The sequence below is a fragment of the Pseudomonas sp. F-14 TE3482 genome (assembly GCF_053629455.1).
Window position 1 is genome coordinate 5179153 of sequence record NZ_JBRJII010000001.1, and the last position, 57671, is coordinate 5236823.

Consider the following 57671-nt stretch of genomic DNA (forward strand, 5'->3'; position numbering starts at 1 on the left):
GCCCGACGGCACGATGCTGCGAAAACGGTACCGGCCCTCGGCATCGGTGACGATACGACGACGCAGGTTGAATTCCGATTGAGTGGTATCGAAGTACGAATAAGTGCCGCCGGTATTGGCGTGCCAGACATCCACCACCGCGCCGGCCAACGGTTCGCCGGCGGTGTTGCGCACTTGGCCTTGCATGAACAGCACCACACCCGGATCGACGCCGTCATCCAGCCGCGCTTCGCCTTCCGACAGTGGCGCACCCGCCACGTACAACGGCCCTTCGATGGTCCGCGGTGTGCCGCCGGCTTTGCCGGCCTGCTCGTCTTCGGCGTCCATCAGCAGGTCGAGGTAATGCTCCAGACCGAGCCCGGCCACCACCAACCCGGCCTCTTGACGCGCACCCAGCACGTTGAGGTAGTTGACGGCTTTCCAGAATTCTTCCGGGGTCACGGCCAGGTCTTCGATGATGTTCACCGAATCGCGCAGGATGCGGTAAATCAGCGCTTTGACCCGCGGATCGCCGGCTTCGTTATGCAGACCGCTGGCGTCTTCGAGAAACTTCTGGGCACTGGCAGTGTGGGAAATCTTGACGTTCATGGTGGTTCCTCATCTTGTAATTATTAGCGTAGCGAACTGAACAGGCTGGGCTCAGCGGTCATCCTCGCGAATGGAAGAAGGATGCCGGCACATCGCGGTGACTTCGATGGCCATGTACGGGTACAGCGGCAATTGCATCAGCAGGTCATGCAGTTCCTGAACGCTGTCGACATCGAACACGCTGTAATTGGCATAGAGCCCGGCGATACGCCATAGATGACGCCACTTGCCTTGCTCTTGCAGGCGCTGCGCCAGGGCTTTTTCGTCGGCCTTGAGCTGAGCGGCGCGTTCCGGGTTCATGTCGACCGGTAAATTCACAGTCATTTTTACGTGAAACAGCATGATGCCCTCCTCAGGCTTGATGAACGGCAGTGGATGTGGTCCTGGAGACTTTGTCCCGACGGAAAAAAGCCAGGCGCTCTTCATCCAGGCTCAGGCCCAGCCCCGGTGTTTGCGGGACGTGCAGTTGGAAATCGCGGTAGACCAATGGCTCGCTGAGAATGTCTTCGGTAAGCAGCAGCGGGCCGAACAGCTCGGTGTCCCAGCCCAGTGTGTTCAGGGTGACGAAGGCATGGGCCGAGGCCAGCGTGCCGATACCGCCTTCGAGCATGGTGCCGCCGTACAGGCCAATACCCGCCGCCTCGGCAATCGCGGCGGTTCGCAACACGGCACGTGGGCCGCCGTTCTTGGCGATTTTCAGGGCGAATACCGAAGCCGCGCCCTCGCGCGCCAGGTTGAAGGCATCTTCCACGCATTCGATGGATTCATCGGCCATGATCGGCGCCGGGCTCACGGTATTCAGGCGCACCATGCCGGCGCGGTTATTGCGCGAGATCGGTTGTTCGATCAGGTCGATGCCGTTGCTTCCGAGGATCCGGCAGGCCCGCAGGGCAACCGCTTCGTCCCAGGCCTGATTGACATCAACCCGCACGCTGGCGCGATCGCCCAGTGCCTTTTTGATCGCAATAACGTGGGCCAGGTCGCGGTTGACCTCGCCTGCGCCGATTTTCAGCTTGAAGATCCGATGCCGGCGCAGGTCGAGCATTTGTTCCGCTTCGGCAATGTCCTTGGCGGTGTCGCCGCTGGCCAGGGTCCACGCCACCGGCAGCGCATCACGAACGCGACCGCCCAGCAGCTCGCTGACCGGCAGGCCGAGGCGCTTGCCCTGGGCGTCGAGCAAGGCGCTTTCGATACCTGACTTGGCGAAGGTGTTACCCCGAATGCTGCGCTCCAGGCGCAACATTGCGGCATTCACATTGCCGCTGTCCTGGCCGAGCAGCAATGGCGCGAAGTGTGTATCGATATTGGTCTTGATGCTGTCCGGGCTTTCGTTGCCATAGGCCAGACCGCCAATGGTGGTCGACTCACCGACACCCTCAATGCCGTCGGCACAGCGCACACGGATGATCACCAGGGTCTGGTTTTGCATGGTGTGCATCGCCAGCTTGTGCGGGCGGATGGTCGGCAGATCGACGATGATCGTCTCGATCGATTCAATGGCAGTTGCACGCATGTCGATACCCGTCAGGTTCTTAAAGTTCTGGAACGGATTCTCGTACGGCTTTTTCCGGGCGGCCAATATAGAATTGGTCTGGCTCGATACCTTAAAGGTATTTAACAAATCAGCGTCCGGAGGCCTCATGGAACTGCGTCACCTGCGGTATTTTCAGGTGTTGGCTCAAACCCTCAACTTCACCCGCGCGGCCGAGTTGCTGCACATCGCCCAACCGCCGCTGAGCCGGCAGATCCAGCAGCTGGAAGACGAACTCGGGGTGCTGCTGCTGGAGCGCGGCCGACCGCTGAAGCTGACCGACGCCGGGCGGTTTTTCCATGAACATTCCACCGCCCTGCTCGAACAACTGGGCAAGGTGTGCGACAACACACGGCGGATCGGGCTGGGCGAAAAGACCTGGCTGGGCATCGGCTTTGCGCCATCGACACTCTATGGCGTGCTGCCGGAACTGATTCGCCGACTGCGCAGCGGTGAGCCGCTGGCGCTTGAGTTGGGGCTCTCGGAAATGACCACGTTGCAACAGGTGCAGGCGCTCAAGGCCGGGCGCATCGACATTGGTTTCGGGCGAATCCGCATCGACGACCCGGCGATCATCCAGACTGTTTTGACTGAAGACCGGCTGGTCGCCGCCCTGCCCGCCGGCCATCCATTACTGGCCGGACCGATCAGCCTTCGTGACCTGGCAAAAGAACCCTTCGTGCTCTACCCCGGCAACCCGCGGCCCAGCTACGCCGACCACGTGATCGCGTTATTCGAATCCTATGGCGTGCATATCAACGTGGCGCAATGGACCAATGAGCTGCAAACAGCGATCGGTCTGGTGGGCGCGGGAATCGGGGTGACGTTGGTGCCGGCCTCAGTGCAGTTGCTGCACCGCGACGACATTGGCTTCACCCCGGTGCTGGAAGACAACGCGACCTCGCCGATCATCCTCAGCAGGCGCGTGGGCGATGTATCGCCGGGGTTGAATCATTGTTTGCAGATGATCGATGAACTGCTGCCGCGCGAAGGTTCGTCAATCAGGCCATGACCCCGGCCAATGCTCGGCGCCCGGCGCGCATTTCGGTGCGAAGTTCGCCGATCAGGTTGGAAATATCGCGGACACTGGTCAACTCGTCGGGCGATACGCCGGTAATCAACAGTTCAATCCGCCCAGTGCTGTGATCGAAGACCTTGATCCGCAATGTTTCATCGCGATTCACGGTGCATTCGCAGGACAACGGTTTGAAACCGGACTCCACAATGCTGCAAAGCTGGGGAACTGGAATCATGACGAGCGCCCTCGGGGACGGTTTTCCGATTGGATCCACTCAGCGTAGATCAACTTCAATAAACCCGCGCCAGCGAACGCTGACAATTAGTGTTAGCTACTTCTCACTTTGAACAATTAATCGCCCGACATCGATCAGTGGGTATCTGCGCCCCATAACCAGTTCCAGATGCCTGGCAACTCAACCGCTTCTGAACTGTCACGGACAGTACGCGCCATGGCCGCCCGTTGCAGCGCTGCCGTATCGTCGTAAAACGCTTTCTGCGCCGTGGCCAGACCGGTGGCACTGGCACTGTCGAGGAGGATTTGCAGGTATTCCCGGGTATGCCGGGCGGTGTAGCGATTCAGGTCGTGAAAGGTCACTACCACCGGAATCACTCCGTCCACCGTCGGCAACTCGCCGAGGGCAATGCGCTCTCGGACTTCGGACAGTTGCCGCAGCATATTGGCCCGACGACGGGGGCTGGCGTTAAAGCCCCAGATCTTGCCGTCATTGGCGCTCAGGTCAGTCAGCAATACGTGCATGCCATGCTGTTGATAGGCCGCAAAGGTGCGCTTGTCGTAGTTCCAGAATGGCGGACGCACCAGGGTCGGCGTGGTTTTGCTGATCGCGGCGATGTCTGCACTGCCATCAGTGAGCGACTGTTCCAGCTCTTCCGGGTCCAGAGAACGATGGTTGGTGTGCCGGCGCGTGGCGGTGTGGAAGCCCAACAGGTGACCTTCGGCGTGTTCGCGACGCATGATCTGTCGACCCGCTTCACTGCCGCCGGCGCGTGAGTCACGGGTCTGCACGAAGAACACCGCTTTAATGTCGGGTTGCAGCGGATTGCGCGCGAGGCTGTCGAGCACGGTGACGGTCGGGTTGTAAAAACCCGACGCGCTGGGCCCGTCATCGAAGGTCAGCAAAAAGCGGATCGGCGCTTGCTCGCGCAGACTTTGTTGCGTCTGCGGCGTCATTTCAATGGGCGCGGCAATGCAGCCCAGCAGGCCGACTGCGATGGCGAACGCGGAGAAAACCTTGACCAGCTGCTTCATGTTTTGCCTTGGACCAGACCTTGCGGTCATCACGTTTAATGGCAAAAACCCCTCGCCCATTCATCCCTCGACCGGCCCGCAGATCGCTGCAAGCCGAGGTTGGATAAGGGTACACAGTGTTTGGTTCCGGGGGGCGTCAAAAGGAGGATGAAGACTCTGTGCCATGTTCTGCAATTGATTGCATTTCAGGCATTGGAAGCTAAAAAGCCCCGCCATCAGTGGCAGGGCTTTTGGCATGTGCAGTTGTCAGGGTTTCAGCGGACGCTCCTGATCGCGGTCCGACAGTTCTTTACCGTCGTCAGGATGCTTCCAGTCCGGTATCGAACGCCTCTGCTGCTCGAGCTCTTCCTCCGTCGGTTCATCGATGTCCTCATCCGGGTCCGGACGCTTTGGTTCAGTGGCCATGTCCACCTCCATTCCTCAAGGGATCAGTCATCTTCCTTAAGCGTAGAACAGTTTCGCCGGGGACGACTCAGAGCCACCACCGCAGCAAAAAGAAGAACCCCATGCTCAACAACATGCTGAGCAAGGTGTTGCGGGTGTAAAGGACCAGGCCCACGGCCGCCAGCGAACTGATCAGGTACGGGTTGTCCCACTGCAGGTTCAACTGCTTGTCGGGCATGAACACGATTGGCCCGCAGATGGCGGTAAGCATGCCCGGCACTGCGAAACCGAGGAACTGCCGGGCATTGCTGCTCAAGCGCACCGGCAGCCGAGGCTCAAGAAATACGTAGCGGTTCAGGAACACCAGCAGGCCCATCCCGATAATCACAGCCCAGACCATCATGTGCGCCCCACATAGAATTTGTTGCAGATAAAGCCTGCGGTCATGCCCGCCAACCCCGACAACACCAGGGCCGAGCCCCATTGCCAATAGCTGAACAGCACCGAACAGAACAGTGAAACCGCCACGCAGACCACCGTCGGAACATTGCGCACCACTGGCGTGATCAAGGCGATAAAGGTCGCCGCGATGGAGAAGTCCAGCCCCAGGTGTTCAAGGCCCGGAATGCTGCTGCCCAGCACAATGCCCGCCAGGGTGAAGAGGTTCCACGCGATGTAGAACGTCAGGCCCACGCCCAGGGCGTACCAACGATTGAACTGCTGTTTGTCATGCTGACTGGTCAGGGCGAACAACTCGTCGGTGAGCAAAAAGCCCAGCCCCACACGCCAGCGGCCCGGCAACGGGGAAATCACTGAACGCATGCTCATCCCGTAAAGCAAATGCTGGGAGGTCAGCAACAAGGTGGTCAACAGAATAGAAAAGACCCCGGCACCGCCCTTGAGCATGCCGATGGCAACCAATTGAGCCGCGCCGGCAAACACGATGCTCGACAGCCCCTGGCCTTGCAGCGGTGTGAGGTTGGCTTCGATGGCCATGGAACCGGCCAGCAACCCCCAAGGCGCGGTCGCCAGGGACAACGGCATGATGGCCGCGGCACCGCGAAGGAATGCACTGCGCGGCATAAGTGAATTGGACATAACGCTCTACAACCAGGGAAAGACTCCAGACTGTGCCAGCAGTCACGGCCCATGGCTTGAACTATCTTGCGCACTTTTGGCGATTATCCGGCGCGAGTACCATGGAGCGATTCACATAACGCGTCAGGGAATCGACATGCTTTACCGAATCGCCGCTGACGGGCTGGTCCTGTCTCACTTGTTGTTCATTCTGTTCGTGCTGTTCGGCGGGCTGCTGGTGCTCAAATGGCACCACCTGGCCTGGTGGCACCTGCCCGCCGCCGCGTGGGGCGTGATCGTGGAAGTTTTCCACCTGACGTGCCCACTGACCGATTGGGAAAACCTCATGCGCCACGCGGCCGGGCAAACCGGTTATGGCGGCGGTTTTATTGAGCATTATGTGTGGCCGATTATTTATCCGGCCGGGCTGACACCCACGATTCAGCTAGGGCTGGGCAGCGTGGTGCTGGCGATCAACGTGCTGATCTACCTGCGGCTGATCCGCTTATGGAAGCTGCGACATCCGACTCATTCAGGGCAATAACCGCTCTGGTTGAGTTCAGTTGGCAATGACGCTCATGTTCCGACCACTGGCCTTGGCCACATACAGCGCTTTGTCTGCTGCACCGATCAAATCTTCGGGCTGGCTCTGCGCCGTCTGGTTGTAGGCACAGACCCCCAGGCTGACCGTGACGAGGCCTTCGGGGCTGCCGCTATGCTTGATGTCGATTTGCTGAACCGCGCGACGGATCTTTTCCGCCACCAGAAACGCCCCCACATAATCGGTGCCGGGCAGCACCACCGTAAACTCCTCACCACCGAATCGGGCAGCAAGATCGCCGGGGCGCTGGATGTTGTCGGTGATGATGGTGCTGATCTTGCGCAAACACTCATCGCCTGCCAAATGACCGTAGTGATCATTGAAACTCTTGAAATGATCGACATCGATCATCAGCAACGCAAGGCTGGTGTGGGTACGCCTGGCACGGCCCATTTCCGCCAGGATGAACAGGTCGAATTGACGCCGGTTGGAAAGGCCGGTCAGTGCATCCTCCAGAGCCAGCAACTTGAGGCTATGGTTGACCTCAAGGAGTTTTTCCTGAGCCTCCAGCAATTCGTTCTGAATAGTATTCTGCTGCTTCATGACACGGATCAGGCGATAGCCGAGAACGCTCACAAACCCCAGCAGCAATGCGACGATCCCCGCACTGAGTATTGATTCCTGCCGCCAACTGGCCAGGACTTCTTCCTTGTCGAGAGCGGTAAAAACGATGAGCGGATAACCCTCGACCCGCCGAAATCCCACCACCCGCTCCACCCCGTCCACGTAGGATTTGACGATGGCCGTTCCGGAATCGCCCTTGGGCAACAGCTGGGTAAACAGCGGCCCCTTGGCGACATTGGTGCCGATATCGGCTTCATTGAACGGTCGGCGAACGACGATGGTGGCGTCGTCAGCGATCAGATTGACTACCCCGTTACTGCCCATGTCGATGCTGTTGTACAGGTTCAGGAAATGATTGAGATAGATCGAAGCCGCCACCACGCCAGCAAACCGCCCATCGGCGTGATTGATCCGGCGTGACACGGTCATGACCCACTCACCGGTCGAGCGACTTCTTATCGATGGACCGATATGAGGGCCGCGTTCGGGATGATCACGGTGGTAGATGAAGTATTCACGGTCGGAGTTATTGGCATTGGCCAGCACCGCGTTATTGGAGTTGGCGAGCCAGCGTCCTTCTTCGTCGAAAACGAACAGCCCATGGATCTGCGCCAGTTCATTGCGCTGGGCGTGGAGCAAACGTTGCAGTCTGGGAATTTTCGCTGGTTCCATGCCATCGTTTTCGAGGCGGTCCACCACGGCAAACAGCAGCGTATCGGCCTGTTTGATCGATGCTTGTGCCTGCGAGGCCAAGGTTTGCGCCAGGTTGGACATTTCCACTTCGCTACCGTGCAAATGATACTGACGGGCGTTCCAGCCTTCGCCGATCGCAATGGCCGTCATGGACAGGCACACCGCAACGAGCAGGAAGACTGCGTATCGAACCTTGAGTTTCGACTCAACCTGCCCGGGTAACCAAGGCGTGGCGAGTCGGGTGCTTTCGATACGATCTTTGACGGACGGATGCCCCATGACGCTCCCTTAATCCCTTATGACATGGCGAATTTTCCCGTTCGCCCTTTTAGCGCCAGCCAGCCGTGGCTGGCGCTCAGACCACTATGACTCATCAACGAATACGATAGGTGATTTGCGCGAAAATGCTCATCGCCAACAATCGCAAGGCTACATCTGCGTCTGTTTCACCGCCTCAAGCCAGGCCGGATTCAATTGCGTCTGTTCGGTCTCGATACCCAGCGCTTCCATCCGCGCCTTGTGCTGGTCCATTTCACGGGTCAGCTGGCTATGGTCGCTGGAGTTGCCGTCCAACTGGTGCATCTGGCTCAACCCCAAGTGATAAAAACGCAGCAGCTTCATGGCGCTCGGATCGCCCTTCTCCACTGCCGCCGTGACCTGGTGCATGACGTTGGTGATGCTCATGAGGCTGCGCTTGAGCTGCCAACCGTAGACCGCTGGCGCCATCCATTCCTGGGTCCAGAACTTGCCGCGCATCAGCGCCGCCATCAGCAATAATGCGGCAAACACGCCGCCCACGTTGAAACGCAGATTGTCGCCGCCGGGCTCGCCGAACAGCGCCACCGCCGCCGTGGACAGCACCATCGCCAGCGCCAGGAACATCAGGGCGATGATCACCGTGCTGCGCCGCGTCTGGCGTCGATAGGTTTCGGCATTCATTGGCTGGATTTCGAACATCGCGACGGGGTTCCTTGCATCAATGGGAAAGGCTCTGTGGCAAAAAGACTGCGGGGCATTATCGCCTCCCCGAAGGATTTAGCTATGCTGGGGCTCCTTTTCATCTTTCCATCGTCAAACGGGGAACATGGCGATACAGCGCAGTTCGTGCCATCTTCATCATGGATACACACTATTCGGATGCCATGCGCCTGCCGGCGGGTGACATCGTTTTAAGGATCATTGAATGACCCAACGACATGTAATCAACGCCTCGGTCAGCCCTAAAGGCAGCCTGGAAACACTGTCCCAACGTGAAGTACAGCAACTGAGCGAAGCCGGAACCGGCCTCACCTACACCCTTTTCCGCCAGTGCGCCCTGGCCATCCTCAATACCGGCGCCCACGTCGATAACGCCAAGACCATACTGGAAGCCTACAAAGACTTCGAAATCCGCATTCACCAGCAAGACCGCGGCGTACGCCTGGAACTGCTGAACGCCCCGGCCGACGCGTTCGTCGATGGCGAAATGATCGCCAGCACCCGTGAAATGCTCTTCAGCGCCCTGCGCGACATCGTCTACACCGAAAACGAACTCGACGCCTTGAGCATCGACCTGAGCACCTCCCAGGGCATCAGCGACTACGTCTTCCACCTGCTGCGCAACGCCCGCACCCTGCGCCCCGGCGTCGAACCGAAAATCGTGGTGTGCTGGGGCGGCCACTCGATCAACACCGAAGAATACAAATACACCAAGAAAGTCGGCCACGAGCTCGGCCTGCGCAGCCTCGACATCTGCACCGGTTGCGGCCCGGGCGTGATGAAAGGCCCGATGAAAGGCGCGACCATCGCCCACGCCAAGCAGCGCATCCACGGTGGCCGCTACCTCGGCTTGACCGAACCCGGGATCATCGCCGCCGAAGCGCCGAACCCGATCGTCAACGAACTGGTGATCCTGCCGGACATCGAGAAACGTCTGGAAGCGTTCGTGCGCGTAGGCCACGGCATCATCATTTTCCCGGGTGGCGCAGGCACAGCCGAAGAATTCCTGTACCTGCTCGGCATCCTGATGCACCCGGACAATGAAAGCCTGCCCTTCCCCGTGGTCCTCACCGGGCCGAAAAGCGCCGCGCCGTATCTGGAGCAGTTGCACGCCTTCGTCGGTGCCACCCTCGGTGAAGCCGCGCAGCAACACTACGAGATCATCATTGACGACCCGGTTGAAGTGGCGCGGCAAATGACTCAGGGCCTGAAAGAGGTCAAACAGTTCCGTCGCGAGCGCAACGACGCGTTCCATTTCAACTGGCTGCTGAAGATCGACGAAGGCTTCCAGCGCCCGTTCGACCCGACCCACGCCAACATGGCCAACCTGCAACTGAGCCGCAACCTGCCGTCCCACGAACTGGCCGCCAACCTGCGCCGCGCGTTCTCCGGCATCGTCGCCGGCAACGTCAAGGACAAGGGCATCCGCCTGATCGAAGAACACGGGCCGTACCAGATTCGTGGCGATGCTGCCGTCATGCAGCCGCTGGACAAACTGCTCAAAGCCTTCGTCGCCCAGCACCGGATGAAACTGCCGGGCGGCGCGGAATATGTGCCGTGTTATCAGGTGGTGGCGTAACAATATTGATGTGAGCTTTAACACCCACACTTTGACAAGAAACCCCGCGTGCTGCGGGGTTTTGATCGTTCCCACGCTCTGCGTGGGAATGCCTCAACGGACGCTCTGCGTTCGGCTCTGGAAGGGACGCGGAGCGTCCCCGGGCTGCATTCCCACGCAGAGCATGGGAACGATCATCCTCGCTAACCTCGCGGATCGAGGTTATCCAGCACCCGATTCACCGCCAACTCCCCGAGCATGACCACCGATTGAATCCCCAACATCATGTTGCGATGTGGCATGTCCATCAACCCGGCGAACTCACTGAGCATCATGCTCGCTGACGCCAGGGATTCGCAGGCGTTGACCAGTAGAGTTTCGTTATCGACCTCGGCGCCGACATGGTAAATGGTGCTGGGTTTGCGCTTGGTGTCTTTGGGGATGGGCGGCTTGAGGTAGTAATCGAGGGCGCGGTCGGCGGCTTCGTTGAGTTTTTTCGAATCGAGGGAATCGTAGGGGGATGTTGGATCGGTTTCCGGTGGGTTGGGTGTGGCTTTGAACATGGTAATGCTCCTTGATTAGTGGAGCCGCCACGGTTCGCTGCGAAACGAAGATAGGTGGCAGCTGTACGCAGGTTCGCAGACCGGGAATCAAGGAACCCGGCAGACCCGAAGATCTCCCGCGCACAGCCGCCATAACGCAATTCAGCGAACGAAAAACGTCATCTGAAAAGGAGCGGTGGCGCTGTGCGCCTTGATTGACCCGGGCTGCGAAACCCGATCGCTGATTCGTCAGCAACCCGGAAACGATAGAGCCCGGCCTCAAGGCGCACAAGCCGGCGGATTCTGGCGTAGTCGTAGGCAGCGGCGCAAGAATGTGTAGCCTGAGTGAGTATCTGGAGATGTCGATTAAACATCGCCTGTTTAGCGGTCTCACGTCGGGTTTTGCGGTGGATGGGCCGCCCCCTTCCGCCATAACTAATAGCGAATCCACTTTCCCGTACTTATTATTTCTGGACTATTACAATCCACCAAATAAAGCCATTCTGGATCATGCCCTACCGTACCTACCAAAACCCCTAGCGTGTCAGGATGATCGGGCATCGCACCGGTGTGAATTGCTCCAATATAACTATTTTCACCCTCGGGATTGTGCAGTTGAAAACGCAATGACCCGTCGGCATTGTAGATCGCAGCATTATCGGGAAAACCAAAAAACCAGGGAGCTTCAGGGCAACTAAATTTTGAAGGTTCTTTATCAAAAACAACCAAAACCCCAGTTCTATCAGGCAGTATGCAGGGGGTACCCGCAACAGGAAACTCGACAGCCGCCCCCCCTTCAGACACTACAAATTTCATCACCTTCACGACTGGACTGACCTTCACATACCTGAGGTGTTCCATTTCAACTTCAAAATCAGTTCTGCCACCCTGCCAATCATAGAACTCCTCGAAGACTGCTCCATCAGCATGAGTCACCACACTCCTTACACATGCAACAAGACCACTCATTTCAACAACCTCAAACTGCCAACATCAACATTATAGAATTCAGGATTTTCACGAGGAGTTTTATCCATAAAATTGACTTGATTTGCTCCACCCGGCAGCCTTATTTTTTGAGTGGCATCCCACATATCACCAGCAGTGCCCTCACGAACTCCGACACCTGGCCTTATAGTGAACTCAACTTTATACAAATTCCCGTCTTTAAATTCGCTGGAAATCGCCAGTTTATTTCTAACATCCGCTATCGAATTTACCGGAAAATCTGTAGCCCAGCCCCCTAGAGAAGAAGCCGGATTTGATCCGGTTTTTTCGCTATTACGCATAGCGTCGTATTGTCTCTGGTCTATAACCATAGTCATGGTACGCGGCTGCTCTAAAACCTTATCGGTCACTATTGTTCCTTCTTTCCAGGCCGCGCGCTGCGTTCCCCAATAGGGAGGTTTTACCCCACCCGCTTGCTCCGTCAAAAGCAGGTCGTTCGCTTTCTTCTCATCATCGACACGTGGAAGGCCATCACGGTCCGTAACCTGCCCTGCGTTGATGTTTTCCGCACGATGCTCCTTTCCTGGAACGAAGTCACGCTGCGCGGTCTGCCCAAACCCTTCAGCGTCACGAGTAGAGTTCAACTCGATGAGGCGCTTCTCCAATACCGTTTTCTCAGCTTTCGCCAAGGTATCCCGGGCGACCAGCTCCTTCAAAACCGCAAGAAGGCTGCCCTTGGCCATCTTGCCGGCCGGCATCACCTCAAGAAGCAACTCGAGATCAATATTCGAATTGACCCCGCCACTCGCCAGAACACGTAACCGGTCCATTTGCTCTGCTTGGGTCCCGGCATCGGCACTGAGCGCACCAATTTCAGGAAGCTTCCTGATAGCAATGGACTCTCCATATTGCTCAGCCCACTTGTCCGGTACTACACCCATGCCATCTGGGGCGTTGTTGTAGGTGGAGTTGCTCGAAGGATTGAAGAGACGCGAGTCGTTGTACTGCCTGTCCGTAGACGTGAACGCAACGACCTTGTCGCCGTTCGCGACGATGGGGCTCCCATCCGCCCACGTCAAAAGCACCTTCTCGTTCTGCAGTTGAGTGACCACTCCTCGGGCAACACGCAGATCGTCAGCCAAGTGCTGACCCTCTGGGTTATTCGGGCTATAGCCGGACAGAATTCCCTGTAGTTCATTGTTGGTCTGCTTATCGACCTCACCACCTGCTACGAATGTCAGTAGAGCGTTCCATTCGAAGCCAGATTGGCTTTTGCCAGTTGAGGCATCTAAATTCTTGGCCTCAAGAGCAAGTCTTTTCTCTTCTTGAACGTGTAATTTGCGGTTGTAAGACTGCGCATTCCCGGCGATTTCCGAGCCTAGAGAAACGTCGCCATCAACACTGGCTGCCGCCAGCAACCCCACCAGTTTGGACGCAGCGTTTACCAACCGGTCGTGCTCTGCGGGATCATCGCCACTGAGTAACGGTGTTTTATCCAAGGTCGCGATAAGCGCCTCATTAGCGCCCGCAGCGATCGCCCCCGTTTTAAAATCGCCACCCATTGCTTCTGAAAGCAACCCACCCACGACAGCATGCAGGGCGGTTTTACTTAGGCCGCTGTCTTGAAGTTTGAAGGCATCGCCAAAATCACCAACACCTGTGAAAGCAGTAGCCTGAAGCACATCGAAGACGCTGCCCTTCATTGCGTCCTTGAAGCTGCCTTGCCCAAGGGCTTCGGAAAGCGTTCCGCGCACCGCTCCGCCCGCCAATTGGATCGTACCGAACCGACCAATAGCTGCCGGGTCGTTCCAATGAGGTACTACGCTGGGACCACTCACTTTGTTAGTGATAGGGTCGCTCTGTGCGCCAAACCAGTTGCCACTGGCGTAATTCACAAATCCTGCTGAGGCGCCCGCGATCAGCGCTTGTTTCATGCTGTCGCTACTGAAGGTTTCCTTGAATGCGGCTCCCAGGTTGCCCTTGTTGTTTATCGTGCTGACCACGCCCGTACTGGCAAGGGAGGTCAACGACGCGGTGGCAATGATGTTTCCCAGACCTGCTGCCGTACCTGCGACAGCCGCACTGGTCGTCGTTGCAGCTGTGGCTGCCGTTGCCGCCGCCATAGTCGAGCCGGCGCCTGCAGCACTACCGGCTGCTGCCGCAAACGTACTGGCGGCACCTGCCGTCAATACCGTTACGACGATGATGATCGCAAGCATCGCCCCCTGACCAAGGCTGGAATGGCTGTACTTGAAGGAATCATGCAACTCCTTCACATGCCGCCAATCCACATCCCCGCGTTTCTCAGCCTCTTTCAACCAAGCCAATTGCGGATCAGCCTTCACCATCACATCAATGGTCTGGCTAACCGTGTTCTGATTAATCTGTCTGATATCAATCTTCAAGCCATCTACGGCCTTGATCGCCAACTGCCCCTGCGCCACCAACTCACTCTGGCGCAGCGTCTCGTCGGTATTGCCCTTGCCCTTGGCGCTGGTCCACGCCAGGTCACTCTTACTCTTCTCGTGACTCTCCTGATGCAGGTCCTTGACCGCCTCAAACGTCACCGCGCCGCCGCTGGCAATCGTCAGGTCGTTACCACTATTGAGCTTGGCCCGCTGATACAGCTGATCGCCACCACTGGCCAATGTCAGGTCGCCACCGGTCTTGATTTCTGTCCCTACGTTTGTGACGCGGGTAACTTCATCACGCTGGGTTTTCTTGGCGCCCCAGCCGCCTTTTTCTTTCATGTCGTAGAGGGTGTAGGTGCTGTTCTGCGCGGCCAGCAGGTTCAACCTATCCCCGCTGTACAGATACGCCTCATTTCCCGCTGATCTTGCTCGCCACAATCGTCGTGTCGCGCCCAGCCTGGCTGGTGAAGTTCCTGCCCGCCGTCAGCACACTCGCCACTTGCGTCGTCTGATCATCCGAAGTCTTGATGCGCTTCTTGCCGTGCTTTTCCTTGCCCTCAACGTTGTGCATATCGCTGACCGACACGATGTTCAGGTCGCGCGCGGCCTGAACGTTCAGGTCTTTGCCGGCGGTCGCGGTGCTGCCGATAACGTTGACGTCTTGCCCGGCCTTCATGTTGAGGTTGCCGCCGACAGTAACGGTCGCGGCGAGGTTCTTCACGTCAGTGGTGATGCTCGACTTGTGGCCGCCGTCGCTGAATTCGTGTTTCTCGCTGGTATCGGTTTTGGCCGCCAGGTTGATGTCCCGGCCCGCCGTCAGGGTCGCGTTGCCGCCACTGCTCAAGGCGCCGTGGTTGGTCAGGTCGCGGCCGGCCGCAACGGCCAGGTTTTCCCGGGCGCTGATGCTGCTGCCCGCGTCGGTCAGGGTGCGCATGCCGGACCCGTCACGAACCTGAATCGCGGTGCGGTCGTTGATGATGTCGCCCTTGAGCGCGACAAGGCTGACCTGGCTGGCGCGGATCTCGCCGGCCATGGCGTTGCGAATGCTGTCTTGCGCCAGTATTTGCAGGTCGTTACCGGCCTCGACCAGCCCGCCCTGGTAGACGCTGCCGGCGCTTTGGACGTTGAGGTTGTTGCCGGCGCGCAGCGTGCCGACGTTGACCAGATCGCCGCCGGTGAACAGGTTCAAGTCCCGACCCTGGATCAGGCTGCTGCCGCGTACGTTGCGGGTATCTGCCTGGGCCAGGTACAGCACCGGCACGAGGACTTTTTGCCCGTCGACGATGCGGTTTTCCATCCAGACAATGTCATGGGTCAGCGCGCTGACCTGCTCGCCCGTCAACGAGACGCCAAGGCTCAGGCGCAGTGCGTCTTTGCTGGCGAGGGCGTTATCCATCAGGTAGCGGTATTGCTCGTAATCGCTGGTCAAACCGCCGGCGAGAAAACGCTGGCCGGTTTTCGCCAGCACCGCATCGCGAATCAGGCGCTGCTCGTAGAGGCCATCGCCGAGTCGACGCCAAGTGCTGTCGGCGTTGACGTTCAACAGCTTGAGCAGGTAGTCCGAACCAAAGAACTGCGACAGGTTCGTGAGGTTCGGGTTGGTCTCGATCAGGTAGCGGCTGGTCGGGTCGGGGTTCTTGATGAACAACCCGTAATCGCCCTTGGGCGTTTGGAAATTCGGCCCGGCCGTCGGATCCACAGAGGTGAAAGGTAGCCCGCTGTAATCCACCGGTTTGAAGACGGTCTGTACGCTGCCATCCGCCGCGATACGCTCGATGGGTTGCACAGCGGCAGGCGTCACGGCGGCGGCACCGGTCGCCTGCGGGGTGAGGTTGATATTGACCTCACCTACCCCGACGCCGGTCTGGTCGTCGCCCAGCGTACCGGTCAGTTGTTCGAGCGTGTTCTGGTGCAGCGTTCCGTTTTGCACGGTACGCGTGACGTTGAGGTTGACGGTGGCGCCGGCCTGAATCGTGGCGGCGTAGGTCGGCTCAGGGTTGTCGGTCCAGACGGTGACGTTGCTGCGCTCCTGGAAGCGGCTGTCGCTGGAACGCGATTTCAGCAGTTCGAAGCGGGCGTCGTCGTAGTTCCCGGCGGCAACGGCCGCGTTGAAGGCCGGGACGTCGACGTACTCCATCTGATCCCAATAACCGGTGGAAATGCGCCTCGGTGTACGGATCACGATGGTGTTCTGCCCGGTGCGGGTGGACGCGCCCTGGTTGAGCAGGTCATCGGCAATGATGGTCAGGTTGTTGTTGGCGGCCAGCAGGCTGTAGCGGTTCTGCACGCTTGAGGCCTGGATGTTGAGGTCTTTGCCTGCAACCAGGCGCGCCGAAGCAGAGTCTTTGATGGCGCGCTCGATGAACGTTTGGCCAATGGTGATCCAGCCGCGTTTGAAGGAGTCATGTCCGCCACAGTGTTGGCTGCACGCCCACTTCAAGGTGCCGCTCACCCGTTGTTGGTCCAGCTCGAATTCGGCTTTGGCATTTTCCAGCGAGACGGCGTGAAGGCTGATATTGCCTTGGCTTTCGACGGTCCCGGAGAGGTTTCTGAAACTTTGCGCGGCGGCGCCGTCGATGCCGGCGAAGCTAAGATTGCCGGCGCTGTAGAGGTCGCCATACCAGTTGAGCAGGCTACTGGCGCGCAAGGTCATGTCGCCGCCGCTGAACAGCAATGTATCGGCGCCGTTGGTGATGCCGCCGGTGGCGGTGAGGTTGACTTTGCCTTGGGCACCCAGTGTGCCGTGGTTGTCGATTTGCGCCGCGTCGATGCGCAGGTTCTGGCGGGCAGTCAGGTAACCGAGGTTATCCAGCGTACCGCTCAGGTTGAGGCGTGTGTCGGTGCCGGCCCCCATGCGTCCGCCGTTCTGGCGCACGTCATGAGCGGTGATATCCAGCATTTTTTGCGCGGATAACCGACCACTGTTGAATAGATCGCCCGTAAGGTTCAGCGTGAGGTCGCCATCGCTGAGCAGTTCGCCGCCGTTGCTCAGGCTGCCAAGGTTGAGCACCAGTGCGGTGCTGCTGGCCAGGCGATCGCCGGACTGAAGCGTCAGCGAATCGCTGGTGTAAGTCAGGGCCTCGTTGAGCTGTGCACGCCCCAGCCCATCCACCGCGCCAAAGTTCCAGTCGCCGCTGCCCAGGCCGGTGATATCACCACCGGCACCGGTCAGGCGATCGAGGTGCAGGGTAAATAACCCGGTGTTGGCGTGTTCGAGGGTCCCGGTACGGTTATCCAGCGTGCTGGATTTGAAACTGAACGACGAGTTACCGACCTCGATGGTGCCGTTGTGGTTATTGACGGTGTCGCTGAAATCGAGCGTGCTGATGTCGTCTGTCGAGACGCGAAGAGTACTGACGTTGTTGCCCAGCGCACGGATTCGCCCGGAAGCGCTGTTGTCCAGCGTGCCGCCCTGGAGTGCAAGCCAGGTGTTGGATTCGATCAGGCCACCCTGGTTGGTCAGTTGGTCGGCCGTCAGGTCCACGGTGTTGCCACTGAGCTGTCCGCCGCTGTTGTCCAGCGTGGAGCCTTTGAACACCAGCGCGGTCTTGGCGAAGAGTTTGCCGGCGCGGCTGGTCAGTGAATCAACGGTCAGCTTCAGTTCGCCCGCCAGGCTGGCGATCATGCCGGCCTTGGTGCCGTCGCTGCTGTTATCGAGATTGCTGGCGGTCACCTCGACGGTGTCGCCCTGGATCGTGCCGCCCAGGTTGCCGATGCGGCCCTTGCCGAGCTTCAGGCTGGCAAGCCCACCGTCGGCGAGAATAACGCCGCCGCTGTTGTCCAGTCGGTTCCCGCGGTAGGTCAACCCACCGGCCCCTGCGACCAGTTGCCCCTTCTGACCGTTGAGCAAAGTGCTCGCCTGAAGGTCCAGTCGCTGGCCGCGAATCGTGCCGCCCTGGTTATCGATCAGGCTCGCGCCGGTGACGGTGGCCGTGTTGTTACCGGCATCGATCACACCGGTCAGGTTGCTCAACAGGTTGCTGACATTCAGGACAACGTCGCCGCCATTGCTGACCAGTGCGCCCTTGCCGTTGTTGATCAGGCGTTGAGCATCGACCTGGATGGTTTTACCGAGCACTGTGCCCGCGCTGTTGTCCAGCCAGCCACCTTGCAGCAAAAGGCCGCCGTCGCTCTGAATGTGCCCCTTGTTATTGAGCAACTGCGCCTTGATGGCCGCCGGATCGAAGATCAGGCTCATGCCCTGGGCGCCTGCCGCCAGCAGCCCCGCGTTGCTGTTGTCGAGCCCCGAGGCGTTCAGATCAATGCGCTCGCCGACGATTTTCCCGCCGCGGTTGTCGACCTGCCCCCCCGGCGCGCGAATGCTGACCTTGGACCCCAGCACGCTGCCGAGCTGGTTATCGAGGCTCGAGGCTTTCAGATCGAGGTCACCGTTGACCGCCAGCAGCCTGCCGCCCTGGTTGATGACCTCCTGGCCCGTGACTGAAAGCTGGTTTTTCGCCTGGAGAGTGCCCGAAGTGTTGTCGAACCTGCCACGCGTGTTCACCCGCGCATTACCGGCGCTGGCAGAAAGCAGGCCGGAGCGATTATCAAGCGTGGTGGTATCGACAATAAGGCCGCCAGCGTCGATTTGCCCGCCACGGTTATCCAGCTGGCGGGCGGTGATTGTCAGGCTGCCGCCCAGCACCTGGATCAGGCCTTCGCGGTTGTCCAGGCTGTCGAGTTGCAAGGACGCCGCCTGCCCCGCGCCAAAGCGGATCACCCCTGCCAGGTTGACGATGGCCGGTGTATTGATCACCAGCGACTGGTCACCGACGATTCGCGCAGCAGCGCCCTGATTGGTCACCCGGGCGCTGGTCAGATCGACCGCCGCGCCCTGAACCACGCCTTGATTGGTCAGGGTTGTGCCCGCACGGATACTCAACGAGCGACTGGCTTCGAGACTGCCGGTGTTGGTCACGGAGGGGCTGGTGATGCTCAGGTCGCCCGTGGTGTTGCGGCTGTTATCGGCCTCGATGCCCGCGGCAATCACGCCGGAGTTACTGAGTTTTCCCGCATTGATGTCGATGCGGTTGCGGGCGGCCAGACTCTGCCGGTTGACCAGCTCGCCGGGCGTACGTACATCGACGCTGCCGGCGTAAGCCTTGCCGGTCATCTCGACACTCTGCGCGTTGACCCGCAAGGCACCTTGGGCCGATGTCTGCGCCATGCTCAGATGGCCACCGGCATCGATTTTAATATCGCCGGCACTGGCGGCCATGTTGCCCGCCAGCTTGACCCCGACGCCCTGCTCGGTGCCCACCAGTTTGATGGTGTTGGCATACATCCCTCCCAGCGCCGCCGCGTCGATTGCCAGTTGAGGCTTGTCGGCATCACGGGCCGCGCGAGGGGTGGTGGCCAGGCTGTCGGCGTTGACGTTGTTGGCACCGGTAATGACATTCAATTGCCGGGCATGGATGTCTGCGTTGATCTTCGCCGAACGGGTAATCAGGTCGAATTGATCAATGTTGGCCGCATCAAGCCCCATGCCATCGATGGTGATGCTGCCGCCATCAACCTCGAAGTGATCAAGCTTGCCGCTGCCGTCGAGTACAGGCTTGCCGGTGCTGAGGGTCACGCGCGGCGTGTTGATGAAGCCGCAACCGTTACAGCTCACGCCGTAAGGGTTGGCGATGATGACCCGCGCTGACTGGCCTGCCACTTCGGTGTAGCCGTTGAGCTGGCTGGGGCTACCGCCGTTGACTTCGTTGAGGATAGTGCCGGCTGCCCGTCCACCGAGCTGGCTGTTGCCCAGGATGTGGCCGCCCAGTTGGGTGTTCTGCACCGCGTTCGTCGCGTTGTTGAGGATCACGCCCTGGCGACCGACGTTGTAATCCTTGAACTGGTTGTGCGAGAGCCCGGCACCGTTGGGCGCGGCAATATTGATCACCGGTACGCCGTTGCCGGCCTGCCCTATGCCGGTCTGGGTGTTGCCACTGACGGCGATGCCCTCGGCCTGGGCCCAGATCGGCTGCCAGAACATGACGTTCGCCAGCAGCAATGCCAGCAAGCGTTTGGGCATGCCCAGGAAGTGCGTGCGAGGGGCCACGGCAGCCGAAGGCTGGCGGGACAGAAAGGCAAGCTGGTGAACGTCCATATTCAGAATCTCGACGCGATAACAAATGAATTAAAGAAACAGGTCGACCTGGAAGTAGATCGGCGCCTCGCGCTCGGTGAGCACGGTGGGGCGTTCCAGCGAGTGGGCGAACGTCAGGCGAGTGGCGAGGTACTTGCCACGGGCGAAGAGTTCCAGAGAGTTGCTGGACATTCGGCCATGCACTTCGCTGTTGTATCGGTCATTGCTGATCACGCCTTGGTCATAGCCGACACTGGTGCCGTACTCGCTCAGTGCCGGGCGCAACCAATCGACAGTCACCGGGCGGGTCCAGCGCAGCTCGTTGCGCCAGTAGCCGCCGCTGTCCCCGGATAAAAACTGGTCTTTATAGCCACGCACCGATGAGCTGCCACCCAGGCTGATGCGTTGCGGGCTGAACAACACGTCTTCACTGCGCTGGCCCGTGGCGAGGCTGCTGAACGTGAAGGACTCGCCCAGCCAGTTGAACGGCAACAGGTAACTGGCCGTGGCGGTGTACTTTCGATAGCGAGCGTTGGCGGTAAGATTGCCGGCATCATCACGACGCTGGTCGTTGCCTTGTGCATCCAGCGCGCCGATGCCCTGCTGCATGCCCAGGTCCAGGTTGACGAACGACTGGCCAATACGCCGGCCGTGGTTGATACCCAACTGGGCTTCGGTAATACGCTGGCTGCTGTTATCCAGGCGGCTATCTTCGATGTAGTTGTTAGTGCGCAGATGGGCGAAGCCGGCATTGATCGAGGTTTTGCTCACCGCATCGCGATGGACGAGGCGCTCGGCGCGAAATTGATGATTCTCGCTGTCGCCGCTCTGGCTGAAGTTGAAACCATTGCCTTGGGCCTGGGAGCGGTATTCGCTCTGGCTGTAGGTATAACTGAAGTTCCACCAGCCCCAAGGCACGTTGTAATAGAGCATGGCGTTTTTCGAGGTTTTCTGGTGATCGCTCACCGCGTCATGGCCGCCGCGCAACATCAACTGGTCGGCCAGCCCCAGCGGGCTGTCCCACTCAAAGCCTGCGCCCCACTGCTGTTCACCGGTGCTTTTCTGACCGTCGTTGTTACGCGACAGGCTGGCCCGCCAAGGCTTTTGCGGGGTGTTCTTGACCAGCACGTTACTGCCGCCGACCTGAACGCCGGGGGTCAGTTCCATTTGCGCCTGGTTGGAGGGCAAGCGGTTCAACTGATCCACCAGTTGTTCTATTTCACGAAGATTGAGCAATTCGCCCGTTTTACCGGGGAAGGTCATGGACAGTTCCCGATCGGAGATATGGCTGTCGTCAGCGCCCTTCAAACCCTCGAGTTTGCCCTCGACTACAAACACACTTAAGTGGCCGCTGGAGAGGTCTTGCTGCGGCAAGTAAGCGCGGCTGGTGATCATGCCCTTGCCGATGTAATGGTCGGTGATGACCTTGAGCAATTCGTTGAGTTGCGAGACGCCCAGGCATTGACCGATATAAGGCTTGAGCAAGCGCTCGCGGTCGGCAGCGGACAGACTGTCGGCGCCTTTGAGTTCGATGTCTTTGATAGGAAAGCAACGTGTATCCACCGGGGCGGTCGGTGTTGCGGGCAATGTTGGCTTGCCCGGCAGTTCCTTGAGTTCTTCCAGTCGACGCTGCTGTTCTTCAATCAGGCGGTTCTGGCGATCGCGGATCAGGTCCTGGTCGCCCGGCGTTGGCAGGCTGGCGCCATCGGCGCTGCTCTGTGTACCCAAGCCAAGCAATAGCGCGCACAGCACCGGCCACATCCGTGGGGAGATAAGCATAACGCTCCATGTCATAAGTGCTGAGGGCGTACATTGATGCCCGCAGGGGAAGGGTCGTGGTCACCCTGAAATTGATGTCAGAGATACTGGCTAAATGACGCCAGCCATCACGGACGGTAAACAGACCCCACACATTTTGAAAAATTCAGCCGACAAGGAAATTAATATCAAATGTGTCAGACCAACTGAACCACGCGGCGGGCTCGATACAGCAGCGAGAGGCTTGCCCCCGTTGGGTTGCGGCCAGCAGGGTTTCGTTATCGACCTCGGGGTCGACGTGAAAAAGAGTGTCGTTTAAACAATGCTTGTTTGGTGGCCTGAGCGTTGTAGTGACTGTACTGGCCTCTTCGCGAGCAAGCCCGCTCCCACAGGGGATCTTCGGTGAACACACTATCTGTGTACGCCTGAGATCAAATGTGGGAGCGGGCTTGCTCGCGAAGAGGCCCGAAAAGGCCCCCTCCAACTTTCGGTCAATCCACCAATCGCGCCGCAAGAGACTTGGCCTGGCTCGCCACGTCGGTCACTGCCGTGCTCTCCCACCACATGCCGCGCAGCGGCGGGCCCATGGCGAATAAACGGCTGGCGACCTGCCCCTCGGCGCTTAGCACCGCGCCGTCATCCGCGGCGGCAATGCCCAACGCCAGTGGCCCCGGCCGCACCAACCCGCGCGCCAACAGCTGCTGCGGCAATGGCCGCGCCACCCGCCGCCAGTCGTATTCGATGCCGCTGGAATTGATCAGTGCCGCGCCATGCACCACGCAGGTTTCGGCCTCACCACGGCGACGGATGCGGATACTCACCCCACCGCTCAACGAAGGCTCCAACCCTTTGAACGATGCAGCATGAATCCGCAACCGCCCTTCCCCGTGCAGCCGCGCCACCAACTCGGCACTCAACGGCGGAGAGCGATGGTGATGGCTCTCCCACCACGGCCGCACATGGCGCACGAATTGCCGGCGTTGCACGTCCGTCGCCTGGTTCCACAACCGTCCGATGTGCGCCCGCACCGTGTCGAGTGGCGCTTGCCAGTCGATGCCTTGGGCGATGGCGTCGCGGCAATGCCGACGCAGTTCGCGCATCAGCTGACGCGGTGTGCGAATGCTGTGATCCTTGGCCAAAAAATCCGCCCAGGCCGGCGGCTGCCTACGCACGTGAGGCAGCAGACCATGACGGGAAAACACTTCGATCGGCCCGCGATGCCCGGCCTGCTCCAGTGACACCACGGCGTCGACCATGGTCAGCCCGGAACCGATGATCAGCACCGTCGACTGCGGATCGAGCTGCCGCATGGAAGCTACGTCCCACGGGTCGAGGGCGGCGGCGTTCAGGCCGCTGGATTCGGTCTGTGGCGTGCGTGCGGCGGGGAACATACCGGTGGCCAGTACCGCATAGGCGCCTTGCAAGCGTTGTCCATCACTCAAGGTCAATTGCACTGAATCGTCCCCGGCTTGCAGGTCCACCACTTCGGCACGCACATGTTCGACGGTCGAACCGTGGCGCTCACCCACGGCCTGCGCTTCGGCCAGACGCTGCTGCACATAGACCCCAAACAGCCCACGCGGCGGGAACAATTCACTGACTGGCACATGTTGCTGATCCGACTCCGGCCATCCACCCGTCGCGATGTGTTTGGTGAGCCATTGGGTCAAATCATCAGCGTTGTCGGGATCGACACTCATGCGCGCCGCGTTGCCGTTAAGCGTATGCCCCAGTTCGACCGCGCTATAGGCCTCGCCCCGACCGAGTTCGGCGCGGGGCTCGATCACCAACGCCTGACGCTTGCCCGGCAAACGCAACAACTGCGCCGCCAGCATCGCGCCGCTGAGGCCGCCGCCGATGATCAGGATATCCGCGTGGCGGATGGGTTTGGTCGCCTGTCCGCTTGGGGTGTCAGTCATGGCGCTCTCACTGGTCAATGTTTACCTGAATAGACATCGGGCATATCGCCCCATGCAGTCACATCGGCGCTGCCGGACAGCCCAGCGTAGAAGAAAACACATCAACTAAAAAATGCAAGATGTTCCACTGTTGCCCCGCCAACAGCCTGGCCTGTCTCAACAACGCATCGATACGCCCAAATCGAGCACTTCGCTTTTATGGAATGGATCGTCGACCCAATACCGCATCTGCATTCCCCCCACCCACAGACTGTTAATAAATGCGCAAGCAGGAATCAAGAATGATGCTCGTCCCTCTTGAAGTGGAATCACTAATCTATTGGGAGTGTTGCCAACCTTGTATTCAAGGGTCACCTGCGTGCCCGGATAGACGTTCCGGTTCAATTCAATATCGACCCGGGCACCGGCAATGACATCTTCGAGAAAGACATTGTCGCCGTAGGCCACTGGTAGTACGGGTGCAGGTAAAAGCTCTGACGGCTTTTTGTGATTAATAGACATGTCTGAATCCGATTTTAAGGAGTGGGCCGCCATTCGCCGGCGCACTCATCATTGTTGGATCCGAGGCACATCGTCTACTGTGAGAAGCAACAGGTATATACGTGTTTTACGCGACAAAATCGGCACCGATCAAATCACCACATTACGCACAAAGCGCGCCGCCACGTCCCCCTCGTTGCGATAGGAATGCGGCTGATTACTGGCAAACATAAAGAACTCACCCGCCGCGATTTTCTGCGGCTCGTTGCCGAGCATCAGGGTCAGGCAGCCTTCAAACACATAAATCTGTTCGCTATAGCCATCGGCATCCGGCTCCGAGGGGTAATGCTCGCCCGGCTCAAGGCGCCATTCCCAGAGTTCCACTTCACGAGTGGCGATAGCTTTGGCCAGCAACACCGCTTTACTGCCAGGGATCGTGCCGGCCCAGGCCAGTTCATTGATGCGGCTCGGGTCGCGGGCTTCAGGGGCCTGGATCAAATCGCTGAAGGCTACGTCCAGCGCTTCGGCCACGCGGTCGAGGGTGGTCAGGCTGACGTTCTTCTCGCCGGCCTCGATGGCCACCAGCATGCGGCGACTGACACCGGATTTTTCGGCCAGGGCAGTCTGGCTCATGTCGGCGGCGTGGCGCAGACGTCGGACGTTTTGGCTGACGTGCTGGAGGACCGACGCCCGTTGGGTGGAATCTTTGTGCACTATATTGCTCACTTGATGGTGTTGCGCAGTATACTGCCCAACTTCCGGCGCATTGTGCGTCTCCCTCAGGTAGCACGCAAGGCCATGACGTCGGTGAACTCCTCCCCTGCTTCCTCCCGTTTCTCACGGTTCAGCAAAGCTGAATGCGTGTTGGTGCTGATCACTATGGTCTGGGGCGGCACCTTTTTGCTGGTGCAGCATGCAATGACCGTCAGCGGGCCGATGTTTTTCGTAGGCCTGCGTTTTGCCGCGGCAGCGATTATCGTTGCCCTGTTCTCCTGGCGTCATCTGCGCGAACTGACCCTGTTCGAACTCAAAGCCGGGGCGTTTATCGGCTCGGCGATCATGCTCGGGTATGGCTTGCAGACCGTGGGCTTGCAGAGCATTCCCAGCAGTCAGTCGGCGTTTATTACCGCGCTGTATGTGCCGTTCGTGCCGTTGCTGCAATGGCTGGTGCTGGGGCGGCGTCCGGGGTTGATGCCGAGCATCGGGATCATGCTGGCCTTTACCGGGTTGATGCTGTTGTCGGGGCCGTCCGGCGCTTCGTTCAATTTCAGCCCCGGTGAAATCGCCACATTGATCAGTGCCGTGGCGATTGCAGCGGAGATCATTCTGATCAGCACCTATGCCGGTCAGGTCGACGTGCGCCGGGTGACGGTGGTGCAGCTGGCGGTGACTTCGGTGCTGGCGTTTCTGATGGTGGTGCCGACTCAGGAAGTGATTCCGGGGTTCTCGTGGTTGCTGTTGTGCAGCGCATTGGGCCTGGGCGCGGCGAGTGCGGCGATTCAGGTGGCGATGAACTGGGCGCAGAAGAGTGTTTCGCCGACTCGGGCGACGTTGATCTATGCCGGGGAGCCGGTGTGGGCCGGGATTGTCGGGCGGATCGCCGGGGAGCGGTTGCCGGCGATAGCGTTGGTTGGCGCGGGGTTGATTGTCGCGGCGGTGATTGTCAGTGAGTTGAAGACCAAGGGTAAGGTGGTTCTTGAGGTTGAGGACGATCTGGATCGCGAAGCCGAGCACTGATCGTTCCCATGCTCTGCGTGGGAATGCAGCCCGGGACGCTCCGCGTCCCAAGAGCGGACGCAGAGCGTCCATTGAGGCATTCCCACGCGGGAGCGTGGGAACGATCGATAGCGATCTGAAACAATGATAAACACGAATTTGCCGTTTACTTTGTAGGATTCTGCGACAGCTTGGCGTTTGGTGATCGGGGAGCTGGCACGTATGATGCTTCACAAACTTCCGCAGATTAGAAGCCTATGTCTCTGATAGTTCTACTGCTTCTGCCTTTTATCGGCAGTTGTCTGGCAGCCTTGCTGCCGCACAACGCGCGTAATACCGAATCGCTGTTGTCTGGCCTGGTTGCCCTGATCGGCACCGTCCAGGTCGCGCTCTTGTACCCGCAAATCGCCGATGGCGGCGTGATCCGCGAAGAGTTCTTCTGGCTGCCCAGCCTGGGCCTGAACTTCGTTCTGCGCATGGATGGTTTCGCCTGGCTGTTCTCGATGCTGGTGCTGGGCATCGGCACGCTGGTTTCGCTATACGCCCGCTACTACATGTCGCCGGACGATCCGGTGCCGCGTTTCTTCGCGTTTTTCCTGGCGTTCATGGGCGCCATGCTGGGGTTGGTGATCTCCGGCAACCTGATCCAGATCGTATTTTTCTGGGAGCTGACCAGCCTCTTTTCATTCCTGTTGATCGGCTACTGGCACCATCGCGCCGATGCGCGACGTGGTGCCTATATGGCATTGATGGTCACCGGTGCCGGTGGCTTGTGTTTGCTGGCGGGGGTCATGCTGCTTGGCCATGTGGTGGGCAGCTATGACCTGGACAAGGTCCTGGCCGCCGGCGATCTGATTCGCGCACATGCCCTCTACCCTATTCTGCTTCCCCTGATCCTGATCGGCGCCTTGAGCAAAAGTGCGCAATTCCCCTTCCACTTCTGGCTACCCCACGCCATGGCGGCGCCGACACCGGTCTCGGCGTATTTGCACTCGGCGACCATGGTCAAGGCCGGGGTCTTCCTGCTCGCACGCCTGTGGCCGTCGCTGTCCGGCAGTGAAGAATGGTTCTACATCGTCAGCGGGGCCGGCGCTTGTACGTTGTTGCTCGGCGCTTACTGCGCGATGTTTCAGAACGACCTCAAGGGCCTGCTGGCCTACTCGACCATCAGCCACCTGGGCCTAATCACCCTGCTGCTGGGGCTGAACAGTCCGCTGGCCGCCGTGGCCGCGGTGTTTCATATTCTCAACCACGCCACCTTCAAAGCCTCGTTGTTCATGGCCGCCGGGATCATCGACCACGAAAGCGGCACCCGGGACATTCGCAAACTCAGCGGCCTGATCAAACTGATCCCGTTCACCGCCACCCTGGCCATGGTCGCCAGTGCCTCCATGGCCGGCGTACCGCTGCTCAACGGTTTCCTGTCGAAAGAAATGTTCTTCGCCGAAACCGTGTTCATCAACGCGACGGCCTGGATAGAGATGACCCTGCCGATCGTCGCGACCATCGCCGGGACGTTCAGCGTGGCTTACTCCCTGCGCTTCACCGTTGATGTGTTCTTCGGCCCGAGCGCCACCGACCTGCCGCACACCCCGCATGAGCCGCCACGCTGGATGCGCGCGCCGGTGGAGTTGCTGGTGTTCACCTGTCTGGTGGTGGGGATCTTCCCCGCTCAAGTGGTCGGCCCGTTGCTCGCGGCGGCGGCATTGCCGGTGGTGGGCGGTACGCTGCCTGAGTACAGCCTGGCGATCTGGCACGGCTGGAACGCGCCGATGATCATGAGCCTGATCGCCATGTCCTGCGGCATCATCCTCTATCTGCTGTTGCGCAATCAGCTCAAGCGCGGGCGTTTCTCGCACCCGCCGGTGATCAGCCACTTCAATGGCAAGCGCCTGTTCGAGCGCAGCCTGGTGATCATGATGCGCCTGGCCCGTCGCCTGGAGCGGCGGGTCAGCACCCGGCGCCTGCAAACCCAACTGTTTCTGGTGGTGCTCGCCGCGGTGCTGGCCGGGTTGATCCCGATGCTGCACAGCAGCCTGAGCTGGGGCGACCGTCCGAAGATTCCGGGCTCGATCGTGTTCGTGATCCTCTGGCTGCTGGCGATTGCCTGTGCCCTTGGCGCGGCGTGGCAAGCCAAGTATCACCGGCTCGCGGCCCTGACCATGGTCAGCGTCTGCGGCCTGATGACCTGCGTGACCTTCGTCTGGTTCTCGGCGCCGGACCTGGCGCTGACGCAACTGGTGGTCGAAGTGGTGACCACAGTGCTGATCCTGCTGGGCCTGCGCTGGTTGCCGCGACGGATCGAAGAGGTGTCGCCGTTGCCGAGCAGTCTGCGCAAGGCACGCATCCGCCGTATCCGCGACTTGCTGCTGTCGATCGCGGTCGGTGGCGGCATGGCGTTGCTGTCCTACGCGATGCTGACCCGCCAGACGCCCAACGACATTTCCTCGTTCTACCTCAGTCGCGCCCTGCCCGAAGGCGGCGGCAGCAACGTGGTCAACGTGATGCTGGTGGACTTCCGTGGCTTCGACACCCTCGGCGAAATCACCGTGCTGGTGGCGGTGGCCCTGGCTGTGTTCGCCCTGCTGCGACGCTTCCGCCCGCCGAAAGAAAGCCTGCAACTGCCGGCCCAACAGCGCTTGCTGGCGCCCGACGTGGTCACCGACCTGGTCAACCCGCGTCACGCCAGCGACACCGCGCTCGGTTTCATGATGGTGCCAGCGGTGCTGGTGCGTCTGCTGCTGCCGATTGCGTTTGTGGTGTCGGTCTACCTGTTCATGCGCGGGCACAATCAACCGGGAGGCGGTTTCGTCGCCGGTCTGGTGATGTCGGTGGCGTTGATCCTGCAATACATGGTCGCCGGCACCCAGTGGGTCGAGGCACAAATGAGCCTGCGGCCGCTGCGCTGGATGGGCACCGGGCTGCTGTTCGCCACGGTCACCGGGCTCGGGGCGATGGTGGCCGGGTATCCATTCCTTACCACTCACACCTGGCATTTCGCATTGCCGCTGCTCGGCGAGATTCACATCGCCAGCGCGCTGTTCTTCGACATCGGTGTGTACGCCGTGGTGGTCGGCTCGACGCTGTTGATCCTGACCGCCCTCGCCCACCAATCGGTACGCGGTCATAAAACCAGCGCGCAACCCAAGCCCATGGCCAAAGCGGCTGCCACGCAAGGAGCCATCTGATGGAAGAAGTCATCGCAATCGCCATTGGCGTGCTGGCCGCGTCCGGCGTGTGGCTGGTGCTGCGACCACGGACGTTCCAGGTGGTCATGGGCCTGTGCCTGCTGTCCTACGGCGTCAACCTGTTCATCTTCAGCATGGGCAGCCTGTTCATCGGCAAGGAGCCGAACATCAAGGACGGCGTGCCTCAGGATTTGCTGCACTACACCGACCCGCTGCCGCAAGCGTTGGTGCTGACCGCGATCGTCATCAGCTTCGCCATGACCGCGTTGTTCCTGGTGGTGCTGCTCGCCTCCCGGGGCCTGACCGGTACCGACCATGTGGATGGCCGGGAGCCTAAAGAATGAATCCGATGGCGCACCTGATCGCAGCCCCCATTCTGCTACCGCTGCTGACCGCCGCGGTGATGCTGATGCTGGGCGAAAAACACCGCCCGTTAAAGGCCAAAATCAATCTGTTCTCCAGCCTGCTGGGGCTGGGCATTGCCGTGATGCTGCTGCAATGGACGCAAACCACCGGCGTGCCGGGCTCCATCGGTGTGTACCTGCCGGGCAACTGGCAGGTGCCGTTCGGTATTGTGCTGGTGGTCGATCGTCTGTCGGCGCTGATGCTGGTGCTGACCGGGATCATCGGCGTCAGCGCCTTGCTGTTCGCCATGGCCCGCTGGGACGGTGCGGGTTCGAGTTTCCACGCGCTGTTCCAGATTCAGTTGATGGGCCTGTATGGCGCCTTCCTGACGGCAGACCTGTTCAACCTGTTCGTATTTTTCGAAGTGCTGCTGGCCGCCTCTTACGGGCTGATGCTGCACGGTTCGGGCCGGGCGCGGGTGTCGTCGGGGCTGCATTACATTTCTATCAACCTGCTGGCCTCGTCACTGTTCCTGATTGGCGCGGCGCTGATCTACGGCGTCACCGGTACGCTGAACATGGCCGACCTCGCGCTGAAAATCCCGCTGGTGCCGGAAGCCGATCGCGGCTTGCTGCACGCCGGCGCGGCGATTCTGGCGGTGGCGTTCCTGGCCAAGGCCGGGATGTGGCCGCTGAACTTCTGGCTGGTGCCGGCCTACTCCGCGGCCAGCGCGCCCGTGGCGGCGATGTTCGCGATCATGACCAAGGTCGGCGTCTACACTTTGCTGCGTTTGTGGACGCTGCTGTTCTCCGGCCAGGCCGGGGCATCCGCGTATTTTGGTGGCGACTGGCTGATCTACGGCGGCATGGCGACCATCGTTTGCGCCGCCGTGGCGATCCTCGCCGCGCAACGCCTGGAGCGCATGGCCAGCCTGAGCATACTGGTGTCGGCAGGCATTCTGTTGTCGGCCATCGGTTTCGCCCAGCCGAACCTGATCGGCGCGGCGCTGTTCTATCTCGTCAGCTCGACCCTGGCCTTGAGCGCGCTGTTCCTGCTGGCCGAGTTGATCGAGCGTTCGCGTTCAGCCAATGAAATGCCACTGTTCGATGATGGCGAGCTGCTGCCACGGCCCCTCGAATCCTTGCAGCCGCCCAAAGGCTTCAACCTTGATGACGAACAGAAAGCCGTGGTCGGACAAGTGATTCCCTGGACCATGGCTTTCCTCGGTTTGAGCTTCATCGCCTGCGCCCTGCTGATCATCGGCATGCCGCCGCTTTCCGGGTTTATCGGCAAACTCAGCCTGCTCAGCGCCCTGCTCAATCCGCTGGGTCTGGGCAATGGCAACGACGAACCGGTGTCGAACCGCGCGTGGGGGTTGCTCGCCCTGTTGATCTTGTCCGGTCTGGCCTCGTTGATCGCTTTCTCGCGTTTGGGCATCCAGCGTTTCTGGACCCCGCAAGAGCGGCCGTCGCCCTTGCTGCGGCGCCTGGAATGCGTGCCAATCGTCGTTCTGCTGGGGCTGAGCATTGCGCTGACGTTCAAGGCCGAACCGCTGCTGCGCTACACCCAAGCGGCGGCCGTGGCATTGAACAACCCTCAGCAATACGTGATGGCGGTGCTCGAAACCCGTGTAATTCCAAGCCCGCAAGCCAAGACAGCGCTGCTGGAGGTGCAACCATGAAGCGCCTGTTTCCTGCACCTTGGTTGTCGTTGGCGCTGTGGCTGCTGTGGCTGGTTTTGAACCTGTCGATGAGCCCCGGCAATCTACTGATGGGCGCCATGCTGGGGTTCTGCGCGCCGTTGATGATGCGCAAACTGCGGCCACTGCCGATCCGCATTCGTCGGCCAGGGGTGATCCTGCGTTTGTTCTTGCTGGTCGGGCGCGACGTGATCGTGTCCAACCTCGCCGTGGCCTGGGGCGTGCTCAACGCGGGCCGTCGTGCGCCCCGCTCGCGGTTCATCAAGGTGCCGCTGGATTTGCGCGATGCCAACGGCCTGGCGGCGCTATCGATGATCTGCACAGTGGTGCCCGGCACGGTCTGGTCGGAACTGGCGCTGGATCGCAGCATTCTGTTGCTGCACGTCTTCGATCTGGATGACGAAAGCCAATTCATCCAGCACTTCAAGACGACCTACGAGCGCCCCTTGATGGAGATCTTCGAATGAGCGCATTGCTGTCGAACGCGATCCTGCTGAGCCTGTTCATCTTTTCGATGGCAATGATTCTGACCCTGATCCGGCTATTCCAGGGCCCGTCGGCCCAGGATCGGGTTCTGGCCCTGGATTACCTGTACATCATCGCCATGCTGATGATGCTTGCGTTGGGTATTCGTTATGCCAGTGACACTTATTTCGAGGCGGCGCTACTGATCGCCCTGTTCGGCTTCGTCGGCTCGTTCGCCCTGGCCAAATTCCTGCTGCGTGGCGAGGTGATCGAATGAGGCCTGAATTGTCTCTGTGGGTGGAAATTGCGGTGGCGATTCTGCTGGTGCTGAGCAGCCTGTTTACGCTGATCGGCGCGGCCGGACTGCTGCGGATGAAGGATTATTTCCAGCGCATGCACCCACCGGCGCTGGCCTCGACCTTGGGCGCGTGGTGCGTGGCGCTGGCTTCGATCATTTACTTTTCGGCGCTTAAGTCGGCGCCGGTGCTGCATGCCTGGCTGATTCCGGTTCTGCTGTCGATCACCGTGCCGGTGACCACGTTGCTGCTGGCCCGGGCGGCGTTGTTTCGCAAGCGCATGGCGGGGGATGATGTGCCGGCTGAGGTGAGTAGCCGGCGCACGGAAACCGAGAGCTAAGTTCAAACGTTTTTGTGGATTGGGCTGACCTCATCGCGAGCAGGCTCGCTCCCACATTGGATCTTCAGTGTTCACAAAATCCCTGTGGGAGCGAGCCTGCTCGCGATGGCAATAGTCAGGTCGGCTCAGACCCAGGCCACTGCCAACAACCCCGCGCCCAACACCACACACAGCGGCGAATACGCCCATGTGTCGAGCCGGGCAAACTTCGAATCCTTGACCTGCTTGAAGAACCCCACCAAATTCGAATCGCCGATCGCCCGGGCGAACATCAGCATCGCAATCGCGCTGATCACCCATTGCAGCGACCAGTGATGCACCGTGGGCAGATACAATCCGACCCGCAGGCACACCAGCATCGCGATCAGCAGTAAACCCACCGCCACCAGCAACGTGGCAAAGCCCGACGGCTTGAACGCCGGCCTTGATGCCTCACCGCCCTCCCCGGGCACGCGCGGCACCGCCGCCTCGCTGCCCCATTTGCCACCCGCCGCCCAATACAGGTGGACCAGGCTGATCAATAAAAAGATTGCAGCAATCCATTGCGCGACCAAAAGACTCATATTCAGGCATCCGGTGTGAAATGTTGCAGCAGGATGAACTTCCTTACGCGTTTTTGTAAGGCTATTCGTCATTGACGGAGTTCCCCTTGTGGGAGCGGGCTTGCCCGCGAAGACGGCGGCACATCCAACCTGGAGGTGACTGACGAACCGCTTTCGCGAGCAAGCCCGCTCCCACACTGGATTCGCGTCGGCCAGGAATACCGGGATCAATCCAGTCCTCTGCCCCCTCTATTTCAGGGCGGCAGAAACTTTATCCGCCACATCCTTCGGCACCCAGGCCTGCCATACGTCCGGGTGCGCCTTCATGAAAGCCTCTGCCGCTTGACGTGGCGGGGTGTGTTTTTCGCTCATGTCAGCCAGGGCCTTGTTCAACGCTTCGATCGGTAAATCGACCTTGGTGAAGAACTCGGTAATCTGCGGGTATTGTTTTTGAAATGGCGTGGACACGCCGATGGACAGTTTGGAGGGCAGCGAGCGCGTCGGTTTCGGGTTGGGGTTGTCCGCGTCGGTCAGGGTTTTCCAGGCGTCGGCGTCGAACGGTGGCTCTTGCAACTGAATCAGCTTGAAGCGACCGAGCAACGGTGTCGGCGACCAGTAATAGAACAGGACTGGCTTGCCGCGACGAATCGACGAACTGATCTCTGCATCCAGTGCCGCCCCGGAACCACTGCGAAAATTCACGTAACTGTCGTCCAGCCCATACGCCTTGAGCTTCTGCTTGTTGACCACTTCCGACGTCCAGCCGATCGGGCTGTTGAGAAAACGCCCCTTGCCCGGGGTTTCCGGGTCTTTGAACACGTCTTTGTAGCGTGGCAGATCACTGATACTGCGCAGATCCGGCGCCATCGGCTTGATGCCCTTGGCCGGGTCGCCCTTGATCACATACTCCGGCACCCACCAGCCCTCAGTGGCGCCCTTGACCGTATCGCCCAGGGCAGCGACTTTGCCCTCGGCCTCAGCCTTGACCCAGACCGGACTGCGACCGGCCCATTCCTCGCCAATAACCTGAATGTCATTGTTGGCCAGCGCGGTCTCCAGGGTAATGGTCGTCCCCGGCAAGGTGTCGGTCGGCAAGCCATAGCCCTTCTCGACGATGATCCGCAGGATATCGGTGATCAGGCTGCCGCTTTCCCAGTTCAGGTCGGCGAAATGGATCGGCGCCTGGGCAGCGAACACCGGAACGGGTGAAGCCAATAAACCGAACGTGGCCAGGGTAGCGGCCAGCAACCGTCGAAATCCCCTCATGCTTTTGCACCTCGCGCTGTTCACAGCAATAGCAGGATGGCCTGACAAAGAAGACCGCAAGCCTCTGGATACTCAGTCAATTGACTGTAGTAGAGGTTCCTGCTTTCGAGGGGACTGGATTACTTTTCGCAAGGTTCCTGCAAGCGCGCAAGCTCTCTTCTGACCATGCTGGCGTACGCCGCCGGACGCAGCAGGTAGATCTGTGACGCCACCCAATTCAGCCAGCCCCCCTGCAGAACGGCCTTTTGAGCCAACAGGCGCTGCGCCTCGGCGTGGGCACTGGCCTGGTTCTGCTCGTGGAAATCGGCGCGGGTCAGGGTCATTACTCGCTGGCCTTGAAGGTCACCAGTTCGCCCTTGCGCCACTTGGCGGCCTTGGCGGTCACCGCTTTCAGGGTTTTGGTCAGGCCTTCCTGCAATTGTTGATGGGCCGCAAACACCATCACCACGCTATGACCTTCCTTGAACACAATGCCGTGGCCGTCTGCAGTGGTCACGAACGCGTAATCCCCCAGCCCGTACACCGTCAGTTTGATTTCGCGGAACTTGATGTCCAGCTTGCCGCCTTCGCGACTGGGCAATACGGAAGCGCTGAAATGATCGCCGACCTTGAGTTTAAGCCCTGGCTTGTCATCCACCACCAGCGCTGCTTCGGTGTCGAGCTCGGCAATGTAAATGCCTTCAGCGTTCTGTTCGGTGATGTAGACGAAACGTGACTGGAACTGTTTAACCAGCTTTGCGCGCAAATCACCCAGTACGAACAAAGCATGCATATCGAGATTACTTACTGCCAAGGAAACATCCCCACATCTGAAAATGACGCCATACGCCGGAAACGCGCACAGCAGAAAAAAGCGGCAATGCCGAGGTGTAGCCAAATGACCCGGGTCGAATCCTGGAATGAGCAGAGGGCCCATTCATCGCGAGGTTTGAGAAGATTACTGGAACATCCCTCACGTCGTCCTGCCTGGCGGTCGTCAGATGTTGAAGGAAAACGTCCTTCTGACGGCCAGAAAAAACCGGATTACCAACTTTAGGGAAAAATCTCTTTAAAAAAAGCACTTTTCCGACATATCGCCAGTAAAAAATTGCTTTAGATGGGCATCAATCGCCAACCATCAATGGCGATTCTAGAGCAGCCATGCTCACCGAGACTACCCATAACACCGTACACACGTCGGTAAAACCACGAAAAGGACTTCATATGTGCACACTGACTCACTTTGCCCAGCCTCACATCCGACACACAAATGGCTCGTCATCTCTGCATTCGATGGTGTTCCACGAGCAGGATTTCCTGCCTGAAGAGCGTCTGCTCCCACGTTTTCAGGTGGTATTGGCCGGCAACGCCTTTTTCCACATCAGGGAAATATCCACCGGACGTGTAAGAGGTTTCCGCGGCAATCATAACGATGCCTGCGCCCTTGCCCGTTTACTCGAGGCACGCAGTTGAGGCACCTGCAGCGCTCACTTCTATAGACGTTTCGTCACACCGGTGACTTAACTCAGCCGCCGGCAGGCAACTACTGCCATACTGCCCGACCAATGAAACCCGCCCCCAGGGCGGACGGCGTTCAACACAACAACTATTTCCAAGGGAAGACTGCTACGTGACGGAATTTGATATCGGTGAATTTTTTATCCGGGGCGAAGCCAGAGAGGTCGAAGGCGAATTCCAGGCAGTCATTATCATGCGCGCCAAACCGCCGTTGACCACTGTGACGTCTCATCAGGTCGAAAAGGATCGCTGGTTCAAGACCGCGGATGTCGCGGCCGTTGCCGCCCAGGATGCCGCCAAGGCGCTGAAGCTTGCCGTCGATGAAGGTGCATTGAAAGCCTGATCACCGGATTTGCAGTCTATGCTCATCCCTGCTTTTGAATATCGCTATCGAACTCCTGAAGCGCGGTTCTCTCAGATGCCTCTCAGCTGCAATGAAGCCGCACCTCGGATCTCGCACTCGACGCGACGAATTATCTGCAAGGAGATGAAGATGGACTCACCCACACATGATTTGAAAGGCCTGTTCGACCAGCTCGGTCTGGACTCCAGCGAAAAGGCCATCGACGATTTCATTGCCAGTCATTCCCCCTTGGCCGATGACAAGAAACTCATCGACGCCGAGTTCTGGACCCCGCAACAAGCCGGCTTCCTCAAAGAACAACTGCGTGAAGACGCCGATTGGGCGCATGTGGTCGACGATCTGAACCTGCGCATGCACCAGATCCACTAATAACCGATAACAATTGCCGGGCCTCGTCAGCGAGGACTTTGCGGCTTGTAACCCAGGCGCAAACCACCCCAATGCCGGCCCTTGAGCATGATCGGCACCGACAGGTCGTGCATCAGTTCACCGGTATCGCGTGTGTAAGTCTGCAACAACACGGCCTGTTGATGGCTGCCACAGCGGATCCCGGTGCGGTCGGCGAATTTGCGCTTGGTGCGGTTGTGCAGGGTATCGACCTGTACGTCACCGGTCAGCGGCTGGCTGAACACGGTGTTGTGGGTCGGCACATAACCCTGCTGCGTGCAGGCGATGGCGAACACCAGGCCTTCATGGCGCGGCAGCAACGGTTCCTGAATCGCCGGCAATACCTGATCGGTGTAGCGGTCGAAACGGGTCTGGTATTTGGCCGGGCTGGTGTTGGGGATCGTCTGGTAACTGCGATCAAACAGGTCATCGAGGCTGATCCGGCCCTGATCGATATCCGCTTCAAAGCGTGCAGCAATCTGACTCGCCCCTTCGCGGGCCAGGTCGTAAATCCGCTGGTGATAGTCATCCAGCCCGACTTCGGCCAGGCGTTCGCTGATGGTTTCGGCCTGCCCTTCCATTTGCACCGCTGCCAGGGCGAGCCGCTGGGTCTGCTGGTCGCTGATCGCCAGATCGCTGCGCATCTGTTCGATGGCGTGGAACAGACTGTCGAGTTGTTCGCGGTTGGTGTCTGCGCCCTGAGCGATTTCCCCGACCTGCCTTTCGACCCCGGCGGCCAGGCGCGCGATGTTTTCCAGGTGCTGCCCGGTGTGCTCGACTTGCGCAACACCGGTATTCAGATCGCTCGCCAGTTGACGAATCTGTTCCACCACTTGCGCGGTGCGCTGCTGAATGTCGGCGACCATTTCCCCGACTTCACCGGTCGCCGTCGCCGTGCGCGCGGCCAGCCCCCGCACCTCATCGGCGACCACCGCAAAGCCGCGACCGTGCTCGCCGGCCCGCGCCGCTTCGATGGCCGCGTTCAGCGCCAACAAATTGGTCTGGCTGGCGATGGACTGAATCACCAGCGTGACCCGCTGGATATCGTCGCTGCGCAGGCTCAGCGCTTCGATCAGCTCGCGACTGCTGCTGGCACGCTCACTGAGTTGATGCATGCGCGCAATGGACTCGACCAGTTCCGTGCGCCCTGCCGCGCTGCTCTGATGAGCTTCGCTGGCCGCGCCCAAGGCTTCCCGACTGAGTTTCGACGTAGCGTGCTCGGTGGCGATCATCACTTCAGCGCTGCTGACAATCTGCGCCGCGGCGTTGAGCTGCGATTGCAGCTTGTCTGCCAGCTGCTTGACCGAATAGGCCACGCCGGCAGCCGACAAGGCGTTATGACTGGTGGTGTAGGAAAGATCGCGAGTCAATTCAGCGATGGCGCTGGAACTGTCTGCGGGGGTTGCGTCAGGGAGAGTGCGCGAGCGCAGGCGCGGCAGCCAGATAATCAGCACGGCCAACGGCAGGCCAAGGTAAAGCGACCAGCCAGCCAATACCATGCCGCACAGCAATAGCATCAGGGCGATGCTTTGCAGGGTCGGCGTCAGCCAAAGGTTTTTCGGCAAAAGTGCTGGTGCAGGCATTGCCCCAACCAGAGATCCGTCCCTCGTCATCTTCGTCACCCCACACGTCTTCTAGTTGTTGTAATCGCATTAAACGCCACTACAAAGCCATTATCTATGGTCCGTTAGTAGTGGGGGTTGCAGCAGATCAACAGAAGTGAGTGAGATTTTTCGCAGACGTCGAAAAGCAAAGATCGCAGCCTTCGGCAGCTCCTACAGAGGTTCGCATAAACCTGGAGCTGCCGAAGGCTGCGATCTTTTCAAGGCAACCCACCTTCAATGGGTTGCCTCATTGAATCAAGCCTGACGCTGGTGCTTGTCGATCTGCTCGTGACGCTCTTGAGCTTCGATGCAGTACTTGGTGGTCGGGCTGATCAGCAGGCGTTTCAGGCCGATGGCCTCGCCGCTGTCGTCGCACCAGCCAAAGCTGTCTTCCTTAATGCGTTCCAGGGCCTGTTCCAACTGAGGCAGCATGCGCTGGTCGCGATCGATCGCGTTCACCAGCCAGGTGCGCTCTTCTTCGACGGAAGCCGCGTCAGCCGGATCGGCCGGGGTGTCCAGGCTCTCGATGGCGATGCGATTCTGCTCGATGCGCTCATGGGTTTCGACTTTCATGTTCTGCAACAGCTCAGAGAAAAAAGCATGTTGCTCGGCATTCATGTAGTCATCCGCCGGCATGGCCAGCAACTTGTCCTTTGTCATTGATATCTCTATAAAAAAACGTGCATTAAGGCGAATTAGGGAGCGATCCGTTGAACCTGAAGCGTTCATTGGAAAGGCGCCGTTTATTCCAAGCGCCACCCGGCACTCAATTTACGAGGGGCGGCAGTCTAAGGCCGACTTGAGGCCTCAGCAACTGAAAAGACAGCAAATCTGTCCGACAAAGCCCTGAAAGTGCGCTACGGCAGGCTTTGAGCCGCTTATCGGAGTGCGTTTATAGCAAGAAATTCAGTCGAGCGGCTGTATATAGAAGACAAACGGCTGCGCCACGCGGGTCAGGCGTGGCGCATTTTCGTGTTTCTTCCGGCTTCAGCGCTTGAGTTTGCGCTTGTTGCGGTATTGGTCGATGACCACCGCCACCACAATAATCAGCCCTTTGATGATGTCTTGAATATAAGCATCAACACCGACAAAGGTAAAGCCGCTGGCCATGACCCCGAGGATCAACGCGCCGATCACGGTGCCGGTGATCCGCCCTACGCCACCGGCCAGGCTAGTGCCGCCGATGACCGCGGCGGCAATCGCGTCCAGTTCATAAGACATGCCCATCCCGGCCTGCCCGGTCGCGGCCCGCGCCGACGCCACCACTCCTGCCAGGCCTGCAAGCAACCCGGCGATGCTGTAGACGATCACAAGATGCCGCTTGACGTTGATCCCGGAGGTGCGCGCCGCCTGCATGTTGCCGCCGATGGCGTAGGTGTACTTGCCGTACTTGGTGTAGCGCAGGGCGATATGAAAGATCACCGCCACCACCAGAAAGATGATCACCGGCATCGCGCCGTGTCCGATGGCCGTGTAGGAATCCGAGAGCATGCTCACCGGCTGACCTTCGGTGTAGTAGCGCGCCAGGCCCCGGGCCGAGACCATCATGCCGAGGGTGGCAATGAACGGCGGAATCCCGGTGATCGCAATGATGCTGCCGTTGATCGCGCCTGCCAGCAATCCCACCCCGAGCCCGACGATCACTGGAATCCACACCGGCAAGTCAGTCAGGGACGGAAACACCGCCCGGGCAAAGTCCGAGGTCTGGGCCAGGCTGGCGGCAATCATCGCCGACAGCGCCAGCACCGAACCGGAAGACAGGTCGATACCGGTGGTGATGATGACCTGGGTCACCCCGATCGCCAGCAGGCCGATGATCGACACTTGCAGGATCATCAGCACCAGACGCTGAGAGTTCATCAGGAAGCTCTGGTCCCGCACGATCCAGCCGAACATTTCGAAGACCAGGCCGATGCCGATCAGCACCAGGAAGATACTCAACTCGGTCGGAAAGCGCCGGCGACTCTTGACCGGTACCGCTGCAGGCTTGTTTTCCAGTATCGCGTTCATAACCACTCACCCTTCTATTGCGTCGCGACGGCGGCCATGGCCACCGCCAGCATCCATTAGTGAACCGCGGACATGCCCGAGGCCAGTTGCATCACCCGTTCCTGGGTCGCTTCGCTGCGGTCGAGAGTGCCCATCAGGTCGCCCTCGTGCATGACCATGACCCGGTCGCTCATGCCCAGCACTTCCGGCAGTTCCGAGGAAATCATGATCACCGCCATGCCTTCGCTGGCGAGGTAGGAGATAAGCCGGTAGATCTCGGCCTTTGCGCCGACATCGATACCCCGGGTCGGCTCGTCAAGAATCAGGATGCGTGGATTGGTCATCAGCCAGCGCGCCAGCAAGGCCTTCTGCTGATTACCACCGGACAGCGTGTCGATGCATTGCTCCAGCGACGGGGTTTTCACCCGCAGCTTCTTGCACATGTCTTCACACAACGCCCGCAGGGCTTTCTGCTGGATGAAGCCGTTGCCGACGTAATGGGGCAAGACTGCCATTTCCATGTTTTCCAGCACCGACAGACACGGGAACAGGCCGCTGAGCTTGCGATCTTCGGTTAACAGCGCGAAGCCCTTCTCGATCGCCATGTGCGGATCGCTGATGCGCACCACCTCACCGTCGAGGCGGATTTCGCCACCGTCGCTTGGGGTGATGCCGAAAATCGCTTCGGCGACGTTGGTCCGCCCTGAGCCCATCAACCCGGCGATGCCCAGGATCTCCCCGGCATGCAGGTCGAAGGAGACGTCCTTGAAAATGCCGTCCAGCTTGAGGTCGCGTACCGACAGCAACAGATCACCAATTGGCTTCTCGCGCACCGGGAACAACTGGCTCAGCTCGCGACCAACCATCATCGAAATCAGGCTGTCGCCGTCCATGCTGTCGGCCCGCTGCAAGCCGATGTAGGCGCCGTCACGGAACACCGCCACTTCATCGGCGATGCTGAACACTTCGTTCATTTTGTGGGTGATGTAGATGATGCCTTTGCCCTGGCTCTTGAGGTCGGCAATGATCGAGAACAGATGGGCGACTTCCTTATCGGTGATGGCCGAGGTCGGCTCGTCCATGATCAGGACGTCGGAATCGTAGGACACAGCCTTGGCGATCTCGACCATCTGCCGTTCGGCGATGCTCAGGTTACCCACCTGCTCTTCCGGATCGAGGTTGATCCGCAGGCGTTCCAGCAGTTTGGCGGTGCAACGGTGCATCTCGCGATGGTCGATCATGTGCAGACCGTTGAGCTGTTCGCGGCCGATCCAGATGTTCTCGGCGATGCTCATGTGCGGCATCAGGTTGAGTTCCTGGTGGATCATCGCGATCCCGGCCTGGAGCGCAGCCAGTGGTGTTTCAAAGACCACCGGCTTGCCCCGCAGGCGCAACTCGCCGGCGTCCGGCTGGTAGATGCCGGCAATGATTTTCATCAGGGTGGATTTGCCGGCGCCGTTCTCGCCCATCAGCGCCAGCACGGAACCGGGACGTACCCGCAGCTGTACGTCGGACAAGGCCACCACACCGGGAAACCCCTTGCTGACGTTGATGATCTCCAGCAGGTACGGCTCATCGACAGGTGTTGCAGTTGGCTGGACACCCATTAACGGGGTGCTCGAAGCAGTCGCTGAAGCGAACATGATCAGGTACTCCATCAGCAAGGTCGCGTTGCAACCTTGCGTGCTTATTGTTGTTATCGAACGGACAGACTATTTGAAGGTGTCGACGTTTTGCAGCGTGATCAGGCGGTATGGCACCCACACGGCCGGCTCGACCGGTTCGTTTTTGGCCATTTTCACCGCCGTGTCGATCGAACCGTCCGCCTGACCCTTGGCGTCCTGGAACACCGAGACCAGCAGAGAGCCCTTCTTCACCGCGTTCAAACCGTCGGGCGTACCGTCGACACCGGCGATCAGCACACTGCCTTTGGCGACGCCAGCCTGTTGCAGCGCCATTGCCGCGCCAATCGCCATCTCGTCGTTGTTAGAGACCACCGCGTCGAATTTTCGGCCCTGGGTCAGCCAGTCGTTGACCAGGGTCATGCCCTTGTCCCGCGACCAGATGCCGGACTGCTCTTGCTCGATCTTGATGTTCGGGTACTTGGTCAGCACCTCTTTTACGCCCTTGGTGCGGTTGGTGGTGGAGTTGTTGGCCAAATCACCGAGCAGAATCACGATGTCGCCCTTGCCGCCCATTTTTTCGGCCAGGTACTGCATCTGCATCTGGCCGGCCTCCAGATCGTTGGAGGCGACAGTGACCACGCCTTTGGGCAGGTTCAGGTCATCGGGACGGCGATTGACGTACACCAGCGGAATACCGGCCTTGACCGCCGCTTCAGTGATTTTTTTGGTGGCGGCGGTATCCACCGGGTTGACCACAATGGCGTCGACCTTCTGACTGATGAAGCTTTCTACCTGGCTCAGCTGCCTGACCACGTCGCTGCGGGCGTCTTCGAACTGCAGCTTGACGCCATCGGGATAGGACTTGGCTTTGGTGTCCATGGATTCGCGCAGGTAGGTCAGCCAGGTGTCATCGAACTGCGACATGCTGACGCCGATCTTCATGTCAGCGAGTGCGGCGCCGCTGGCGAACATCAGGGACAAGGCCAGCGAGGCGAAACGGATCTTGGTCTTCATGAAAAGTCTTTCTCCACATTCTTGTTGGTTTTATGGATAAGGCGTGACGATTTCAGTGAGCGGGCAAGCGGACAATCGGTGCACCCGGAATACAGCAGACCAGGGCGCCGTTGCGTTCGACGCAAAGCAAGCGAAAGAAGGAATGAAACGAGACGCGAGGCAGGTCGCGAGAGAGGTGCAGCGCGGAACGTAAAGCATGCAAAGCAGGGTTGAAGGTTTTCATCGACGGTACCTGGCTTTTGTTTCTTGTTTTTGGTGCGTCCTTCACCCGTTCAAGGCCTGCTTGAGCGTGATCGGACGTTGATAGTCGGCAACCTGGAAATGACTTTATTGGAAAATAATTTCTATATCAACTCATTTTAGAATTTTATTCTGATTTTATTCCATGGCTCTCAAACGGGCTCAGTGCCACCACTTGATGTCGCTCGAAGCTGAGCCGCGCAGCGTCTAGCACGCGGGTGGTCGCCAGTGCATCACGTGCCTCGACCGGCAGTGGGCCACCGCTCTGTAACGCGGTTTGTAGCTGCAAATAGAACTGATTCCAACAGCCACGCTCGGACGGCACCCGCTCACGCACCTCGCCCTGCTCGAACCAGCCCCAGCGCCGGTGCTCTTCGACGCCCCAGCGCTCGCCTTCGGATTTCGGCGAGAGCCCGGCGAGGGTTGACGCCTCCTGCCCGTCCAGACCATCGACGCTGTAACAGCCCTGGGTGCCGGTCACGCGAAAACGCGGGCCGGGGGTGTTTTGCAGGCAACTGCCGCCCAGGTGCGAGATCACTCCGTTGGCATGGGTCAGGGACATAAAGAAGCCGTTGTCGAAGGTCTGGTCTTTTTCGAGGTAATCCAGTTCGGCGTAAACCCGGGTGACGGGGCCGAACAACAAGAGCGCCTGATCCACCAGATGACTGCCTAGATCGCGCAAAAAACCGCCGCCGCTGCCGTTGTTCACCGACTGTGGCGAATAGCGCTCGATCCGCGATTCGAAACGGGTGACCTGACCCAGCGCACCGGACTCGATGAGTTTGCGCACGGTGAGAAAGTCCGAGTCCCAGCGCCGGTTCTGGTAGACGCTCAGTTGCACGCCTTGGCGCTCAGCCATGGTGATCAGGGTTTGCGCTTGTTGCGCATCAGCAGCGAACGGCTTGTCGCTGACCACCGCCACTTCGTGTTCGATGGCGTCGAGCACCAGCGCCGGGCGACCTTTGAGTGGCGTGGAGATCACCAGCACATCGACCCCGGCTTCGACCAGTTGACCGATGCTGTCGAAGGCCGGCACACCGGGATGTTCCGTGGCCAGCAGTTGTCGGCGCTCGGCAGAACGGGTGACCACGCCTACAAAGGTCGCCGCCGGCAAACTGCTGATCAGCGGAGCATGAAAAAACCGGCCGCCATGGCCGTAACCGACAAGTCCGATACGCATGAATCAACTCCTCTTATGATCGTTCCCACGCTCTGCGTGGGAATGCCGCCATGGACGCTCTGCGTCCGCTTTGTGACGCAGAGCGTCACGGGATGCATTCCCACGCGGAGCGTGGGAACGATCGGTTACGGGGTTATTGGCAGAGTTCGCGGGTCACGCGTTCGAGCATCATGCGGTTGGACTCGTCCGGCCGGTCTTCCCAGGCGAATACCGAGACGGTCGCGATGCCATCGAACTTGATCTCGCGCAAAGTGCCGAAGAACGCTTCCCAGTCGACCTCACCCTGGCCGATGTCCAGATGCTGGTGCACGGTGGCGGTGACGCCCGGCGGGTTGACGATGTAGCGCAAGCCCGAGGACGCCTTGTGGTTGTAGGTATCGGCGATGATCAGGTGCGTCAGTTTCGAGCCGGCGTACTTGAGCATCGAGGCGATGTCACCGACACCGTCGTCATAGAAAAACGTGTGCGGCGCGGCGTAGAGGTAGTTGATCCAGTCACGGTCCAGACCGCGAATGATGTCTACCGACTCATTGTTGCGCTCGCAGAAGTCATAAGGATGGGCCTGGATATCGAGCTTGATGCCTTCGCGTTCGAACTCGGGGATCAGCTCGTCCATGGAGCGCATGAACTGGTTTTCGCACACCAGCGGGTTGTCCGACTGGCCGGTGAACTCGGTATTGACCAGTTCGCAGTCCATCTCCACGGCAATCTGGATCGCGCGCTTCCAGTTACGCACGGCGGCCACACGCAAACCTTCATCGGCGGCGGCCCAGTGGTACATCGGTAACAAGGAAGAGAGTTTGACCCCGGTGTCGCTCAAGGCTTTGCGAAATTCCTTGATCCGCGCCTTATCAACCCGTGGGGCTTTATAGAACGGCAAGAAGTCTTCCCGGGGCGACAGCTCGATGTGTTCGTAACCGAGCTCGGCAACCTTGTCGACCATCCTGCCCAGGGACAGGTTGCGGTACATGTAGGGATCAAGTGCGATGCGCATTTTTTTTGTTCTCCATCACCTTACGCTGATCGTTCCCACGCTCTGCGTGGGAACGCCGCCATGGACGCTCTGCGTCCGTTTTGTGACGCGGAGCGTCACGGGATGCATTCCCACGCAGAGCGTGGGAACGATCAGTTACAGAGGATCAGTGGTTAGCCGTAGAAATGGGGGCGGTCTGGCAGGCCGACTTTGACGATCTGGCCGCTGTTCTGCGCTTCGATGCAGGCATCCGCCGCCACCGCTGCCGCGAAACCATCCCATGCCGATGGCCCGCCGACCTGCCCGGTCCGCACGCCATCAATGAACGCCTGCAATTCGACGTCATACGCGGCGATGAACCGGTCCTTCCAGTCCATCAAAATTGCATTGGACAGCTTCGCCCCGCTGCGCAATTGAACCTGCGACGGCTCCGGCAGTTTGGCGATGCCGGTCTCCCCCACCACTTCGCACTGGATGTCGTAGCCGTACTGGCAGTTGACGAACACTTCCACATCGATGCGCGTGCCCTTGGCGGTTTCCAGCAGCACGATCTGCGGGTCTTTCAAATGGGCGTGGGCCTTGCTGGTCTTGCGCGGGAACACCACTTGCACCGACACATAATCGTCGTCGAGCAACCAGCGCAACACATCCAGCTCATGGATCAGCGTGTCGGTGATCGCCATGTCGGTCTTGTAGTTTTCACCCACGGTCGGGTTGCGGTGGGCGCAGTGCAGCATCAACGGTTCGCCGATCTGGCCGCTGTCGATCACTGCTTTCAACGCCCGATAACCCTCATCGTACGGGCGCATGAAACCGACCTGCACCAGCCGCTTGCCGTGGGCCACTTCGGCCTCGACGATCTTGCGGCAGCCTTCGGCAGTGACCGCCAGTGGTTTCTCGCAGAACACCGGTTTGCCGGCGGCAATCGCTGCCAGTACAAATTCTTCGTGGCTCGGGCCCCAGGAGGTCACGAGGATCGCTTCGACTTCCGGTGCCTTGATCAGCGCATGACCGTCGGGATAGACCTCGGCAGTCAGTTTCAGATCGGAAACGACCTTGGCCGCTTGCTGCAAATTGATGTCGGTGACCGCGACGACCTGGCTGTTGAGCAAGGTCTGGCTGCAACGACGGATGTGGTCCTGGCCGATGGCCCCGGTGCCGATAACGCCGATCCGCAACGAATTGGAAAGCAAAGACATATAAACACTCCTGTGGGTTCGTTCAGGGCAATCAGTATTGACGGGCCTTGGCCAGTCGTTCGTTCAGGGTCTTGGCCACCGCATCGGTGCGGGCGCTGGTGGAGACTTGCGCCACCCCGACCCGCCACCACGACAGGTATTTGTGAATCATGGTTTTGGGCAAAACCTTGATATCGATCAGCGTCGACACCGTCTGCAACCGCGCATCCGCCAACGCAGCTTGCAACTGTTCAACGGTGTTCACTTTGTAAGTCTTGCAGCCGTAAGCCGCCGCGCTCATGGCGAAATCCACCGGCACGAAACCGCCATCGAGCTTGCCGGTTTCCGGGTTGCGAAAACGGAACTCGGTGCCGAAGCTGTCCATGCCGTGTTCCATTTGCAGGTTGTTGATGCAGCCGAAGGTCATGTTGTCCAGCAGCACCACGTTGATCTTGCGCCGCTCCTGGATCGAGGTCGCCAGCTCCGAGTGCAGCATCATGTAGGAGCCGTCGCCCACCAGTGCGTAGACCTCGCGCTCAGGCTCGGCGAGCTTCACGCCCAGTGCGGCGTTCACCTCGTAACCCATGCACGAATAACCGTACTCGACGTGGTAAGTGTTCACGCCCTTGCTGCGCCAGCTGCGCTGCAAGTCACCGGGCAAACTGCCAGCGGCGGCGACGATCACGGCGTCATCGGCCAGGGTTTCATTGAGCACGCCGAGCACCCGGCTCTGGGTCAGGCAGGAGCCGGTCAGCTCGATGAATTCGCGCAGCACCGCCGGGTCCAGGTGGTCATTGATTTCCGGGACGAAATCTTTGGCCTGGTATTCGACCTGATAAATGCGATCGACTTCTTCATCCAGTTGCGCCTTGGCTTGACGGGGTTGATCACCCCAGCCCGAGCGGTAATCGCCCAGTGCTTCGGCCAGTGCCTGCAAACCGGTTTTGGCGTCTGCCAGCAGTTGCACGCCGTCGAGCTTCAGCACATCGCAGGGGCTGATGTTGAGGTTGAGAAATTGCACGTCCGGGTGCTTGAACAAGGATTTCGAAGCGGTGGTGAAATCGCTATAACGAGTGCCGACACCGATGATTAAATCAGCATCCTTGGCCAACAGGTTCGCCGCCAGGCAACCGGTTTCACCGATCCCGCCAACGTTCAGCGGATGGCTGGACACCACCGCGCTCTTGCCGGCCTGGGTTTCGGCAAAGGGAATATCGAAGCGCTCGGCGAACGCCTGCAACGCTGCATTGGCGCCGGAATATCTGACCCCACCGCCGCAGATGATCAGCGGCTTGCGCTTGCCTTTGAACAGGGCCAACGCATCACCGAGCATCGCTTCGGTGGCCGGACGGCGTTCGATGCGGTGTACGCGTTTTTGCAGGAAGTAATCGGGATAGTCGTACGCCTCGGCCTGCACGTCTTGCGGCAAGGCCAGGGTCACCGCGCCGGTTTCGGCGGGGTCGGTGAGCACGCGCATGGCGTGGATCGCCGCGGTCATCAGTTGCTCGGGGCGGTTGATCCGGTCCCAGTATTTGCTCACGGCCTTGAACGCATCGTTGGTGCTGATGCTCAGGTCGTGGAACTGCTCGATCTGTTGCAACACCGGGTCCGGTTGGCGGCACGCATAAACGTCACCGGGCAACAGCAGCAAGGGAATACGGTTGGCAGTGGCCGTCGCGGCAGCGGTCAGCATGTTCGCCGCCCCCGGCCCTACCGATGAAGAGCAGGCGTAGATCTTGCGCCGCAGGTGTTGCTTGGCAAAACCGATGGCGGCGTGGGCCATGCCTTGCTCGTTGCGACCCTGATGGACGATCAGGTCGCCGCTGTCCTGTTCCAGGGCTTGCCCCAGACCCAGCACGTTACCGTGGCCGAAAATGGTAAAGATCCCGGCGACGAATTTGCTCTGAACCCCATCGACCTCGATGTACTGGTTATCGAGGAATTTCACCAGGGCCTGGGCCATGGTCAGTCTTGTTGTGGTCATGTCCGATCCTTCAATACGTGAAGAAACCCTGTGGGAGCGAGCCTGCTCGCGATTGCGGTGTGTCAGGCGATATCAATGTTGAATGTGCCGCCATCATCGCGAGCAGGCTCGCTCCCACAGTTGATCTCCATCAGCCCAAAAGTGTTGTCAGGCCAGGGATTTCTGCAGGTGGTCCATGCTCGCGCCAATCGCCGTCTGGATATCCGCCAGGCCATGGACGCTGTCGGCGAACGGTTCGAACGACAGGTAGCCGCTGTAGCCGCTACTGAGCAAGGTGTCGATCTGCGCCGCGTTACCGAGGATGTCGCCCTCGCCCACCAGCACCCGGTGGCCGTCGCGGATGGTCGCCAGTGGCGCCTCGGCATCTTCGACGCCGGAGATGTGCACCAGCCCGGTCAGCTCGGGGAAGAATTCATGTTCGCTGGCCAAGTGATGGTGAAAGGTGTCATGCACCAGACGGAACACATCCAGCCCACCGATGGCCTTGATCGCGTCGACCGCCGTGCGTTTGCGCCGTAGCGAGCATTCTTCGAAACCCAGCGGCTCGATGAAACCGAGGATGCCGTGATCGCGCAGGATCGGCGCCAGTTCACTCAACGCCGTGCGCAGCCCGGAAGCACGCTGCGCCTCGGTTCGTGGATCGGCACGGTCGTTCAACGGGCACATCACCAAACCCTGCGCGCCACAATCACGGGCATAAGCGGCGAGCTTCAGGGCGTGTGCACGGCGCTCGTCATTCCACACATCGAACGGATACAGCGCGTTGATCGACAATACGGTGATGCCTTTGGCCGCGCACAACTCACGCACGTGTTCGGGCGCGGTGCCGTCCTCGATCTCGACACCCTTGAGGTCGTTGCGGATCTCGATGGCGTCAGCCTTGAGGGTCACCGCCAACTCGATGAACGCGGGCAGGGACAAACGTGGGGCGACCATACGATTCAGGGCGAAACGCAGGGGTTTGCTCATTTTTTATTGTTCTCCGCACAAGTGAATTATTTGGCTGTCGGCATACTGAATTCAGGGCCCTTGGCGATGCTGTCAGGCCAGCGTTGCATCACGCTTTTGTAGCGGCTGTAGAAGCGGATGCCTTCTTCACCGTAAGCGTGGTGATCACCGAACAGCGAGCGCTTCCAGCCGCCAAACGAATGCCAGGCCATGGGCACCGGAATCGGTACGTTGATGCCGACCATGCCGACCTTGATGTTGCGGGCAAACGAGCGGGCGATGCCGCCATCGCTGGTAAAACACGACACGCCGTTGCCGAATTCATGGGCATTGATCAGCGCCACGGCGCTGGCGAAATCCGGCACGCGCACGATGCCCAGCACCGGGCCGAAGATCTCTTGCTGGTAGATGCTCATCTCGGTCGTGACCTTGTCGAACAGCGTCGCGCCGACGAAGAAACCGTTCTCGGCCCCCGGCACCTTGAAGTTGCGCCCGTCGACAATCAGCTGCGCACCCTGGGCCACGCCTTCACCGATAAAGCCCTCGACCTTGGCCTTGTGCTCGGTGGTCACCAGTGGCCCCATGTCGCTGTCGCCCTGCATGCCATCGCCGACTTTCAGTTGATCGATGCGCGGCAGCAGTTTGGCAATCAGTTGGTCGCCGACATCGCCGACCGCCACGGCAATCGAAATCGCCATGCAGCGCTCACCGGCCGAGCCGTAAGCGGCGCCGATCAACGCATCTGCCGCTTGATCCAGATCCGCATCGGGCATGACGATCATGTGGTTCTTCGCCCCGCCCAGCGCCTGTACGCGTTTGCCGCGCGAGGTCGCTTGCTGGTGGATGTACTCGGCAATCGGCGTCGAGCCGACAAAGGAAATCGCCTCGATGTCCGGGTGTTGCAGCAAGGCGTCGACCGCAGCTTTGTCACCCTGGACCACGTTGAACACACCGTCCGGCAACCCGGCTTCGGTGAGCAAACGGGCCATCAGCAAACTGGCCGACGGGTCGCGCTCGGAAGGTTTGAGGATGAAGCAGTTACCGGTGACCAGCGCCAGCGGGATCATCCACAGCGGCACCATCACCGGGAAGTTGAACGGCGTGACGCCGGCACACACACCCAACGGCTGGCGCAGGCTCCAGTTGTCGATGCCGCCGCCGATGTTGTCGCTGAAATCGGTTTTCAGCAGGTTCGGTGCGCCACAGGCGTACTCGACGATTTCGATGCCGCGCGTCACTTCGCCCTTGGCGTCCGAGAACACCTTGCCGTGTTCGCGGCTGATGATTTGCGCCAGTTCATTGTGATGACGGTCGAGCAGTTCCTTGAACTTGAACATCACCCGCGAACGGCGCAGGGACGATTGCTCGGACCACGCAGGGAACGCCTGCAGGGCCGAGGCGACGGCATCGTCCACGGTCTTCTGGCTAGCCAGCCCGACCCGCGCCTGTACCGCGCCGGTGGCCGGGTTGAAGACATTGCTGAAGCGTTCGCTACCACTGTCCTGTACCTGACCGTCGATGTAATGGCCTATTACCGGGGCATCGCTCATTGTTCTTGTTCTCCCTTTGAATGTTGAAATTCAGAGATCCAACAGCCAGCTGTGCTGCGGATCGTTGTGGAACTGCCAGACGCGTTTCGGCCCGGCCATCACGTTCAGGTAATACGACTCGTAGCCGTAGGGCACGCTGACCGGGTGATAGCCCTTGGGCACGACGACCAGGTCGCTGTTTTCCACGGCCATGGCCTGGTCGATGCTGCGATCGTCGGTGTAGACCCGCTGGAACACGAAGCCCTGGGGCGGGTTGATCTGGTGGTAATAGGTTTCTTCGAGAAAGCTCTGGTGCGGTAGATCGTCGGTGTCGTGCTTGTGCGGCGGGTAGCTCGAGGAGTGCCCGGACGGCGTACGCACTTCCACCACCAGCAGCGAATGGGCCGGTTCGGTGTCCGGCAGGATGTCGCAGACGTAACGGGTATTGGCGCCCTTGCCGCGCACGCTGCGTTTCATGCTGTCGGGTTTGATCAGCCGTGGGCTGTGATTTTCGGCGGTCGAACCGGGCGCGGCGCAGACGGCGATCTGCACGTCGCTGAGTGCGACCACTTGCGCCTGACTGCCCGGTGGCAAGTACGCGGCGAATGGCGATTTGTCTTCGAAGACCGATTGGCGATCGCCGATGTTGTCCCAGTCAAACGCGCCCTGCCCCGGAGCTTCACCTTTGATGCTGACCCGACCGCTGAGCAGCACCAGACACAGTTCCTTGTCACCGGCGCTGACCGGCAGGGTTTCGCCGAGGCTCAGGCGGTAAGCGGCGAAGCCGACGTATTCCAGTTCACCCTGCCCCAACTCGACCATGGTCCGCCCGCGTGCATTACTCTTGACCAACAGGCTCATCACTTAATCCTCTCGTCGAGCAGCGCACGCAGCGTGTCGTAGCCTTTTTTGGCATAGACATAACTCGGTGCCACCGCCGGATCCTGCTCGGCCTCGACCACCAGCCAGCCGTGGTAATCGGCGCCCAGCAGGACGTCGAGCAAGGCGCCAAAATCGATATCGCCATCGCCGGGCACGGTGAACGTGCCATTGATGATGCAGTCCGGGAAGCTCCACAGGTTGTTGCGCGCCAGTTGCACCACCGGTTTGCGCACGTCCTTGAAATGCACGTGGCAGATGCGTTCGATGTGTTTGCGCAGCACCTGCAAGGGCTCACCGCCGCCCATGTAGCAGTGGCCCGAATCGAACAGCAGGCCGACTTCGCTGCCGGTCAATGCCATCAGTTTGTCGATGTCGGCCGGGGATTCGACGTAGGCGCCCATGTGATGGTGATACGCCAGACGCACGCCCTGGGACAGGGTGAAGCGTGCCAGTTCGGTGAGTTTGTCGGCGTATTCCTGCCAGGCCTGCTCGGTGTGAAAACGTGGACGCTCGACCAGTGGGATGCGCTGGCCTTGAATCGAGTCGGCGACTTCGCCATAGACCAGCACCTTGGTGCCGTTCTTCGCCAGCAGCTCGACATGGCTGGCGATGGCGTCGATTTCCTCGGCCGCGGAGCGCCGGGCCAGACGGCTGGAATACCAGCCGGACACCAGCGCCAGATCGTAGGGCCGCAGCACGTCGCCGACGCCTTTGGCGTCCTTGGGGAATTTACCGTTGAGTTCGAAGCCTTCGTAGCCGATGTCCTTGCCTTCGCTGAGGGCAGTGCTCAACGGCGTCTCGCCACCGAGGGACGGCAAGTCGTCGTTGCTCCAGGAGATCGGGTTGATGCCAATTCGGATAGCGGGCATGGCTGCACCTTTTATTGTTTTTACTAAAATGTTCAACCGATCACATGTGGCGAGGGAGCTTGCTCCCGCTCGGCTGCGAAGCAGTCGCAAACCTGTGAATGCGGTTTACCTGATGCACCGGGCTGGTTGATTTGGGACTGCTTCGCAGTCCAGCGGGAGCAAGCTCCCTCGCCACAAAAGCCCCATCAATCAGCTAATTTGTTCAGGCCCGGGCCGTGCGCCAGGCCTCGATCAATTCGACGAACGTGCCCTGCACCTGGCGGATCAGCGTTTCGTCGTCGATTTCACCGGCCATCCACGCGCGGCTCGGCTCCTGGAAAATCGTCCGGCCTACGGCGAAACCACGACAGGTCTGGCTCTGGCTGGCCTGCTGAAACCCTTCGGCCAACGCTGCCGCCGGTGCATTCAAGCCCAGCAGCACCACGCCGCGGCAATACGGATCGCGTTCCTGAATCAGCTCGTCGAGTTGTTTCCATTGCTCGGCGCTTTGCGCTTCGATCTTCCACCACGCCGGGTAGATACCCAGGTTGTAGAGGCGTTTCAGCGCGCGATACAGCACGTCTGGATGCGCGGACGGGTGATCCTTGGGCGGAATGATCTCCAGCAGCAGTTCATGACCGCTGACTTGCGAGGCCTGATACAAACCCTTGATCTGCGCTTCCTGCTCCAGACGCAGCAGTGGCTCGTCGTCGGGGTGGAATTGCACCAGGCATTTGATGATCTGCTCTTGTGGCCAAGCGATCAGGTTGCTGCCGATCGAGCGACCGTGCTCAAACGCCAATGGCCGCGAGCCCTGCACCTCCACCGGCCGTGCCACCCACCAGCCGCGACCGGTGGCAGCATTCAGCGAGTCCTGACCGAAACGTTGATCGGCCAGCAAGCCAACGTCAGCATCGACGCCCTGCTCACGCAGATCCGCTTCGACCCGTTCCACGGCCTGGATAAAGAGTTGTTTGAGTTCGCCGATCGCGTTCAGGTCGCGACCGCCCTTGTGGGCCAGCTCCACCAACTGCCCGCGATGATCGAAAGCGAAGATGAACAGTTGCTTCCACTGTTTGCGCGGCACGCTGACCTGATGCAGGCGCTGCAACACGGCGTCCTGATCCGGCCGGGTGATTGGCACCGGGCTGTTGAATAGATAGTCGAGTTCGGCACGGGTCGGCATTGCCGGGGCGCAGGCATGGCGTGACACCACCAGAGCGCCACAGGCATTGGCCAACTGGCAGCAGCGCTCGTCGCTGGCATCCTCCAGCCAGCCGCTGAGGAAACCCGACATGAAGGCATCGCCGGCCCCCAGCACATTCAGCACTTCGACGCGCACGCCGGGGTAGATCGCGCCGTCTTCGAGACGCGCCGGAATCACTCCGTGAATCACCGTGCAGCCTTGCGGGCCGAGCTTGACCACCAACGTCGCCGCGCTCAGGCGCCGGACGTTTTGCAATGCAGTGAGCAAATCCTCGGAGCCCCCGGCAATCAGGAATTCTTCTTCAGTGCCGACGATCAGGTCGAAGCGCGGGAGGATTTTCTGCACGTGCTGGCTGACATTCTGGTCGGCGACGAACCGGGTTTCGCCGTCTGCCTTGCCGGCCAGGCCCCAGAGCACCGGGCGATAGTCGATGTCCAGCACCCGTTTGACGTTGTGCTTCTCGGCATAGTCCAGCGCCTGAATGCTCGCCTTGTAGACGCCATCGGTGGAGAAATGGGTGCCGGTGATCAGCAGGGCTTTGCTGGAGGCGATAAAGGCTTCGTTGATGTCTTCGGCGCGCAGCGCCATGTCGGCGCAGTTTTCGCGGTAGAACACCAGCGGAAAGGTTTCGCGGTCCTTGAGGCCCAGCAGGACCATGGCGGTCAGGCGTTCCGGATCGATCTTGATGCCGCTGACGTCGCAGCCTTCGCGGGTCAGCGATTCAACGAGGAAGCGACCCATGTGGTCGTCCCCTACCCGGCTCAGCATCGCCGACTTCAGACCTAGCCGAGCGGTGCCGAAGGCGATGTTGGCGGACGAACCGCCGAGGTATTTGGCGAAGCTGCTCACATCCTCCAGCCGCGCTCCGACTTGCTGCGCATAGAGGTCGACGCCTAGGCGCCCCAGGCAAATCAGATCCAATTGACGCCCACTGGCAAAACGAGTCTGGCCCATGCTGGCTCCTGTTATTTTTATCAGCCTGCGTTCGGGGCGATGAATGCGCCGAACACTCTTGGTGGATGCAGACTAAAACGACCGGGACCGAACAATCAATAATTATTCTAAATATTTTTTACGTGGAATATTTTTTCCAATAAACTTTTACACAAGCGTTCCAGACACAGTGCATCGTTTCAGCAGACCCCATGGCAGCCGCAAGCTCAAGATTTTATTCCGGCCTACCCTGTAGACTGCGCACAGCCAACCTATTGTCAGGGGATGACGCGACCTGTCATCTCTATAAGCACAAGCCAGAAGGATTCCTTATGTCCCGCACCGATCAGCCGGCTACGACCGAGAGCACGCCCGACAGCGATCTCGCCAGCCCCCCGATCAATGCCGAGCGTTTGTTGCAGCTGATCACCGATGAATACGAAAGCCTGCCGCGCCAGCTCAAGCGCATCGCCAGTTACATGAGCCAGCAGAGCGACCGGATCATGGTCGACCGCATCAGCGACATCGCCCGCGAATGCGAAGTACACCCGTCGGCCATCGTGCGGTTTTCCCAGCGTTTCGGCTTCAGTGGTTTCAGCGAAATGCAGGCGCTGTTTCGCGAGGCCTACACCCACAAAACCACGCCGGTGCAGAATTACCAGCAGCGTATTCGCAGCATGATCGCCAACAAGTCGCAGAAGGCCAGCGGCGGCGACCTGGCGCGCGAATGCATCAACGCCACCCTGTCGGGCATCGAACGGCTGGGGCTGGAACTCGATGACCAGGCCTTCGACAAGGCCGTGGACCTGGTGGTGAATGCCGACAACATCTACGTGGTCGGGGTGCGCCGCTCGTTCGCGGTGGCCGACTACCTGGTCTACAACCTGCAACACACCAACAAGCGCATCCACTTGGTGTCGGGTCTGGGCGGCAGTTACCGCGAGCAGATGCGCAGCGTGCGCGCCAATGACCTGGTGATCGCCATCAGCTTTACGCCCTACGGCAAGGAAACCCAGCACTGCCTGCGTATTGCCCAGCACCATCAGGCGAAAACCCTGATCATCACCGACAGCAACCTTTCACCTTTGGCCAAGCGCGCCAACACGGTGCTGTTGGTCAACGAAGGCAGTTCGTTTGCCTTCCGTTCGTTGAGCGCGACCTTGTGCCTGTGCCAGGCGCTGTTTATCGCCGTGGCTTATCGACTGGAGTTGAAGGTCGATGAGATTCATGAGCAGGTGGGGTTTGAGGATTAGCCTTTGAGGATTAGCGCGAGGCCGTTTGCAGGTTGCTGAACCTCAGCTAAGGTTGTCCATCCCCCAAGGACCGTCGAGGAGAGGCTTAATGAAACTGATCGGCATGCTGGATTCGCCCTACGTACGGCGCGTCGCCATTTCCGCCAAATGCCTGGGCATACCACTGGAGCACGAGTCGGTTTCGGTGTTCAGAAACTTCGAGCAGTTCCAGCAGATCAACCCGGTGGTGAAAGCGCCGACCCTGGTGCTGGATGACGGCGAGGTGTTGATGGATTCGACGCTGATCATCGACTACCTGGAAGCTCTGGCCGCGCCGGGTAACAGCCTGATACCCAACGATCTGCAGCAACGCTTGCGCTCGCTACGGCTGATCGGCCTGGCGTTGGCAGCATGTGAGAAGTCGGTGCAGCTTTATTACGAACGTAACCTGCGGCCAGCGGAAATTCAGTATGCGCCTTGGGTGGAACGGGTCGAAGGGCAATTGGCCGCGGCGTATTCGGCGCTGGAGCGGGAGCTGGAAAAACAGCCACTGAAGACCGACGGTTCGATTGCGCAGGACGGGATTAGCCTGGCGGTGGCCTGGAGTTTTACCAACCTGGTGGTGCCGGATCAGGTGGAAGCCGCGCGGTTTGCGCGGATCAGCGCGTTCACGGCGTATGCCGAGGGGCTTGAGGTGTTTGTCGGTACGCCGATTAACTGAGCCACAACGATCGTTCCCATGCTCTGCGTGGGAATGCATCCAATGACGCTCTGCGTCATATCGGACGCGGAGCGTCCGGGGCGGCATTCCCACGCGGAGCGTGGGAACGATCATCACAGGTCATCGCCGATCATGCGGGCTACCTGTAGGAGCGAGCGGTGCGGCGATCCGACTTGCCCGCGAAGGCGTCCTCAAGCATTCCATTTCTGCCGCGCTCGGCACCGATCTTCAGCTGGAAAACACGTAATGCCCTTTGACCTTCTTCGAGCCCAGGAAGCCCAGATCCGGGAACAACAGCGTCTTGAGGTAAGCGACAAAAAACACCATGCCCAGGGTGATCCCGGCACCGACGAGCGTCAGCAACGGATCTTCCTCAAACCCCTGAAACATGCGTGGAAACTGGCTCAGGGACAGGATCACGTAAATGGTGTAGGCCTGCGCAACGTTCCTGTAAAAACCCCAGGCGAACAGCAGCGGCACCCCTGCGGCAAACAGGGTGAAAAACACAGCGGCACCTGGCCCGATCATCGAGCCGAGGAAGAACCCGAAGACTGCACCGAGCAACGCTTGAGCAATCGTCAGAAACAGTAATGTCTTGATCTTGCCGGAGTGCCGCTGACACAGCGCAGGGTCCGCATAGGCACCGATCCAGTACGCCAGCACCCGATCCTTGACCTCCCCGCCGGACAGCGTCTTGAAAATTTCGGTCTTCGAACGCCCGCTTTCGAGCATCGTCACCAGTTGCCGTTTGCTTTCCTTTTTGTCCAAGGTATTTCTCCTGTCAGGCAACACAACATTAAAAGTGGGAGCGGATGAGCTCCTGCTGGGGCGATTCTCGCTGCTTGGGCATCCGAAAAGCAAAACGCCGCTTCTACCGGAGATAGAAGCGGCGCAGGCAAGCGTCTCAAAGGGATCACGTCAGCAAGGCAATCAGAATGATGATCGGGATCGGTACGCCGAGAAAGAACAGCAATATAGAGCGCATGAGGGTTCTCCTGGGTTAGCGAACAGGTGGCAGCGTCGTGGTTGTGGTGGTGGTCACGTAGGCATCGGTTTCCAGGTACTCCACGGCATCCCGACGACGACC

52 protein-coding genes and 1 pseudogene (2 of these 53 only partly in view) are annotated in these 57671 nt (G+C 59.7%); 15 read left to right on the forward strand and 38 right to left on the reverse strand.

Translation table 11 applies throughout. The annotated features are described in order from the left end of the window. The 3 genes in view from catA to AB7M26_RS23295 are tightly spaced (at most 51 nt apart) and all read right to left on the reverse strand, a layout consistent with a single transcriptional unit that may run on beyond the window. Positions 1–588, reverse strand: partial view of a catechol 1,2-dioxygenase gene (catA, locus tag AB7M26_RS23285; RefSeq protein WP_007895548.1) — the 5' portion only. It extends 342 nt beyond the left edge of the window; only the first 588 of its 930 coding nucleotides appear in the window; its start codon is at positions 586–588; the stop codon falls past the left edge of the window. Positions 589–639: 51 nt separating this feature from the next. Then, positions 640–930 carry a muconolactone Delta-isomerase gene (gene catC / locus AB7M26_RS23290; protein ID WP_007895545.1) on the reverse strand — a complete coding sequence of 97 codons (291 nt, stop codon included), beginning with the start codon at positions 928–930 and terminating at the stop codon, positions 640–642. A gap of 10 nt (positions 931–940) precedes the next feature. Then, positions 941–2101, reverse strand: coding sequence for a muconate cycloisomerase family protein (locus tag AB7M26_RS23295; RefSeq protein ID WP_185022031.1), 1161 nt, complete (start codon positions 2099–2101; stop codon positions 941–943). 127 nt (positions 2102–2228) lie between these two features. Between AB7M26_RS23295 and AB7M26_RS23300 the strand changes: the two genes are divergently transcribed. Further along, a complete protein-coding gene (locus AB7M26_RS23300) occupies positions 2229–3131 on the forward strand; it encodes a LysR family transcriptional regulator (protein WP_123494209.1) in 903 nt (300 codons plus the stop codon). Here AB7M26_RS23300 and AB7M26_RS23305 read toward each other — a convergent pair. From AB7M26_RS23305 to AB7M26_RS23325, 5 genes are all read right to left on the reverse strand, one after another. Beyond that, entirely contained in the window at positions 3121–3372 is a 252-nt protein-coding gene (locus tag AB7M26_RS23305; RefSeq protein ID WP_123494207.1) for a DUF1652 domain-containing protein, read from the reverse strand. The genes AB7M26_RS23300 and AB7M26_RS23305 overlap by 11 nt on opposite strands. Positions 3373–3506: 134 nt before the next feature. Continuing rightward, positions 3507–4406 carry a polysaccharide deacetylase family protein gene (locus tag AB7M26_RS23310; RefSeq protein ID WP_123494205.1) on the reverse strand — a complete coding sequence of 300 codons (900 nt, stop codon included), beginning with the start codon at positions 4404–4406 and terminating at the stop codon, positions 3507–3509. Between the two features lie 246 nt (positions 4407–4652). Continuing rightward, positions 4653–4811: a hypothetical protein gene (locus AB7M26_RS23315; RefSeq protein ID WP_185022029.1), complete on the reverse strand. Its 159-nt coding sequence runs from the start codon at positions 4809–4811 to the stop codon at positions 4653–4655. A gap of 67 nt (positions 4812–4878) precedes the next feature. Beyond that, positions 4879–5190, reverse strand: a complete 312-nt coding sequence (locus AB7M26_RS23320; RefSeq protein WP_167331190.1) for an AzlD domain-containing protein — start codon at positions 5188–5190, stop codon at positions 4879–4881. Continuing rightward, positions 5190–5888 (reverse strand): AzlC family ABC transporter permease, encoded by a 699-nt coding sequence (locus AB7M26_RS23325; protein ID WP_007895507.1) that lies wholly within the window; start codon positions 5886–5888, stop codon positions 5190–5192. The genes AB7M26_RS23320 and AB7M26_RS23325 overlap by 1 nt, the downstream gene beginning before the upstream one ends. A gap of 136 nt (positions 5889–6024) precedes the next feature. On the opposite strand from AB7M26_RS23325, the gene AB7M26_RS23330 reads away from it, so the two are divergent. Further along, positions 6025–6411 (forward strand): DUF2784 domain-containing protein, encoded by a 387-nt coding sequence (locus AB7M26_RS23330; protein ID WP_052966899.1) that lies wholly within the window; start codon positions 6025–6027, stop codon positions 6409–6411. A 15-nt stretch (positions 6412–6426) separates the two neighbouring features. On the opposite strand, the gene AB7M26_RS23335 is transcribed toward AB7M26_RS23330, so the two are convergent. Beyond that, complete coding sequence (locus AB7M26_RS23335) at positions 6427–8004, reverse strand: sensor domain-containing diguanylate cyclase (RefSeq protein WP_123494203.1); 1578 nt, start codon at positions 8002–8004, stop codon at positions 6427–6429. Between the two features lie 150 nt (positions 8005–8154). Continuing rightward, a complete protein-coding gene (locus tag AB7M26_RS23340; RefSeq protein WP_123494201.1) occupies positions 8155–8682 on the reverse strand; it encodes a DUF3087 domain-containing protein in 528 nt (175 codons plus the stop codon). Between the two features lie 226 nt (positions 8683–8908). On the opposite strand from AB7M26_RS23340, the gene ppnN reads away from it, so the two are divergent. Continuing rightward, positions 8909–10282 carry a nucleotide 5'-monophosphate nucleosidase PpnN gene (ppnN, locus tag AB7M26_RS23345; RefSeq protein ID WP_123360795.1) on the forward strand — a complete coding sequence of 458 codons (1374 nt, stop codon included), beginning with the start codon at positions 8909–8911 and terminating at the stop codon, positions 10280–10282. A 182-nt stretch (positions 10283–10464) separates the two neighbouring features. Here ppnN and AB7M26_RS23350 read toward each other — a convergent pair whose 3' ends face one another. The 7 genes and pseudogenes from AB7M26_RS23350 to AB7M26_RS23380 form a co-directional block, all read right to left on the reverse strand. Continuing rightward, a complete protein-coding gene (locus AB7M26_RS23350; protein WP_123494199.1) occupies positions 10465–10824 on the reverse strand; it encodes a DUF6124 family protein in 360 nt (119 codons plus the stop codon). Between the two features lie 414 nt (positions 10825–11238). Then, complete coding sequence (locus tag AB7M26_RS23355; RefSeq protein ID WP_192342797.1) at positions 11239–11772, reverse strand: hypothetical protein; 534 nt, start codon at positions 11770–11772, stop codon at positions 11239–11241. Next, positions 11769–20256, reverse strand: a pseudogene (locus AB7M26_RS23360) (two-partner secretion domain-containing protein). The gene AB7M26_RS23355 and the pseudogene AB7M26_RS23360 overlap by 4 nt, the downstream one beginning before the upstream one ends. 30 nt (positions 20257–20286) lie before the next feature. Next, positions 20287–21996, reverse strand: a complete 1710-nt coding sequence (locus AB7M26_RS23365; protein ID WP_123494197.1) for a ShlB/FhaC/HecB family hemolysin secretion/activation protein — start codon at positions 21994–21996, stop codon at positions 20287–20289. A gap of 488 nt (positions 21997–22484) precedes the next feature. Then, positions 22485–23912, reverse strand: a complete 1428-nt coding sequence (locus AB7M26_RS23370) for an FAD/NAD(P)-binding protein (RefSeq protein ID WP_123494193.1) — start codon at positions 23910–23912, stop codon at positions 22485–22487. Between the two features lie 156 nt (positions 23913–24068). Then, positions 24069–24413 carry a hypothetical protein gene (locus AB7M26_RS23375; RefSeq protein ID WP_148050115.1) on the reverse strand — a complete coding sequence of 115 codons (345 nt, stop codon included), beginning with the start codon at positions 24411–24413 and terminating at the stop codon, positions 24069–24071. A gap of 129 nt (positions 24414–24542) precedes the next feature. Next, the gene (locus tag AB7M26_RS23380; RefSeq protein WP_123494190.1) at positions 24543–25106 is read right to left on the reverse strand and encodes a helix-turn-helix domain-containing protein; all 564 of its coding nucleotides are present in this window, start codon (positions 25104–25106) and stop codon (positions 24543–24545) included. A 15-nt stretch (positions 25107–25121) separates the two neighbouring features. Between AB7M26_RS23380 and AB7M26_RS23385 the strand changes: the two genes are divergently transcribed. The 7 genes from AB7M26_RS23385 (at position 25122) to AB7M26_RS23415 (ending at position 32441) form a co-directional block, all read left to right on the forward strand. Then, on the forward strand, positions 25122–26129 hold the full coding sequence (locus AB7M26_RS23385) for a DMT family transporter (protein WP_185022039.1): 1008 nt from the start codon (positions 25122–25124) through the stop codon (positions 26127–26129). Between the two features lie 236 nt (positions 26130–26365). Continuing rightward, positions 26366–29296 (forward strand): monovalent cation/H+ antiporter subunit A, encoded by a 2931-nt coding sequence (locus AB7M26_RS23390; RefSeq protein WP_123494186.1) that lies wholly within the window; start codon positions 26366–26368, stop codon positions 29294–29296. After that, a complete protein-coding gene (locus AB7M26_RS23395; protein WP_008029186.1) occupies positions 29296–29640 on the forward strand; it encodes a Na+/H+ antiporter subunit C in 345 nt (114 codons plus the stop codon). Before AB7M26_RS23390 ends, AB7M26_RS23395 begins: the two co-directional genes overlap by 1 nt. Then, positions 29637–31322 carry a monovalent cation/H+ antiporter subunit D gene (locus tag AB7M26_RS23400; protein WP_123494184.1) on the forward strand — a complete coding sequence of 562 codons (1686 nt, stop codon included), beginning with the start codon at positions 29637–29639 and terminating at the stop codon, positions 31320–31322. The genes AB7M26_RS23395 and AB7M26_RS23400 overlap by 4 nt, the downstream gene beginning before the upstream one ends. After that, the gene (locus tag AB7M26_RS23405) at positions 31319–31807 is read left to right on the forward strand and encodes a Na+/H+ antiporter subunit E (protein WP_123494182.1); all 489 of its coding nucleotides are present in this window, start codon (positions 31319–31321) and stop codon (positions 31805–31807) included. The genes AB7M26_RS23400 and AB7M26_RS23405 overlap by 4 nt, the downstream gene beginning before the upstream one ends. Further along, positions 31804–32082, forward strand: coding sequence for a K+/H+ antiporter subunit F (locus AB7M26_RS23410; protein ID WP_123494180.1), 279 nt, complete (start codon positions 31804–31806; stop codon positions 32080–32082). The genes AB7M26_RS23405 and AB7M26_RS23410 overlap by 4 nt, the downstream gene beginning before the upstream one ends. Continuing rightward, positions 32079–32441 (forward strand): Na+/H+ antiporter subunit G, encoded by a 363-nt coding sequence (locus AB7M26_RS23415; RefSeq protein WP_123494178.1) that lies wholly within the window; start codon positions 32079–32081, stop codon positions 32439–32441. The genes AB7M26_RS23410 and AB7M26_RS23415 overlap by 4 nt, the downstream gene beginning before the upstream one ends. Positions 32442–32566: 125 nt before the next feature. Here the strand turns inward: AB7M26_RS23415 and AB7M26_RS23420 are convergent, their stop codons facing one another. The 4 genes from AB7M26_RS23420 to AB7M26_RS23435 all read right to left on the reverse strand — a co-directional run bounded on the left by AB7M26_RS23420 (position 32567) and on the right by AB7M26_RS23435 (position 35042). Then, positions 32567–33004, reverse strand: coding sequence for a DUF3995 domain-containing protein (locus tag AB7M26_RS23420; protein WP_123494176.1), 438 nt, complete (start codon positions 33002–33004; stop codon positions 32567–32569). A gap of 228 nt (positions 33005–33232) precedes the next feature. Continuing rightward, complete coding sequence (locus AB7M26_RS23425) at positions 33233–34249, reverse strand: ABC transporter substrate-binding protein (protein ID WP_123494174.1); 1017 nt, start codon at positions 34247–34249, stop codon at positions 33233–33235. 119 nt (positions 34250–34368) lie between these two features. Continuing rightward, on the reverse strand, positions 34369–34572 hold the full coding sequence (locus tag AB7M26_RS23430) for a hypothetical protein (protein ID WP_008012114.1): 204 nt from the start codon (positions 34570–34572) through the stop codon (positions 34369–34371). Beyond that, positions 34572–35042, reverse strand: coding sequence for a hypothetical protein (locus AB7M26_RS23435; RefSeq protein WP_008067697.1), 471 nt, complete (start codon positions 35040–35042; stop codon positions 34572–34574). Before AB7M26_RS23435 ends, AB7M26_RS23430 begins: the two co-directional genes overlap by 1 nt. A gap of 410 nt (positions 35043–35452) precedes the next feature. On the opposite strand from AB7M26_RS23435, the gene AB7M26_RS23440 reads away from it, so the two are divergent. From AB7M26_RS23440 to AB7M26_RS23450, 3 genes are all read left to right on the forward strand, one after another. After that, a complete protein-coding gene (locus AB7M26_RS23440) occupies positions 35453–35701 on the forward strand; it encodes a hypothetical protein (RefSeq protein ID WP_123494172.1) in 249 nt (82 codons plus the stop codon). Between the two features lie 157 nt (positions 35702–35858). Continuing rightward, entirely contained in the window at positions 35859–36089 is a 231-nt protein-coding gene (locus AB7M26_RS23445; protein ID WP_008067701.1) for a hypothetical protein, read from the forward strand. Positions 36090–36239: 150 nt separating this feature from the next. Continuing rightward, positions 36240–36479: a DUF2789 domain-containing protein gene (locus AB7M26_RS23450; RefSeq protein ID WP_063343278.1), complete on the forward strand. Its 240-nt coding sequence runs from the start codon at positions 36240–36242 to the stop codon at positions 36477–36479. 26 nt (positions 36480–36505) lie between these two features. Here the strand turns inward: AB7M26_RS23450 and AB7M26_RS23455 are convergent, their stop codons facing one another. From AB7M26_RS23455 to AB7M26_RS23525, 15 genes are all read right to left on the reverse strand, one after another. Next, positions 36506–38110, reverse strand: coding sequence for a methyl-accepting chemotaxis protein (locus tag AB7M26_RS23455; RefSeq protein WP_123494170.1), 1605 nt, complete (start codon positions 38108–38110; stop codon positions 36506–36508). Between the two features lie 246 nt (positions 38111–38356). After that, on the reverse strand, positions 38357–38761 hold the full coding sequence (locus AB7M26_RS23460; RefSeq protein WP_007907888.1) for a TraR/DksA family transcriptional regulator: 405 nt from the start codon (positions 38759–38761) through the stop codon (positions 38357–38359). Between the two features lie 327 nt (positions 38762–39088). Then, on the reverse strand, positions 39089–40111 hold the full coding sequence (locus AB7M26_RS23465) for an ABC transporter permease (RefSeq protein ID WP_007907889.1): 1023 nt from the start codon (positions 40109–40111) through the stop codon (positions 39089–39091). Positions 40112–40167: 56 nt separating this feature from the next. Continuing rightward, entirely contained in the window at positions 40168–41733 is a 1566-nt protein-coding gene (locus AB7M26_RS23470) for a sugar ABC transporter ATP-binding protein (RefSeq protein WP_123494373.1), read from the reverse strand. Positions 41734–41802: 69 nt separating this feature from the next. Next, positions 41803–42729 carry a sugar ABC transporter substrate-binding protein gene (locus AB7M26_RS23475; protein ID WP_007907891.1) on the reverse strand — a complete coding sequence of 309 codons (927 nt, stop codon included), beginning with the start codon at positions 42727–42729 and terminating at the stop codon, positions 41803–41805. Positions 42730–42781: 52 nt separating this feature from the next. Continuing rightward, positions 42782–42952: a hypothetical protein gene (locus tag AB7M26_RS23480; protein ID WP_185022027.1), complete on the reverse strand. Its 171-nt coding sequence runs from the start codon at positions 42950–42952 to the stop codon at positions 42782–42784. 144 nt (positions 42953–43096) lie between these two features. Next, positions 43097–44149 carry a Gfo/Idh/MocA family protein gene (locus AB7M26_RS23485; protein WP_123494168.1) on the reverse strand — a complete coding sequence of 351 codons (1053 nt, stop codon included), beginning with the start codon at positions 44147–44149 and terminating at the stop codon, positions 43097–43099. A 133-nt stretch (positions 44150–44282) separates the two neighbouring features. Further along, positions 44283–45143: a sugar phosphate isomerase/epimerase family protein gene (locus tag AB7M26_RS23490; RefSeq protein WP_123494166.1), complete on the reverse strand. Its 861-nt coding sequence runs from the start codon at positions 45141–45143 to the stop codon at positions 44283–44285. 152 nt (positions 45144–45295) lie between these two features. Next, positions 45296–46321, reverse strand: coding sequence for a Gfo/Idh/MocA family protein (locus AB7M26_RS23495; RefSeq protein WP_123494162.1), 1026 nt, complete (start codon positions 46319–46321; stop codon positions 45296–45298). A gap of 31 nt (positions 46322–46352) precedes the next feature. After that, positions 46353–48284, reverse strand: a complete 1932-nt coding sequence (iolD, locus tag AB7M26_RS23500) for a 3D-(3,5/4)-trihydroxycyclohexane-1,2-dione acylhydrolase (decyclizing) (RefSeq protein ID WP_429386403.1) — start codon at positions 48282–48284, stop codon at positions 46353–46355. 147 nt (positions 48285–48431) lie between these two features. Continuing rightward, a complete protein-coding gene (locus AB7M26_RS23505) occupies positions 48432–49253 on the reverse strand; it encodes a TIM barrel protein (RefSeq protein ID WP_123494158.1) in 822 nt (273 codons plus the stop codon). 26 nt (positions 49254–49279) lie between these two features. Next, positions 49280–50782, reverse strand: a complete 1503-nt coding sequence (locus AB7M26_RS23510; protein ID WP_123494156.1) for a CoA-acylating methylmalonate-semialdehyde dehydrogenase — start codon at positions 50780–50782, stop codon at positions 49280–49282. 30 nt (positions 50783–50812) lie between these two features. After that, entirely contained in the window at positions 50813–51622 is an 810-nt protein-coding gene (iolB, locus tag AB7M26_RS23515; protein ID WP_123494154.1) for a 5-deoxy-glucuronate isomerase, read from the reverse strand. After that, on the reverse strand, positions 51622–52512 hold the full coding sequence (gene iolE / locus AB7M26_RS23520; protein ID WP_123494152.1) for a myo-inosose-2 dehydratase: 891 nt from the start codon (positions 52510–52512) through the stop codon (positions 51622–51624). The genes iolB and iolE overlap by 1 nt, the downstream gene beginning before the upstream one ends. Positions 52513–52714: 202 nt before the next feature. Next, entirely contained in the window at positions 52715–54652 is a 1938-nt protein-coding gene (locus tag AB7M26_RS23525; protein ID WP_123494150.1) for a bifunctional 5-dehydro-2-deoxygluconokinase/5-dehydro-2-deoxyphosphogluconate aldolase, read from the reverse strand. 311 nt (positions 54653–54963) lie between these two features. Here AB7M26_RS23525 and AB7M26_RS23530 point away from each other — a divergent pair, with 311 nt between their 5' ends. Both AB7M26_RS23530 and AB7M26_RS23535 read left to right on the forward strand, forming a co-directional pair. Further along, complete coding sequence (locus AB7M26_RS23530) at positions 54964–55884, forward strand: MurR/RpiR family transcriptional regulator (protein ID WP_007907898.1); 921 nt, start codon at positions 54964–54966, stop codon at positions 55882–55884. 88 nt (positions 55885–55972) lie between these two features. Next, on the forward strand, positions 55973–56584 hold the full coding sequence (locus AB7M26_RS23535) for a glutathione S-transferase (RefSeq protein WP_123494148.1): 612 nt from the start codon (positions 55973–55975) through the stop codon (positions 56582–56584). Between the two features lie 228 nt (positions 56585–56812). Here the strand turns inward: AB7M26_RS23535 and AB7M26_RS23540 are convergent, their stop codons facing one another. Together AB7M26_RS23540 and AB7M26_RS23545 are read right to left on the reverse strand one after the other, a co-directional pair. Then, a complete protein-coding gene (locus AB7M26_RS23540; RefSeq protein WP_123494146.1) occupies positions 56813–57352 on the reverse strand; it encodes a hypothetical protein in 540 nt (179 codons plus the stop codon). A 232-nt stretch (positions 57353–57584) separates the two neighbouring features. After that, a protein-coding gene (locus AB7M26_RS23545; protein ID WP_123494144.1) for a hypothetical protein crosses the window boundary here: on the reverse strand, positions 57585–57671 show its final stretch. Its footprint extends 864 nt past the window's final position; only the last 87 of its 951 coding nucleotides appear in the window; its start codon lies beyond the right edge, outside the window; the stop codon is at positions 57585–57587.

Bases quoted from the DNA above. Each gene is read 5' to 3' on its own strand.
- catC (WP_007895545.1), bottom strand. From the start codon at position 930: ATGCTGTTTCACGTAAAAATGACTGTGAATTTACCGGTCGACATGAAC.
- AB7M26_RS23295 (WP_185022031.1), bottom strand. From the start codon at position 2,101: ATGCGTGCAACTGCCATTGAATCGATCGAGACGATCATCGTCGATCTG.
- AB7M26_RS23300 (WP_123494209.1), top strand. From the start codon at position 2,229: ATGGAACTGCGTCACCTGCGGTATTTTCAGGTGTTGGCTCAAACCCTC.
- AB7M26_RS23305 (WP_123494207.1), bottom strand. From the start codon at position 3,372: ATGATTCCAGTTCCCCAGCTTTGCAGCATTGTGGAGTCCGGTTTCAAA.
- AB7M26_RS23310 (WP_123494205.1), bottom strand. From the start codon at position 4,406: ATGAAGCAGCTGGTCAAGGTTTTCTCCGCGTTCGCCATCGCAGTCGGC.
- AB7M26_RS23315 (WP_185022029.1), bottom strand. From the start codon at position 4,811: ATGGCCACTGAACCAAAGCGTCCGGACCCGGATGAGGACATCGATGAA.
- AB7M26_RS23320 (WP_167331190.1), bottom strand. From the start codon at position 5,190: ATGGTCTGGGCTGTGATTATCGGGATGGGCCTGCTGGTGTTCCTGAAC.
- AB7M26_RS23325 (WP_007895507.1), bottom strand. From the start codon at position 5,888: ATGTCCAATTCACTTATGCCGCGCAGTGCATTCCTTCGCGGTGCCGCG.
- AB7M26_RS23330 (WP_052966899.1), top strand. From the start codon at position 6,025: ATGCTTTACCGAATCGCCGCTGACGGGCTGGTCCTGTCTCACTTGTTG.
- AB7M26_RS23335 (WP_123494203.1), bottom strand. From the start codon at position 8,004: ATGGGGCATCCGTCCGTCAAAGATCGTATCGAAAGCACCCGACTCGCC.
- AB7M26_RS23340 (WP_123494201.1), bottom strand. From the start codon at position 8,682: ATGTTCGAAATCCAGCCAATGAATGCCGAAACCTATCGACGCCAGACG.
- ppnN (WP_123360795.1), top strand. From the start codon at position 8,909: ATGACCCAACGACATGTAATCAACGCCTCGGTCAGCCCTAAAGGCAGC.
- AB7M26_RS23350 (WP_123494199.1), bottom strand. From the start codon at position 10,824: ATGTTCAAAGCCACACCCAACCCACCGGAAACCGATCCAACATCCCCC.
- AB7M26_RS23355 (WP_192342797.1), bottom strand. From the start codon at position 11,772: ATGAGTGGTCTTGTTGCATGTGTAAGGAGTGTGGTGACTCATGCTGAT.
- AB7M26_RS23365 (WP_123494197.1), bottom strand. From the start codon at position 21,996: ATGTGGCCGGTGCTGTGCGCGCTATTGCTTGGCTTGGGTACACAGAGC.
- AB7M26_RS23370 (WP_123494193.1), bottom strand. From the start codon at position 23,912: ATGACTGACACCCCAAGCGGACAGGCGACCAAACCCATCCGCCACGCG.
- AB7M26_RS23375 (WP_148050115.1), bottom strand. From the start codon at position 24,413: ATGTCTATTAATCACAAAAAGCCGTCAGAGCTTTTACCTGCACCCGTA.
- AB7M26_RS23385 (WP_185022039.1), top strand. From the start codon at position 25,122: ATGGTGTTGCGCAGTATACTGCCCAACTTCCGGCGCATTGTGCGTCTC.
- AB7M26_RS23390 (WP_123494186.1), top strand. From the start codon at position 26,366: ATGTCTCTGATAGTTCTACTGCTTCTGCCTTTTATCGGCAGTTGTCTG.
- AB7M26_RS23395 (WP_008029186.1), top strand. From the start codon at position 29,296: ATGGAAGAAGTCATCGCAATCGCCATTGGCGTGCTGGCCGCGTCCGGC.
- AB7M26_RS23400 (WP_123494184.1), top strand. From the start codon at position 29,637: ATGAATCCGATGGCGCACCTGATCGCAGCCCCCATTCTGCTACCGCTG.
- AB7M26_RS23405 (WP_123494182.1), top strand. From the start codon at position 31,319: ATGAAGCGCCTGTTTCCTGCACCTTGGTTGTCGTTGGCGCTGTGGCTG.
- AB7M26_RS23410 (WP_123494180.1), top strand. From the start codon at position 31,804: ATGAGCGCATTGCTGTCGAACGCGATCCTGCTGAGCCTGTTCATCTTT.
- AB7M26_RS23415 (WP_123494178.1), top strand. From the start codon at position 32,079: ATGAGGCCTGAATTGTCTCTGTGGGTGGAAATTGCGGTGGCGATTCTG.
- AB7M26_RS23420 (WP_123494176.1), bottom strand. From the start codon at position 33,004: ATGAGTCTTTTGGTCGCGCAATGGATTGCTGCAATCTTTTTATTGATC.
- AB7M26_RS23425 (WP_123494174.1), bottom strand. From the start codon at position 34,249: ATGAGGGGATTTCGACGGTTGCTGGCCGCTACCCTGGCCACGTTCGGT.
- AB7M26_RS23430 (WP_008012114.1), bottom strand. From the start codon at position 34,572: ATGACCCTGACCCGCGCCGATTTCCACGAGCAGAACCAGGCCAGTGCC.
- AB7M26_RS23440 (WP_123494172.1), top strand. From the start codon at position 35,453: ATGTGCACACTGACTCACTTTGCCCAGCCTCACATCCGACACACAAAT.
- AB7M26_RS23450 (WP_063343278.1), top strand. From the start codon at position 36,240: ATGGACTCACCCACACATGATTTGAAAGGCCTGTTCGACCAGCTCGGT.
- AB7M26_RS23455 (WP_123494170.1), bottom strand. From the start codon at position 38,110: ATGACGAGGGACGGATCTCTGGTTGGGGCAATGCCTGCACCAGCACTT.
- AB7M26_RS23460 (WP_007907888.1), bottom strand. From the start codon at position 38,761: ATGACAAAGGACAAGTTGCTGGCCATGCCGGCGGATGACTACATGAAT.
- AB7M26_RS23465 (WP_007907889.1), bottom strand. From the start codon at position 40,111: ATGAACGCGATACTGGAAAACAAGCCTGCAGCGGTACCGGTCAAGAGT.
- AB7M26_RS23470 (WP_123494373.1), bottom strand. From the start codon at position 41,733: ATGTTCGCTTCAGCGACTGCTTCGAGCACCCCGTTAATGGGTGTCCAG.
- AB7M26_RS23475 (WP_007907891.1), bottom strand. From the start codon at position 42,729: ATGAAGACCAAGATCCGTTTCGCCTCGCTGGCCTTGTCCCTGATGTTC.
- AB7M26_RS23480 (WP_185022027.1), bottom strand. From the start codon at position 42,952: ATGAAAACCTTCAACCCTGCTTTGCATGCTTTACGTTCCGCGCTGCAC.
- AB7M26_RS23485 (WP_123494168.1), bottom strand. From the start codon at position 44,149: ATGCGTATCGGACTTGTCGGTTACGGCCATGGCGGCCGGTTTTTTCAT.
- AB7M26_RS23490 (WP_123494166.1), bottom strand. From the start codon at position 45,143: ATGCGCATCGCACTTGATCCCTACATGTACCGCAACCTGTCCCTGGGC.
- AB7M26_RS23495 (WP_123494162.1), bottom strand. From the start codon at position 46,321: ATGTCTTTGCTTTCCAATTCGTTGCGGATCGGCGTTATCGGCACCGGG.
- iolD (WP_429386403.1), bottom strand. From the start codon at position 48,284: ATGACCACAACAAGACTGACCATGGCCCAGGCCCTGGTGAAATTCCTC.
- AB7M26_RS23505 (WP_123494158.1), bottom strand. From the start codon at position 49,253: ATGAGCAAACCCCTGCGTTTCGCCCTGAATCGTATGGTCGCCCCACGT.
- AB7M26_RS23510 (WP_123494156.1), bottom strand. From the start codon at position 50,782: ATGAGCGATGCCCCGGTAATAGGCCATTACATCGACGGTCAGGTACAG.
- iolB (WP_123494154.1), bottom strand. From the start codon at position 51,622: ATGAGCCTGTTGGTCAAGAGTAATGCACGCGGGCGGACCATGGTCGAG.
- iolE (WP_123494152.1), bottom strand. From the start codon at position 52,512: ATGCCCGCTATCCGAATTGGCATCAACCCGATCTCCTGGAGCAACGAC.
- AB7M26_RS23525 (WP_123494150.1), bottom strand. From the start codon at position 54,652: ATGGGCCAGACTCGTTTTGCCAGTGGGCGTCAATTGGATCTGATTTGC.
- AB7M26_RS23530 (WP_007907898.1), top strand. From the start codon at position 54,964: ATGTCCCGCACCGATCAGCCGGCTACGACCGAGAGCACGCCCGACAGC.
- AB7M26_RS23535 (WP_123494148.1), top strand. From the start codon at position 55,973: ATGAAACTGATCGGCATGCTGGATTCGCCCTACGTACGGCGCGTCGCC.